Origin of the sequence: Bradyrhizobium sp. 197 (genome assembly GCF_023073375.1) — a bacterium.
Classification (GTDB): domain Bacteria; phylum Pseudomonadota; class Alphaproteobacteria; order Rhizobiales; family Xanthobacteraceae; genus Bradyrhizobium.
Genome location: NZ_JADPJJ010000165.1, coordinates 1 through 55,751 on the forward strand (window position 1 = coordinate 1; position 55,751 = coordinate 55,751).

A 55,751-nucleotide genomic window follows, 5' to 3' on the forward strand; every position below is an offset into this window, starting at 1 on the left:
GATCGAGATCGCGCTGGCGCAGATCTGGGCCGAGCTTCTGGGCCTGGAACGTGTCGGCCGGCACGACAACTTCTTCGAGCTGGGCGGGCACTCACTGCTCGCACTGCAAGTGCTTGAGCAACTCCGGCGGCGGGGTCTTACCCTCGAACTTTCCGCGCATATCGCGAGTCCCCGCCTCGACCAGTGCGCCGAGAAAGTGCGCTCGCGATCAAAGGACGATCGAAAATCTGCGGGCCAACTCATTTCTCTTCGAGTCGCCAAGAGTCGGCCGCTTATCCTCTGTCACGCGCGTGGCGGAGGCCTGAGCATCTATGATGACCTCGTGCGGGCGTTGCCACCTACGCAAAACATCTATGGTATTCATGCCCTAAACTTCGGTCACGAACTCGCGAGGGTGCGTTCGATTGACGAGATAGCTGAAGTCTATGCTCGGGCCATTCTTCCAGTGCTACCGGACATGGCTTGTACGCTCGCCGGATGGTCTTTTGGTGGTGTGCTCGCCCACGCCATCGCTGGGGTACTTATTTCCGCACACGTGAGGGTCGATTTTGTGGCTATGATCGATAGTGCCTATCCGTCGGTCCTAGAAGCGCCTCTCAGTCTCTCCATGGACCAGGAATGGTCTGAATTCCTTATATTCCTTGCGGAGGAGGGTGGATTGTCGCCTCAACACGGTGCAACGACCGAAATTCGGCCAGCTGACTTCGCAGCGCTTGCTCTCGCCCTCTCGGGTGCATGGAAAATTGGTGCACCCGCGCTTGAGGAAATCTTCCAAGTGTTCGTTCGCCATATTCGCGCGGGCAGACTCTACGTACCCAAGAAGGTTTCGGCGCTCGGCGTCTCTTACAATCAGAACTCCGCCAACACAGCAACTTCATGGCGCGCTGTCTTCGATAGCGTCATTGAAGCGCCGCCTCTTCCTGGCGACCATCGCTCGCTTCTGAAGCATCCAAACGTAGTTGTCCTCGCGGACGACCTCTCAAATCGCCTGTTCGCCGACGCTGTTCTCCATTCGTCCGCCATTGAATAAAAGCCGTGGCGGACTCAGTCACGAGCCGGATCGGGTCCTGGGCCCTGTGCCGGAGGAGATCCGGCTTTCGAGGTCGCGGGCAAGATCACTCTTCGCACGAATTTCGCCTGTAACCGACCTGAGCTGCTGATTCCGCTCGATGTTGCACGCGCCGCCGCCGACCGGGCATGCTCCCGGCGCCGTTTTCCACGTCTAACTCGATCTGCGCCCGTACTTTGACGGGGGGAGCGGCCGGGTAGGGCCGGCCGGGACAGGTCTGAGCGTCCGATGGAGGAAACCTGCGCAAGCTAGCGGCGGACGGCCAAAGATGACGCGCGACGGGATTTAAGTGGACTTAGGCGGCCGTCCGAATGATCTCGAATCGCACCGCCTTTTCCGGGGGGATCATCAAAACGGCCCCCTGACTGCGTGTTCCAGCCGATCGTGATCACCGATTCCAGGCCATCGTGATCACCCATTCCAGAGCATCGTGATCGTCGTTTCCAGCCGATCGTGATCGCTATTTCCAGCGATCATGATCGGGGGCAACGGGGAGGCGCGCACCGCTGACAGTCTGCAACCCGGCTACCTTGGTCTTTTGCCCAACCGCAGAGGATCGAGATGCCGACAGAGAGACTGTCCATGCGCCACATTCGTGAAGCTCTACGCCTGCACTACAGCGTCGGCATGTCGCAACGCGCCGTTTCCGCAGCCTCGGCTTGGCCCAAGGCACGGTCAGCAAGTACCTCAACCGCGCCCGCCGCGCCGGCCTGACCTGGCCGTTGCGGCCAGAGCTGGATGACGATGTCCGGCTCGAGAACCGCCTGTATCCGCCACCCTCTGATCGGCCCAGCGAGGAACGTCCGCAGCCGGATTGGGCGCTCGTGCATCGCGAGCTGCGGCGCCCGAACGTCACGCTGATGCTGTTGTGGGAGGAGTATTGCGACGCAAGCTCCGACAGCTTCAGCTACTCATGGTTCTGCGAACGCTACAAGGAGTGGGCCGGCCGCCTCAAGCCGACCCTGCGCCAGGTCCATGTCGCCGGCGAGAAGCTGTTCGTCGACTATTCCGGCCACACGATGGAGGTGGTTGACGGGCTCACGGGTGAGGCCCGCATCACCCAAAAGACCGTCGAGATATTTCTCCGCGGCAAGCGGGTGAGCGCCTCGACATAGTTCGCAATCACGCCCTTGGCCTCTTTGTAATCGGGCGAGGGGGCCCAGATAGCCGGCAACATGACAAACGCGCCTTCGACGCCTTTGAGCGCCCGCTCGATGGCTGCCGAATAATTCCAATCACCGTCAACCAGTTCCACGCCCTGGTTCGCCCAGCTTGACCCCTTCTCGCGATTGCGGACTAGCGCGCGTACCTCCTTGCCGTGCGCCAAGAGATGTTCTGCCGTTGCGCCGCCCACTTTTCCCGTGATTCCCATTACTAAGAACATGCGTTTTCTCCTGATCTTGAGGGACAGAGCACTGCCCCTGTTGGTTCAACGGATGAGCGGCAGAATGGCCCGGATTCGGGGATCGCGCGCGTAGAGGCCGCCCCATGTCATCGCGCCCAGAAGCAGGGAAATGATTTCCGGCGGCGATCCCAACTCACCAATGCGGACATGGGCGCAGGTGGCACCTCCCAAAAAGCCCGTCACTAGGATCGCGCCGAGGACGGCGGTGGCCGGGATGGCGTAAAGGATGGCGCAGGCGAGTATGATCAGACCCACGACACAGGTCAGGTCCATCGCGAACCCGGTTTCGTGCAACATGCTCGCGATCTGTGACGGCGCGAAAAGCTGAATAGTGCCGTCTGCCACCAGAGCGATAAAACGCGCTCACTATCCGGCCGGCCCATAGGCTGCGATGCAAGATCATAGCTTCAGGCACGTGATGCAGGTTCATAGTTTGGGACACTTGTCGTTCTCCGATGGGGGGATCCCATATTCGGAGCTCACTTACTGTGTCTCTTAGGTATGATAAACACCCAGGAAATGAACTCACTGTTCTCCCTGCGGTGAACAATACCGAGGCATGAAAATGCAGAATCTCGAACCGATCCTCATTTTCATAACGGTAGCGGAAATGGGGAGCTTCACCCGCGCAGCCGATAGCCTGGGCATTCAGAAGGGAAGGGCTTCAACGGCGGTCCGGAAGCTGGAAGAAGATGTTGGTGTGAGGCTCCTGCACCGGACGACGCGCAGCGTTCAGTTGACGGAAGACGGACGCGCATTTCATGCGCGTGCCCGCGATCTGCTTGCTGAAGTCGATGACCTGCACTCCATGTTCGCAGGCGATCGCGTGGCACTTCGCGGGCGTTTGCGGGTCGATCTTCCGACCGAGGTGGCGCGCACAACGATCGTGCCGGCCTTGCCGGATTTCATGGCGGCTCACCCCGAGTTGGAGCTGGAGGTGTCGAGTACGGATCGGCAAGTCGATCTTGTTCAAGAAGGGTTCGACTGTGTATTGCGGCTTGGACCAATAGGGGACGAGACGCTGATTGCCCGTCCACTGGGCCTGTTGCGCATGGTCAACGCTGCCAGTCCCCCCTATCTGGCGCGCTACGGCGTCCCTCGATCGCTGGATGATCTCCGGCATCAGGAACATCGGACTATTCATTTTTCGACGATGCTGGGCGCAAGACCCTATGGATGGGAATATCCGGACGGCGACAGCTACGCGACGCTTCAGTTGCCAGGTGCGCTACACGTCAACAGCGCGCAGACCTACGAAGCCGCTGCCCTCGCCGGCCTTGGCCTGATTCAGGCGCCACTCTTGGGGATTGGCCGATACTTAGAGAGTGGAGCGCTTGTGGAGATCATACCCGATTTTCGTCGCCGGGCGCTCGCCGTGTCCCTCGTCGTAGCACATCGGAGCGATCTGTCGCGTCGAGTCCGCGCATTCATGAAATGGATCGAAGATGTGCTGACGCCGTATCTGGAATAGCGAGACGGACATCTTCGTCCGCGCCTCGAAATCAACATTCTGAAATTATGTCTGCCGGTCGGCGGCCCGGCGGTCCAACAGAAAGCGCAGCGCATCCCGAAGGCGCTGCGGCTTGCGATGGAAGGGCATGGATAAATAATCTGCTGCTCATTCACGCCTTCGCGTCCAGCGACCCATTGAAACCAACCCGCTGGGCTTCTGTTGCGACATCGTCAAACCAGTGTTTTCCGGCATCGTCTATCACGCCAATTATTTGCGCTTCATGGAGCGCGGGCGGACCAATCATCTGCGGCTGATGGGTGCCGAGCAGCAGGCGCTGTTCGAGCAAGCCGAGACGGAAGAGGCGAGCTTCGCCTTCGTGGTGCGATCGATGCATCTGAATTTCCTCAAGCCCGCCCGGATGGACGACGTGCTCGACGTCGTGACCTGGCCGGTCGCGGTGAAGGGCGCCTCGATCATGCTGGCGCAGGAGGTGCGGCGCGGGGAGGACGTGCTGGTGAAAGCCGAGGTGCGCGTCGCCTTCATCAGCGGCGGCCGCGCCCAGCCGATCCCGAAGTCGATCCGCGCCATGATGAAGGCTGATCTGATTTCGTGATCGTGCGATAGCGGACGGCCTCTCGACTCCGCGGCATGCAGGCGTAGATTGCGCTCCCGTCAACCGATGAGGCCATCATGTCGCGCCCGCCGCTTCCGCCCTTCACCCGTGAGACCGCCGCGCAGAAGGCCCGCATGGCCGAGGACGCCTGGAATTCGCGCGACCCGGTGCGCGTCTCGCTCGCCTATACCGAGGACAGTCGCTGGCGCAATCGTTCGGAATTGTTTCAGGGCCGCGAGGCCATCGTCGCATTCCTCACCCGCAAATGGGAGAAGGAGCAGGAGTACCGCCTGATCAAGGACCTCTGGGGCTTCGACGGCAACCGTATCGCGGTGCGCTTCCAGTACGAATGGCACGACGCGAGCGGCCAATGGTATCGCTCCTACGGCAACGAACAGTGGGAGTTCGACGAGCACGGGTTGATGAGGCGGCGCGAGGCCTCGATCAACGACATCGCCATTGCGGAGAACGACCGGCGGTTTCACTGGCCGGCGCCGGGGCCGAGGCCGGCGGATGTGCCGGGGTTAGGGACCGATCCGTTCTGAGATTTCAACCCCCATGGTGAGGAGCCGCGAAGCGGCGTCTCGAACCATGCAGGCCCTGTTGCTGCACCTCGGCCTCTATCCTTCGAGACGCGCGCAAATGGCGCGCTCCTCAGGATGAGGGGTTGGACTTGCGCACCAGAAACCGCTCGGCGAACTCAATGCGGCTTCGCTGATCTCCAAGATCACCTCAGCGCGCGCCGATGTCGCGAACTCGCCCGAACTGATCGAGGCCAACACGGCGGTCGCCGCTGATGTCATCAAGCGGCCTGATCTCGGCCGCATCGAACCGGGGGCGACCGCCGATCTCACCGTCGTCGATCTGACCCATCCGGATCTTCAGCCGCTGTTCGATCCGCGCCGCGCACTGATCGCGCTCGCCAACCGCGCCAATATCGATCAGGTCATGGTCGATGGCCGCATGCTGATCGATGCCGGTCGCTATCTCAGCGCCGACGAGGCGGCGATCATGGCCGCCGGCACCGCTGCGATCGGCAAGATCTGGGACCTGCCCGAGGCCCAGGCCGCGTTCAACGGTTGAGCATCGCTTCGTCCTCGAATTCGGCGAGCGACTTGCGCATGGTCTCGACGAGATCCAGTGCCACCGGCGAGGGGCTGCGCTGTGCGGGGAAAACGGCTGAGAACTCGAAGTCGATGCGCGGCAGGAAGCGGCGCGCGATGACACCGCGGGTTGAAAATTCCTGCGCGGTGAACGGATCGCAGATCGCGACCCCGAGGCCTGATGACACCATGCCGCACATGATTTCCGACAGTGTGGTCTCGACCCTGAGCACGCGGCGGACGTCGCTGCGGTGGAAGACCTGATCGACGAGGTGCCGGCTCGACGATCCCGCCGATAGCGAGATGAACGTCTCGCCCTCGAAATCGCCCGGCTCCAGCACCTCCTTTTCTGCAAGCCGGTGTCCGGTCGGCAGCACTGCGACACGCGCCAGTGACGGTAGCCGCTGGCTCGGCAGGCCGGAATGGGCGATCGGCACCTCGGCAAAGCCGATGTCGCATTGATTGTTCAGCACCCAGTCGACCACGATCGGCGAGATCACACCGAAGAAAGCGAGGTTAAGGTTCGGCCGCTCTTTCAGAAAATGTCCGGCAAGCCGCGGCAGATAGCCATTCGACAGCGCTGGAAGTGCAGCGATCCGCAGCGAGCCGGTGCGGCGGCCGCGGATTTCCTCGGCTGCCGCCGTGATGCGTTCGAGGCCGACGAAGGAGCGCTCGACCTCGGTATAAAGCGCCATGGCCGCGGCGGTCGGCACGAGTCCGGTGCCGCGCCGCTCGAACAGCTCCATCTTCAGCAGCCCCTGAAGGTCGCGCAGCAACCGGCTGACCGCCGGCTGTGTCACGGTCATCAGTGCCGCCGCCTCTGTCACGCTGCCCGTCAGCATCGTCGCCCGGAAGGCCTCCACCTGCCGCGAATTGATCCGCGCCATCCCGAATTCCATTCATAACATTTCGGCATGCAAAGGGTGCCATTATTCATTGGACGATGGAAGGCTAGGTTTGCGATCTTTTTCATCAGAGCTGGAGAGAGCCCGCTTTTTCGGCAGATTGGAGGGGTTCAAACCTCCGGATCGCGTCAAACCTGTCGAACAGGGGCCGGAGCCTTGGTCGGAGAAAGGATTTGCGCGGAAGGAAATACGGAAGGCTCGGCAGCGAGACTCGTCGGCACGTCACCTCACCCCGGTATGGAGATCGGACCACATGAAGACTTTTCGCCTTCTGACAGCGGTCGGCATCGCGGCTCTCATGGCCGCCCCCTCGGTCGCCTCGGCCCAGCAAAAGACGCTCTATGTCGCCGGCTATGGCGGCTCGTTCGAGAAGACCATCCGTGACGAGGTGATCCCGACCTTCGAGAAGGAGAACGGCGTCAAGGTCGAATACGTCGCTGGCAACTCCACCGACACGCTGGCAAAGCTTCAGGCGCAGAAGGGCAACCAGCAGATCGACGTCGCCATCGTCGACGACGGCCCGATGTACCAGGCGATCCAGCTCGGCTTCTGCGGCAAGCTTGATGGCCTGCCGGCCGATCTCTACGACACCGCCCGCTTCAAGGACGACCGCGCTGTCGCGATCGGCATCGTTGCCACCGGCCTGATGTACAACACCAAGGTGTTTGCGGAGAAGGGCTGGGCGCCGCCGACTTCCTGGAACGATTTGAAGGACACGAAATACGCAAAACAGCTCGTGATCCCGCCGATCAACAACACCTATGGCCTCGAAGCGCTGGTGATGCTGTCGAAGATGAACGGCGGCGGCGAGACCAACGTCGATTCCGGCTTCAAGATCTTCAAGGAGCAGATCAATCCGAACGTGCTCGCCTATGAGCCGTCGCCGGGCAAGATGACCGAGCTGTTTCAGTCCGGTCAGGCCGTGATCGCGGTATGGGGCACCGGACGCGTGCAGAGCTTTGCCAATACCGGCTTCCCCGTCGACTTCATCTACCCGAAGGAGGGCGCGGCGACGCTGCTGACGACGGCATGTCCAATCACCAAGCCGAACGTCTCGCCGCTCGCCTCGAGCTTCATCAAGAAGCTGCTCGACCCAAAAATCCAGCTCGTGTTGCTGAAGGACTACGGCTACGGCCCGGTGCTGAAATCGCTGGTGGTCCCGCCGGAGCTCGGCAAGATGGCGCCGATCGGCGAGCGCGCGGCAAAGCTCTACAATCCGGACTGGACGGTCATCAACGACAAGCGCGAGGAGTGGACCAAGCGCTGGAATCGCGAAGTCGAGCGCTGATCGGTCATACCGGAGACAGTGCCATGGCCTATCTCGAACTCGAAGGGATCGCCAAGCAATTCGGAGCGCAGACTGTCGTCGACGACTTCAGTCTCGCGGTGGGGAAGGGGGAGTTCATCTCCTTCCTCGGTCCCTCCGGCTGCGGCAAGACAACGACCCTGCAAATGATCGCGGGCTTCCTCGATCCCACCCGCGGCGCGATCCGGCTGGAGGGCAAGGACCTGACCGCGATCCATCCGGCCAAACGCGGGCTCGGCATCGTGTTCCAGAGCTACGCGCTGTTTCCGCACATGACCGCGGCGGAGAATGTCGCCTTCGGCCTCGAGATGCGTAAGGTGGCGCGCTCAGAGCGGGCCGAGCGCGTCCGCGCCGCACTCGCGATGGTCGGTCTCGCCGGCTACGAGGACCGCCATCCACGCCGTATGTCCGGCGGCCAGCAGCAGCGCGTGGCGCTGGCGCGCGCGCTGGTGATCAAGCCGAGCGTGCTGCTGCTCGACGAGCCGCTGTCCAATCTCGACGCCAAGCTGCGCGAGGAGATGCAGATCGAGCTGCGCCAGATCCAGCGCACCATCGGCACTACCACGATCCTGGTCACCCACGACCAGAACGAGGCGATGTCGCTGTCCGACCGCATCGTGGTGATGAGCCAGGGCCGCATCGAGCAGATCGGCACGCCGCAGGAGACCTATGAGAAGCCGGCCTCGGCCTTCGTCTCGCAGTTTTTAGGCAAGACCAACGACTTTGCCGCGACGATCGATCGGACGAGTGCGCGTGCGCGATTGATTGCCGGCTCGTGGAGCGCGCCCGCGCCTGCCGGGCTCAGCGGTCCCGTGACCGTCAGCATCCGCCCTGAGCGGATTGGCTTTGGCGATACGGGACTCGGCGCGAAGATCGTTACCCGCATCTTCCAGGGCAATCACTGGCTGTTCCAGTGCGACACCGAATGCGGCCCGGCGACCGTGATCCGCCAGAATGACGGCGAGAGGCAGCCGGTCGAGGGTGAGGCCGTTCGTCTCGTCTGGCGTCCGGAGGATATGGGTGTGCGCGGAGGAGCCTCCGCATGAGCGTGGCTGCTGAGGAGCGGAACGCACGCGCGCCCTGGGCGCTGACCGCGCCAGCCCTGATGCTGTTCGTCGGCGTGTTGCTGATCCCGCTGGCAATGACCGTGATGCTGTCGTTCCACGACTGGGGTCAGTACAAGGGCATTGAGCCCGTCTTCATCCTCAAGAACTGGCACGAGATCGTAACCGACCCCTATTACGCCGAGATGTTCTGGCGGACGTTTCGCATCGCGATCCTGACCACGCTGCTCACCGCCGTGCTCGGCGCGCCCGAAGCCTACATCCTCAACCGCATGAGCGGACGCTGGAAGAGTGTCTTCCTCCTCGTGATCCTCGGGCCGCTGTTGATTTCCGTGGTGGCGCGAACGCTCGGCTGGGCGCTGCTGTTCGGCGGTAACAACGGCCTCGTCAACAAGCTGCTGATGTCGGCCGGGTTGATCCGCGCACCCATTCCCTTCATGTTCACCGAAACCGGCATGGTGGTTGCGCTCGCGCATGTGATGATGCCATTCATGGTGCTCTCGGTGTGGGCCGCGCTGCAGCGGCTCGATCCGCAAATCGAGAATGCCGCGCTGTCGCTCGGCGCCGGCCCTGTAACGATCATCCGCCGCATCATCATGCCGCAGATCATGCCGGGCGTGCTGTCGGGCGCAATCATTGTGTTCTCGCTCTCAGCCAGCGCGTTTGCGACTCCCGCGATCATCGGGGGGCGCCGGCTCAAGGTCGCGGCGACGCTCGCCTATGACGAGTTCCTCAACACGCTGAACTGGCCGCTGGGCGCAGCGGTCGCCACGCTACTGCTCGCCGCACTGGTCTTGATCGTCGTTGGCAGCAACGCGCTGATCGAGCGCCGTTACGCGGAGGTGTTCCGATGAGCCGGAACGGCCCGCTCGCGCTGATCTTCCACACCATCTTCGTCATCGTCATGGTGGCGCCGATCCTCGTGGTCTGCCTCGTCGCGTTCACGCCCGAAGGCTTCTTGTCGTTGCCGACCAATGGTTTTTCGCTGCGCTGGTTCAGGGCGATCGCCAACTATCCCGAATTCATTCACGCCTTCTGGATCAGTCTTGGCCTCGGCGCGCTGTCTTCTTTTGTGGCGATGTTGTTCGCGGTGCCGGCGGCGCTGGCGATCGCGCGCTATCGCTTCCGCGGTCGCGATGCGCTGGCCGCGCTGTTCCTGTCGCCGCTGATGATCCCGCATGTCGTGCTCGGCATCGCCTTCCTGCGCTTCTTCACCTCGGCGGGCCTCGGCGGCAGCTTCGCGGCGCTGATCATCGCGCATGTCATCATCGTGTTTCCGTTCGCGCTGCGGCTGACGCTTGCGGCCGCAACCGGCATGGATCTCTCGGTCGAGATGGCCGCGGTCTCGCTCGGCGCCGGCGGTTGGACGCTGTTCCGCCGCGTCACCTTGCCGCTGATCCTGCCAGGCGTCATCAGCGGCTGGGCGCTTGCCTTCATCCAGTCCTTCGACGATCTCACCATGACCGTCTTCCTTGCGGCACCCGGCACCGAGACGCTGCCGGTGCGCATGTTTCTGTACATCCAGGACAACATCGATCCGCTGGTGACGTCGGTCTCGGCCTGCGTGATCGCGATCACCATGACCGCCCTCATTCTGCTCGACCGCTTCTACGGGCTCGACCGCGTGCTCGCCGGCAAGGGCGATACGGGACGATAGGAGAACTCATGTCAGGGGATTACGACGTCGCCGTTGTCGGCGGCGGATTGCTCGGCTCCGCCATTGCCTGGGGCCTCGGCCGGCTCGGCAAGAGCGTCGCCGTGCTTGACGAGGGCGACATCGCCAAGCGCGCCTCGCGCGCCAACTTTGCCCTGGTCTGGGTTCAGAGCAAGGGCTTGGGCATGCCGGCGTATACGGTGTGGACTGTGCAGGCGTCACAAGCATGGGGAAGGCTTGCTTCGGAGTTGAAGCAGCAGACCGGTCTCGATGTTTCGCTTCAGCAAAATGGCGGCTTCCATCTGACGCTCGGCGAAGACGAGTTCGGCCAGCGCGCCGAACTGGTCAAGCGCATGCACAACCAGACTGGTGCGGCCGACTACAAGATGGAGATGCTCTCCGCATCCGACGTGAAGAAGTCGCTGCCGCTGATCGGCCCCGAGGTGTCCGGCGGCAGCTATTGCCCGCTCGACGGCCACGTCAATTCGCTGCGCACGTTCCGAGCGTTCCACACCGGCTTCAAGGCGTTCGGCATTGACTATTTTCCGGAGCGCCCGGTTTCGGCTATCAGCAAAAGCGGTGGTGAATTCAAGTTGGCCACGCCGAAGGGCGAACTTCGCGCCGCCAAGATCGTGCTGGCCGCCGGCAACGCCAACCAGACGCTCGCGCCGATGGTCGGTCTTTACGCCCCGATGGGCCCGACCCGCGGCCAGATCGTGGTGACCGAGCGGACCATGCCGTTCCTGCCGCATCCGCTGACTACGATCCGCCAGACCGACGAGGGTACGGTGATGATCGGCGACAGCAAGGAAGACGAGCTCGACGATCGCGCGCTGAAGCACTCGATCAGCGCCGTGATGACCGATCGCGCCCAACGGATGTTTCCGCATCTGTCGCGGCTCAACGTGGTCAGGAGTTGGGCCGGCATCCGCGTCATGCCGGAGGACGGCTTTCCGATTTACGACCAGTCGGAGACCCATCCCGGCGCTTTCGTCGCCTGCTGCCATTCCGGCGTGACGCTCGCCTCCAACCACGCTTTCGAGATCGCGCGGATGGTCGCGCAAGGTTCGCTCGAGCCGGAGCTGGTCGGCGCGTTCTCGGCCAGCCGTTTTGGCGCCGCCGGCGCTGCGAACAACAGCGGCTATTAGAGATATTGAAGGAGCCAAGATGTTCAAACGATCCGAACAGGACAAACGGCCGCCGGTGCAAATCTTCGTCGACGGCATTGCCGTTGCGGCGCGGCAGGGCGACACCGTTTCCGCGGCGCTGCTGGCCTCGAGCTGCGACGTGCGCCGGTCGACCGCGGTCAGCGGTGCACTGCGTCTTCCCTACTGCATGATGGGCGTGTGCTTCGATTGCCTCGTCACCATCGACGGCGTCGGCAACCGCCAGGGCTGCCTCGTGCCGGTCACTGAGGGCATGCAGATCGAGATTCAGAAGGGCAAACGGGAGATCGGAAAATGACTGTGGCTCCCAAGCGCGAAGACTATGATGTCGTGGTGATCGGCGCCGGGCCTGCGGGCCTCGCGGCCGCTGCGACCTCCGCCGAAGCCGGTCTGTCGACCCTGCTGCTCGACGAGAACATCGGTCCCGGCGGCCAGGTGTTTCGCGCCATCGCCTCGACGCCGGTGACCGAGCGCAATCAGCTGGGCGCGGACTATTGGGTGGGTGCCGATCTCGTGCAAGCGTTGCGCGCGAGCAACGCCGAAGTCATCCATCGCGCCACGGTCTGGAGCCTCGACCGCAACCTGGAGATCGCCGTCTCGGTCGGGGGCGCCTCCGCCTTTGTCAAGGCGAAGCGCGTGATCCTTGCGACCGGTGCGCTGGAGCGGCCGTTTCCGATTCCCGGCTGGACGCTGCCGGGTGTGATGACCGCGGGCGCGGCGCAGACGATGTTGAAGTCGTCAGCGTTGGTGCCGGACGGACGCACGGTGATCGCGGGGCAGGGGCCTCTGCTCTGGCTGCTCGCCGCGCAGATTTTGCGGCTCGGCGGCCGCATCGATCGCATTCTCGACACCACCGAGCGTGGTAACTACTTCGCCGCTCTGCCTCACGCTTTCGCCTTCCTGGCCTCGCCCTATTTCCGCAAGGGCCTGTCGATGATGCGCGAAGTGAAGGCGAAGGTTCAGGTCGTCTCCGGCGTCACCGAGCTTGTGGCATCCGGCGACGGCCAGCTCGCGGGCGTGAGCTATGTGGCCGGTGGCAAGCGCGAGACCATTCCGGCGGATTTGCTGCTGCTGCATCAGGGCGTCGTGCCCAATGTCAATCTGGCGATGGCGGCCGGCGTCGATCATCGCTGGGACGATCTGCAATTGTGCTGGTCGCCGGTGCTCGACGCGAGCGGAAATTCGTCGGTCGCCGGCATTGCGATCGCCGGCGACGGTGCCGGCATCGGCGGTGCGAGTGCAGCTGTGGTACGTGGCCGCATCGCGGCGCGGGCAGCGGTGGAAGCATTGGCGCCTGCGGCTGCCCCAAAGCTTCCCGCGATGGCGGCGCTCCGTTCCGATCTCGCCAAGGCCGAGCGTGGTCGCAGCTTCCTCGACACGCTGTTCCGCCCAGCGCCACAGTTTCGCATTCCCGCAGGCGACACCATCGTCTGTCGCTGCGAGGAGGTGACCGCGAAGGACATTCTCGATGCCGTCGCGATCGGCGCGACCGGGCCCAATCAACTCAAGGCCTATCGCCGCACGGGCATGGGTCCGTGCCAGGGCCGGCTCTGCGGCCTCACCGTCACCGAGCTGATGGCGCAGGCGCGGGCCAAAACCCCGCAGGAGATCGGCCACTACCGGCTGCGCGCGCCGGTCAAGCCGATCACGCTCGCCGAGCTTGCCGCGGTTCCGAAGAGCGAAGACGACATCAAGGCGGTGGTGCGCGGATGACCAAAAACGTGGATGCGATCGTCGTCGGCGGCGGCATCCACGGATGCTCGACCGCGCTGCATCTGTGCCTCGCCGGCCTGAAGCCGGTGCTGATCGAGAAGGACTATGCGGGCCGCCACGCCTCCGGCGTCAATGCCGGCGGTGTGCGCCAGCTCGCGCGGCACATCCCGGAAATCCCCCTCTCGATCCGCTCGATGGGAATCTGGGAGAAGATTTCGGACCTCGTCGACGACGATTGCAGTTTTGAAAACTACGGCCAGGTGCTGGTCGCCGAGAACGAGGAAGAGCTCGCGGTGTGCCGCGCGCGCGTCGCCGAGCTGAACGCGCTCGGTTTCACCCACGAGGAGCTGATCGACGCGACTGAATTGCGTCGCCTCGTGCCGGCGGTCGCCGAAACCTGTCCCGGCGGCGTGGTCTCGCGCCGCGACGGCGCCGCCAATCCGGCGCAGACCACGACGGCGTTCCGGCGCAAGGCGGAGCAGCTCGGCGCGATAGTGCGCGAGGGCGTCGCCGCCAGCAACATCCGGCAGAGCGAGGGCCTCTGGCATGTCGATGTCGGCGCCGAGAGCTTTGCTGCGCCGGTGCTGGTCAATGCCGCCGGCGCCTGGGCCGGGACCATCGCAGCCACGCTCGGTGAGCCCGTTCCGGTCGAGACTGTGGCGCCGATGCTGATGATCACCTCACGCGTGCCTCACTTTATCGATCCCGTCGTGATCCTGCGCGGCCGAAAGCTCTCCTTCAAGCAATTCAAGAATGGCACCGTGCTGATCGGCGGCGGCCATCTGGCCACGCCCTATCAGGATCGCAACGAGACGGTGCTGGACTGGAAGAGCCTCGCGACCAGCGCCCGCACCGTGTTCGAGCTGTTCCCGGTGATGCGCGACGCGACGATCATGCGGGCCTGGGCCGGCATCGAGGCGAAGATGAAGGATGACATCCCAGTGTTCGGACCGAGCAGCCGTCACAAGGGCCTCTATCACCAGTTCGGCTTCTCGCTGCACGGCTTTCAGCTCGGCCCCGGCGCCGGCGCCGTGATGGCGGAGCTGATTGTCAATGGCGGCAGCCAGACCCGCATTGGCGATCTCGGCATCGACCGTTTCTATTCCCCCACGCTCTAGCAACAAGAGGACATCATGAGCATTACCCGCAGCATCCGCACGCCGATCATGCACCGCGCCGTCGAGGCCAACGGCTTCGTCTTCCTTGGCGGCACCATCGCCGACGACACCTCGGTCTCGATGGGCGAGCAGACCCGCAACATTCTCGGCAAGATCGCCGGCTATCTGAAGGAAGCGGGCACCGACAAGTCGCGCGTCGTGAGCACCTCGATCTTCGTCACGGACCTTTCCAAAAAGAAAGAGATGGACGCGGTCTGGACCGAGTTCTTCGGCGACAATCTGCCGACCCGCGCCACCGTCGGCGTCGCCGATCTCGGCGGCAGCGCGCTGATCGAGGTGGTGGTGACCGCGCTCAAGGGCTGATCGCGCAGGCCGGCGGGGAACGTCAGCGTTCCCCGCGCTGTCGCCTCTGCGAGCCTCGCCTTGATCTCGCCCTTCAACGGGACTACTTAGACAGTCTCCAATCAGGATATTCGCAGCCATGGATTTTACCCCGACCGCAAAGCCGACCTGCCTTGCTCACGGGGAATTCCATGCCTGCTTCAATCATCCTGTCGAATCTGTCGCTGTCCACGCCTGACGGCCGTTCTCTTTTTTCCAATATCGATCTGACGTTCGGCGCCGAACGGACCGGCCTTGTCGGCCGCAACGGCGTCGGGAAGACGACGCTGCTTGCGTCGATCTCGCGCGAGCACGTCCTCCAATCGGGGCGTGTTGCCGTCAACGGAACCGCCGGACTGCTGCGCCAGGACGTCCAGCTCCTTGCGGGCGCGAAGGTGATCGACCTGTTCGGTGCGCGACGAGCGCTGGAGTTGCTTCGCCGGGCTGAATGCGGGGAAGCCTCGGCCGAGGAGGTCTCCGAGGTCGATTGGACTCTTGAGACACGGCTTGCATCTGCCCTTGCGCTTGTCGGGTTCGGCGTCGCTCCGGAGATCGAGCTCGGGCGCTTGTCGGGCGGACAAATCACGCGGGTTCGTCTCGCCGCGCTGATTTTCGCGGAGCCGGACTTCCTGCTGCTCGACGAGCCCACCAACAATCTCGATCGGGAGGGGCGCGCGGCCGTGATCGATTTTCTTGCGTCCTGGCGCGGTGGGGCGATTGTCGCCAGCCATGATCGGAGCCTGCTCGAAACGATGGATGCGATTGTCGAGCTGACGTCGCTCGGGGCCACGCGATACGGCGGTAATTGGAGCAGTTACCGCGAGCAGAAGGCCGTCGCGCTTGCGGCTGTCAGGCACGATCTCGCACATGCCGAGAGGCGCCTGTCCGGGATCGACGGGAAGGCGCAGGAAGCTGCGGAGAAGAAAGCGCGCAAGGACAGCGGGGGTAAGAAGAAGCGCGCCAAAGGCGACATGCCGCGCATCCTCGCCGGCGCGCGCAAGGATCGTAGCGAGGATAGCGGCGGCAAGAACGTGCAGATCGCTGAGCGGCGTCGCGCGGAAGCGCTTGAGGCCGTCGATACCGCACGCCGGCGCATCGAGATTCTTCAGCCAATGTCGGTGAAACTACCTTCGACCCAACTGCCGGCGGGAAGGGAGGTGGTTTGGCTCGATCGGGCAAGTGCTGGCTATCAGCCGGACCGGATAATCCTGCACGATCTATCGTTCACGATCGTCGGTCCGGAGCGCGTGGCCATTGTCGGGCCCAACGGTTCCGGCAAGACGACGCTGCTGAAACTCATCGCCGGCGAGCTGCATCCGCTCTCCGGCATCGTGCGGGTCAGGCCGGACTTTGCGCTGTTCGACCAGAAGGTCAGCCTGCTCGATCCCGCGATCTCCATCCTGGACAATTTTGGGCGTCTCAATCCGAAGGCGGGTCCGAATGAGTGCCATGCCGCGCTGGCGCGTTTCATGTTTCGCGCCGATGCGGCCTTGCAAATCGTCGGACACCTGAGCGGCGGGCAAATGTTTCGCGCGGGCCTCGCCTGTGTGCTGGGCGGGGCGACGCCGCCGTCCCTGCTGATCCTCGACGAGCCGACCAATCATCTGGACATCGATTCCATCGAAGCCGTCGAGGCAGGTTTGAGGGCCTATGACGGCGCGCTTCTCATCGTCAGTCATGACGAGGCGTTCTTGCAGGCGCTAGGGATCACGCGCAGGGTCGAGCTGGCCGGACAATCGGCTCGCCAAGGCCTGTCGTCCTAACAACAAAAACCCGACGCTCTGCCCCCAGCGCGTCGGGTGGAAAAAATGAGTATCAATCCGTGATCCCAACACCGGTATTGTGAGGCGTGCCGCATCAATTGACCACTCCGGGAAACTACCGCGTCTGAACCGGGCGCGGTCTTACGCACCTCCACCGGGCTCCAGCGCTTCGCCCATCTCCAGCGGATGGGCCATGGTCTCGTGCAGCGCGTCACGGTCGAGTTCGCCTTCGGAGAGGCTGATGACGACGCAGGCAACGCCGTTGCCGATCAGATTGGTCAGCGCGCGGCACTCGCTCATGAACTTGTCGATGCCGACCAGGATCGCGATCGACTGGATCGGAATGTCAGGCACGATCGAGAGCGTCGCCGCGAGCGTGATGAAGCCCGCCCCGGTCACGCCCGAGGCCCCCTTCGAGGTGATCATGGCGATGCCGAGAATGCCGAGTTCCTGCCAGATGGTCAGATGGGTGTTGGTCGCCTGCGCCAAAAACAGCGTCGCCAGCGTCATGTAAATGTTGGTGCCGTCGAGGTTGAAGCTGTAGCCGGTCGGAATCACGAGGCCGACCACCGAGCGCGACGCGCCGAGATGCTCCATCTTCTGGATCATCTGCGGCAGCACCGTCTCCGACGACGAGGTACCGAGCACGATCAGCAGTTCGTCCTTGATGTAGGCGATGAAGCGCAGGATCGAGAAGCCGGCAAGCCGTGCGATTGCGCCGAGCACGATCAACACGAACAGGATGCTGGTGAGATAGAACGTGCCGATCAGGGCGGCGAGATTGAGTAGCGAGCCGAGGCCGTAGGCGCCGACGGTGAACGCCATCGCGCCGAATGCACCGATAGGGGCGACACGCACGATGATGCGGATGATGCCGAAGAACATCTTCGCGGCCTTGTCGATCGCTTCCGCAATGGGCTCGCCGGCTTTGCCGAGAAAGGCAATGGCGAAGCCCGACAGGATCGAGATCAGCAGCACCTGCAAGAGATCGCCGCGTGCGATGGCGCCAAGATAGCTGTCGGGGATGATCGCCATCAAATGGGCGACGATGCCTTCCTCCTTGGCCTTGGTGACGTAGGTCGCCACCGACTTCGGATCGATCGTGGCGGGATCGATGTTAAAGCCGCTGCCGGGCTGCAGCACCTCGCCGACCAGTAGGCCTATCGCGAGCGCGACAGTCGAGACCGTCTCGAAATAGATCAGTGACTTCAGTCCGACCCGGCCGACGCGCTTGAGGTCGCCCATCGAGGAGATGCCGTGCACCACGGTGCAGAAGATCACGGGCGCGATCATCATCTTGATCAGTGATATGAAGCCGTCGCCGAGCGGCTTCAGGGCCTTGCCGAGATCGGGGTAGAAATAGCCGATCAGCACCCCGAGCACGATCGCGATCAGAACCTGGACGTAGAGGACCTTGTACCAGGGCTGGTGCCGGCGGTGGATGGCTGGCTGGATCGCGACTTGTGTCATAGAGTAGGCCCCGGAACATATTGATCTTGTTTGATTTGCATCATGTGATGGCCGCCGCAGAAGCGACAATCACATTTTTGTCTGTTCGCACGAAGATTGATAGCTGCACCGCAACTCGGGGGGAACATGTCGACTGCAACGGGCTCCGAAGAGCGAGCGCAAGGCTATTTTCCGCGTTGGACGCTGAAGTCCTCCGGCGTGATCATGCCCGAGGAGCGATTGCCGCTCGGCCAGACCGTCGTCTCCGGTCTCCAGCATTGCGTCGCAATGTCGGGCTCGACGATCATCGCGCCGCTGCTGATGGGGTTCGACCCCAATGTTGCGGTCCTGTTCTCCGGCGTCGGCACGCTGATCTTCTTCGTCATTGTCGCGGGGCGCGTGCCGAGCTATCTCGGATCGAGCTTCGCCTTCATCGCGGTCGTCATCGCTGCCACCGGCTATGCCGGGCACGGGCCGAATCCGAACCTGTCGATTGCGCTTGGCGGCATCGTCGGGGCCGGCGTCCTCTACGGCGTGATTGCGCTGATTGTGATGTGGTCGGGGGTTGGCTGGGTCGAGAGGTTGCTGCCGCCGGCCGTCACCGGTGCTGTGGTCGCTGCGATCGGCCTCAACCTCGCGCCCGTGGCGGTCAAGGCGGTGAGCGCGGGCGCGTTCGACACCTGGATCGGGCTCGCGACCGTTCTGATTATCGGCGTGGTTGCCGTTGCCGCTCCGGGCCTGTGGCGCCGCCTGCCGGTCATCCTCGGCGCGATCGGTGGATATCTTTTGTACTTGCTGTTCGCGAACGGCCTCGGCTTCGGCAAGCCGATTGACTTCACCCAGCTTGCGGCTGCGCCGTGGATCGGCCTGCCGAGCTTCACCACGCCGACCTTTCAGGTCGATGCGATCGTCCTGATCGCGCCGGTTGCGATCATCCTCGTCGCCGAGAACCTCGGTCACATCAAGGCCGTCGGCGCCATGACAGGCCGGAGCCTCGATAGCTATCTCGGCCGCGCCTTGCTCGCCGACAGCCTCGCGACCATCGTGGCGGCCTGTGGCGGCGGCACCGGCGTCACCACCTACGCCGAAAACATCGGCGTCATGGCGGCGACGAAGGTCTATTCGACCTTGCTGTTTGCCTTCGCGGCCATTGTGTCGATCGTGCTCGGCTTCTCGCCGAAATTCGGCGCGCTGATCCTCTCGATCCCGGGTCCCGTCATCGGTGGGCTCTCGATCGTGCTGTTCGGATTGATCGCCGCGATGGCGGGCCGGATCTGGGTCGAGAACAAGGTCGACTTCTCAAGTCCGGCAAACCTGATCACCGTCGCGGTCGCGCTCACCGCAGGCGCGGGCGATCTGACGCTCAAATTCGGCGCGTTCACGATCGGCGGGATCGGCACCGCAACCTTCGGCGCCATCATCCTCTACCAGATCCTAAGCTCGCCACTGGCCCAGCGCGCTAAATGAATCGCAGCGATGCGCTGAGGGATGGAACAAAAAGCCGGTTCCGTCGATGATCAGGCGTCCCGGAGAGAACCCATGCCACAAACCGATCGTTCGACCTCGTTTCACTCGCGCCTTGTCGGCCAATACGCGCTGATAACAGGCGCCTCGCAAGGCATCGGCCGCGCGGTCGCGATCCGGCTCGCCCAGGAAGGCGCGACCGTCGCCATCAACTATTTCGGTCACCCTGAAGGGGCCGAGGAGACGCTCGCGCTCGCGCGGACGGCATCGGGTGACCGCGGCCATGGCAAGCTCGACCACGTCATCGTCAAGGCCGATGTCGGCAATGAGCCGGACATCGCCGCGATGTTCGAGACGATTTTGGCGCGCTGGAAACGGCTCGATTGCCTCGTCAACAATGCCGGCTTCCAGCGGGAATCCCCGAGCGAGGCGCTCGACGTCGAAACCTATCGCCGCATCATCGACGTCAATCTCAACGGCGCCGTGCTTTGCGCGCAGAAGGCGCTCGCCCATTTCGTCGCGCGTGGCGCAGGCGGCAGCATCATCAACTGCTCCAGCGTGCACCAGATCATCCCGAAACCCGGCTATCTCGCTTATTCGATCAGCAAGGGCGGCATGGCCAATCTGACGCGTACGCTGGCGCTCGAATTTGCCGGCCGTGGCATTCGCGTCAACGCGGTAGGTCCCGGTGCGATCGACACGCCGATCAACGCGGCCTGGACCGGCGACCCGGAAAAGCGCGGCGTCGTCTCCAGCCACATTCCGCTCGGTCGCGTGGGCACGCCGGAAGAGATCGCCGCCGTGTTTGCGTTCCTCGCGTCGGATGATGCCAGTTACATCACCGGCCAGACCATCTATGCTTGTGGAGGCCTGACCCTGTTTCCCGAGTTTCGCGAGAATTGGGCGAGCTAGGCGTGCGCCTACAAGTTTCGGGTGCGGATCAACCGGAGGCGGGCTGGTCGATCAGGTCGAGCACGTGGAGCTGATCGCGATTCGACCTGTCCGATCGGCGGTGATCTGGCAAAAGCCGGCGGAGCGCCCTACATCTGCGCCATGGCAAACCCTCCGCTCCAGGATTTCGTCGGCCGGCACGAAAAACTGTTCGTGCTGACCGGCGCCGGGTGCAGCACGAACTCCGGCATTCCCGACTACCGCGACAGCCACGGCAACTGGAAGCGGACCCAGCCGGTGAACTTCCAGGCCTTCATGTCGGAAGAGCATACGCGCCGGCGCTATTGGGCGCGCAGCCTGATCGGTTGGCGCAGATTCGGCCAGGCGAGGCCGAACGCTGCGCATCACGCACTCGCCCGGCTCGAGGCCAGCGGGCGTTGCGGGATGCTGCTGACCCAGAACGTCGACCGGTTGCATCAATCCGCCGGCCACCGCCAGGTGATCGACCTGCACGGAAGGCTCGATCTGGTCCGCTGCATGGGCTGCGGCCAAACGGCGCCGCGGAGCGAATTTCAGGAGACGCTCGGCCGCGCCAATGCGGAATGGCTGACGCTCGATGCCGCCGATGCACCCGATGGCGACGCCGACCTGGAGCATGCGGATTTTTCGTCGTTCAAGGTCCCGGCCTGCGAGGCCTGCGGCGGCATTCTCAAGCCCGACGTCGTGTTCTTCGGCGAGAACGTCCCGCGCGACGTCGTCGCATCCGCGCAGGATCATCTGGCGCAGGCCGACGCCATGCTGATCGTCGGCTCCTCGCTGATGGTCTATTCCGGCTTCCGCTTCGTGCAGGCTGCCGCGCACCGGCAAATCCCGATCGCTGCGGTCAATCTCGGACGCACCCGCGCCGATGATCTCCTGACGCTGAAGGTCGAGGAGCGCTGCGAAGCGGCGCTTGCATTCCTGCTCTGATCGCGCGGGCTGCGAACACGCCTTGCCTATTGCATAGGTGCCAAGCAGAATAGCCGAACGCCGCATGTCCGCGTCATCGATGGCATGGAAATTGCTGCGCTTTTGTCCTCAGTCTTGACGATCAGCACGGAGAATTTGGAATGCTTGAGGGAGCCGAGGTGCGGCTTGCCGTTGATATCGGTGGCACGTTCACCGACATCGTGCTGGACGTGGGTCAGGATCGCAAGACGCGCAAGCTGCTGACGACGCCGCAGCGGCCCGAACAGGCGGTGCTCGATGGCATGCGGCTCATTCTCGCTGATGCGCGCGCGCATATCAGCGACATCGACGTCTTCATTCACGGCACGACGCTCGCGACCAACGCCATCATCGAGCGTCGCGGCGCCAAGACGGCGCTGATCGCGACCGACGGTTTTCGCGACGTGCTCGATATCGGCACCGAGAGCCGCTACGACCAGTATGACCTCTCCATTGACAAGCCGAAGCCGCTCGCGCCGCGATCCCTGCGCTTCACCGTGCCGGAGCGTATCGATGCCCATGGCGCCGTTCGCCTCCCGCTGGATGAAGCTGCGGTGCGCGCACTCGCGCCAAGATTGCGCGCGCTGAACGTCGAGAGCGTCGCGATCGCGTTCCTGCACTCCTACGCGAACCCCGAGCACGAGCGCCGCACGGCCGCGATCATCAGCGAGGAGATGCCCGGCATTTCCGTGACCGTATCGTCCGCGGTGTGCCCGGAGATCCGCGAGTATGAGCGCACATCGACGGCGGTGGCCAACGCCTATGTGCAACCGCTGATCGACGGCTATCTCGCCCGCATGTCCGACGCCTTGCAGGTCGAGCAGTACCGCGGCGCGATCTATCTTGTCACCTCCGGCGGCGGTGTCACCTCGATCGAGACGGCGCGGCGCTTTCCGGTGCGTCTCGTCGAATCCGGTCCTGCCGGCGGCGCCATTTTCGCGGCGCAGATCGCGGCGCGTCTCGGCGAGAGCAAGGTGCTGTCCTTCGACATGGGCGGCACCACGGCAAAGATCTGCCTGATCGAAAAATACCAACCCGAGACCTCGCGCGTGTTCGAGGTCGATCGCGCCGCGCGCTTCCTGAAAGGTTCGGGGCTGCCGGTGCGGATTCCCGTGATCGAGATGGTCGAGATCGGCGCCGGCGGCGGCTCGATCGCTCATGTCGATGCCATGAAGCGCGTCACGGTCGGCCCCGAGAGTGCCTCGTCGGAGCCGGGGCCGGCCTGCTACGGCCGCGGCGGCCTGCGCCCGGCCGTGACGGATGCCGACGTTGCACTCGGCATGATCGATGCCGACGACTTCGCGGGTGGAACGATCAAGCTCGATCCGGAGCTGTCGAAACAGGCGCTGCTGCGCGCCGTGGGCGAGCCGCTCGGCTTGTCGGCGGAAACCGCGGCCTATGCCGTGCACGAGGTCGTGTGCGAGAACATGGCGAGTGCGGCGCGCGTGCATGCGGTCGAGCGCGGCGAGATTGTCGGTCAGCATACGCTGATCGCCTTCGGTGGCGCGGCACCGCTGCATGCGGCGCGCGTCGCCGAGAAGATCGGCGTCTCCCGCGTGATCGTCCCTTCCAATGCCGGTGTCGGTTCGGCCGTTGGCTTCCTTGCGGCTCCGATCGCCTATGAGCTGGTGCGTAGCCGTCATGTCCGGCTCGATGATTTCGACACCGATGGTGTTTCCGACCTGCTCCAGGAGATGGTGATCGAAGCGCGTGCGCTCGTCGAGACGGGTGCAGCAGGCGCGCCGGTGCGCGAGCGCCGCGCCGCCTTCATGCGCTATGTCGGCCAGGGCCATGAGATCTCGATCGAGCTGCCGAACCGGCGGTTGGCGACGACCGATCTGGCCGGCCTGCGCCAGAAGTTCGAGGCGGATTATGCGTCGATGTTCGAGCGGCCGATCCCGGGCGCTGCGATCGAGGTCTTGAGCTGGTCGGTGCTTGCAACCACCGAGGCGCGCAATCCGCCGCGCGTCGCCGATGTGGCGCGCATGCCCGCCGGCAAGGCGTCGGGCAGCCGCAAATTCTTCGACGGCCGGGCCGGGGGGCTGATCGAGATTCCGCTCTATCGCCGCGAGGACATGGCGCCCGGCGCGACCATTGCAGGTCCCGCTGTGATCGCGGAGGACGAAACGTCCACCTTCGTCTCCACCAGTTTCGATGCCCATATCGACGGTGCCGGCAGCATCGTCATGGAACGGAAGGCAGCCTGATCATGAGCAAGGCAAGCGGCGCGAGCCTGATCGACCTTCAGATCATGTGGCACCGGCTGATCGCCGTGGTCGAGGAGCAGGCGCAGGTGCTGCTCCGCACCGCCTTCAGCCCGATCGTGCGCGAATGCGGCGACCTCTCGGCCGGCGTGTTCGATCTCAAGGGGCGGATGCTGGCGCAGGCGGTGACCGGCACGCCCGGCCACGTCAATTCGATGGCGGAATCGGTCAAGCACTTCATCGCCCAATTCCCGATCGAGACGATGAAGGAGGGTGATGCCTACATCACCAACGATCCCTGGATGGGCACCGGCCATCTCAACGATTTTGTCGTCACCACGCCCTGCTTCAAGGACGGCAAGCCGGTGGCGCTATTTTCCTGCACCAGCCATCTCATGGACATCGGCGGCATCGGCTTCGGCCCTGATGCCACCGACGTGTTCATGGAGGGGCTCTACATCCCCATGCTGAAGCTGATCGACCAGGGCGTCGTCAACGAGACGCTGATGGCGATGATCCGCACCAACACGCGGTTGCCGATCGACACCGAAGGCGACACCTATTCGCTCGCCGGCTGCAACGACGTCGGCTGCGAGCGCTTGGTCGAGATGATGACCGAGTTCGACATCGACACGCTCGATACGCTCGGCGACTACATTTGCGACCGCTCGCGCGAGGCCGTGCTGGCCGAGATCGCGAAGCTGCCGAAGGGCACCTGGCGCAACACCATGGTGGTCGACGGCTATGACGCGCCGGTCACGCTGGCGGCGACGCTGACGATCTCGGACGAAGGCATCCACGTCGATTTCGACGGCACCTCCGCCGCGTCCAGGTTCGGCATCAACGTGCCTCTGTCCTACACCATCGCCTACACCGTGTTCGGTCTCGGCTGCGTCGTCGCCTCGCAGATCCCGAACAATGCCGGCTCGCTCTCGCCGCTGACGGTGTCGGCTCCCCCAGGCGCGATCCTCAATGCGCCGAAGCCGGCGCCGGTCGCCTCGCGCCACATCATCGGCCAGATGCTGCCCGACGTCGTGTTCGGCTGCCTGCGCCAGATCATTCCCGAACGCGTGCCTGCGGAAGGCACCTCGTGCCTGTGGAATCTCAACGTGCGCGGCCAGACCCGCTCGGGCGCCGGCGGCAATTACGGGTTCTCGATGGCCGTGACCTCCAATGGCGGCACCGGCGCGCGCTTCGCGAAGGACGGGCTGTCGGCGACCGCCTATCCCAGCGGCGTGCGCGGCACGCCGGTCGAGATCGCCGAGACACAGACGCCGCTGATCTTCTGGCGCAAGGAGCTGCGCCCGGATTCCGGCGGCGCAGGGCGCACCCGCGGCGGGCTCGGCCAGATCATCGAGGTCGGCAGCGGCGTCGATGCACCGTTCGACATCCTGGCGGCGTTCGACCGCATCGATCATCCGCCGCGCGGACGCGATGGCGGCAAGAACGGCGAGGCCGGCTATGTCGGCCTGAAGTCCGGCAAGAAGCTGCGTGGAAAAGGCTTTCAGCAGGTGCCGCCGGACGACCGGCTGGTGGTGCTGACGCCGGGCGGCGCCGGCATCGGCGATCCCCGGGAGCGCACGCCGACAGCCGTCAACGACGACATCGAAAGCGGCCTCGTGTCTGCCGACAACGCGGTTGCAGTTTATGGGCATACGCGATGACGCCTCGGGCGTCGTGCGCGTAGCGAACGGAGGGGCTCAATGATCACGCGACGGAATTTTACTGCGGGCGCGGCGACGCTGGTCGCAGCCGGCCACATCTCGACCCGCGCGCGGGCGGCGACGGTGAGCTGGGACATGTCGACGGTATGGCCCGACGGCAATTTCCACACCCAGAACGCGTTTGCTTTCGCGGAGGAAGTGAAGAAGCAGACCGGCGGTTCGGTCGCGATCACCGTGAAGGCCGGTGGCCAGCTCGGCTTCAAGGGCCCCGAGCATCTGCGCGCCGTGCGTGACGGTCTGGTGCCGCTCGCCGACGTCCTCAACATCCAGCAAGTCGGCGATGAGCCGTTCATGGGCGTCGAGAGCATTCCCTTCCTCTGCGGCTCCATGGACGAATTGAAGGTGCTGCACAAATATGTGCGGCCCGAATACGAGAAGGTCGCCGCGCGCAACAACCAGAAGATCCTCTACATCGTGCCGTGGCCGACGCAGTATCTGCACCTCAAGGTCAAGGTCGCCGATGTCGACGGGTTGAAGAACATCAAGATCCGCGTGCCCGACAAGAACGCCGTCGATATGCTGGCTGTTGTCGGTATGGCGCCGGTGATGATCCCCTGGGGCGAGACGATCCCCGCGCTGGCCTCCGGCGCGGTCTCGGGCGTCTCCACTTCGGCCGTATCGGGCGTCGACGGAAAATTCTGGGAATTCTTGAAGTACATCTATCCGACCAACCACGTCTGGTCGTCGCAGATGCTCACCGTCAATCTCGATTCCTGGAAGGCGCTATCGAGCGATCAGCAACAACAGGTCACCGCAATTGCCGAGAAGATGGAGCCGGGCTTCTGGGCGAACTCGCTCAAGGCGGACGTTGACAGCCTCAACCGGCTCAAGGAAGGCGGCATGGAGGTGGTGCCGGTCTCGGGGGCCATGATCACGGACATTCGCGCCAAGACCGCGCCGCAGCTCGACGCTTTCCTCAAGCGCGTGCCGGCGGCCGACAAGCCGGTGCGGGCCTATCTCGCTGAAATGAAGCGCTGAGGCCAGGTCATGGTCAGCGTTTCGCCCGCGGCCCCGCATAGTCTCAACGCAGCGGCGCCGGCGCCGCTGCGTATCCTGCTCGACGGTATTGACCGTCTCGGTCGGCTCGACGGCTGGATCGGTGGCGGCTGCCTCTTGATGCTGACGCTGCTGATGCTGTGCGAGGTCGCAACGCGCTTCCTCTCGAATTTCCTGCCGTTCTTTCCGCCCACGATCTCGATCGCGTGGGAGTATTCCTCCTATCTGATGGCGGCGTCCTTCACCTTCGGCGCCGCCATGACCCTGCGCGTCGGCGGCCATATCCGTGTCGTGCTGCTCCTGAAGAACGTCCCGGCCCTCTTTCAGCGCGCGATCGAAATCTTGTCGGCCGCCGCCGGCTTCGGCTTCATGGCTTTCCTGACATCGTCGATGGCGAAGTTCGCCTTCGGCGCCTATGTGCGCGGCCAGGTTTCGACCTCGAGCGACACCCCGCTGTGGTTTCCGCAGGCCGTCGTCACCTTCGGCATGCTGCTGCTAACGCTCCAGTTCCTGGCGCGCGCGATCCAGGCCGTGCTCGGCCTGCCGCTGGAGGATCACCGCATGAAGGCCTCGCCCGTCGAATGATCGCCTTGCTCGCACTCGGATTCAAGTTCGCATGACCATCGAAGTTGTCAGCCTGTTCGTGATCCTGTTCGCGCTTCTGGCATGCGGCGTCTGGATCGGCCTGACGCTTGCGCTCACCGCGACGCTGCTGCTTGCGATGTTCCGCTCGATCCCGCTCGACAAGCTGCTGCCGCAATACGCCTGGAACATTTTGACGACGCAGGAGCTGCTGGCGCTGCCGCTGTTCATTCTGATGGGTGAGCTGCTGTTTCGCACCCGCTTGTCACGTTCGCTGTTCCAGGGGCTCGCGCCCTGGGCGGGGCTTCTGCCGGGCCGCCTGCTGCATGTGAACGTGATCGGCTGCACCATCTTCGCGGCGATCTCCGGCTCGTCGGCGGCGACGACGCAGGTGATCGGTCGCATGTCGCTCAACGAGCTGCTGCGCCGTGGCTATTCCCGCGACATCGCGATCGGCTCGCTCGCCGGCGCCGGCACGCTCGGCTTTTTGATCCCGCCGTCCAACATCATGATCATCTACGGCGTGCTTGGCGACGTTTCGATCCTGAAACTGTTCACTGCGGGCGTGCTGCCCGGCCTGTTGCTGGCCGCTACCTTCATGGGGTGGGTCATGCTGCACACGACCCTCAACCCCGGCATGGTACCGGAAACGGAAGCCAAACTCTCGCAGGTGCCGTGGGGCGAGCGTTTTGCGGCGCTGAAGGATCTCGCGCCGGCGCTGTTCCTGATCGCCTGCGTGCTCGGCTCGATGTACGGCGGACTCGCGACGCCGTCGGAGGCCGCCGCGGTCGGCGTGCTTGGCGCCGCGCTGGTCGCCTGGGCGCAGGGCTCGATGTCGCAGCAGGTGATCCGCGACGTGCTGATCGGCTCGGTCGTGACCTGCTCGATGATCGCGCTGATCGTGCTCGGCGCCTCGATCCTCGGCAATGCGGCCGCCTTCCTCGGCATCCCGCAGGCGGTCGCCGCCTTCGTGAAGGGCCTTGGCCTGTCGCCCTTCATGCTGATCGTCGTGCTGATTATCTTCTACCTGATCCTCGGCTGCTTTCTCGACGGCTTCTCAATGATCGTGATGACGCTGCCGATCGTGCTGCCGATCGTGAAGGGCGCGGGCTTCGACGAGATCTGGTTCGGTGTCTTCCTCGTGCTCGCCGTCGAGATGGCGCAGATCACCCCGCCGGTGGGCTTCAACCTCTTCGTCATCCAGGGCCTGACTGAGGACGGCCTCGGCTACATAGCGCGCGTCACGATGCCCTATCTCCTCATCATGGTGGGCTTCGTGCTGCTGCTGACGCTCTGGCCCGGCATCGTCACGATCCTGCCGAGGGTGCTGTACGGATAAGTCCATCCTCGGGCCCTGGCGCCGGCGCGCAGCGGTCTGCGTCATCCCGGTCGTGCTTGTCCGCGACGACACCCTCCGGCGACAGCTTCGCGCTGTCCGGATAACCGCTTCAGTCTGAGAGTTGGGGGACGAAACGGTCAGCGCAGCTGACGCTTCAAGCGCGCGCTGCGCGTCAAATTCGCGCCGCGCGCGCATTCCATCTTTGCGCTCCCTATCATCCGGCGTACTCTATGAGAGCGAGCAGGAGTGCAACAGCAACCAGTCCAGTGAACGTAGCTCTTTTGGCGATGTCCGCCGAGAGAGCAAGAGCTGTTGGCAACTCATATGCGATGGAGAGAACCGACACATAGCGAGCTGCAAACATCCCTCGCGGCGCCGTCTGTAAGACGCAAGTTCAACAAACACAAAAGCGGGAGGAACGGATGAAGAAGCGTTGGTGTAAGTCTGCTCTACCTCTTGTTGCCGGCGCGACGCTGATCGTGTCGTCGGCGTTGGCCCAAAGCGTGGATACTGGGCGGATCGAGAGCGCCGGTCAGAACGATTGGCTGACCTATCACGGTTCGTACAAATCCTATCACTACAGCCCTCTGGCGCAGATCAATGCAAGCAACGTCGGCAATTTGAGCGTTGCCTGGCTCCATATTCCCGGACGCTCGACCCGTGGCCTGCAATCAATGCCGCTCGTGGCTGATGGCATACTCTACTACACAGGTTCTTACAGCCGGGTTTTCGCGCTTAACGGCGCGACGGGCGAGGTGATCTGGTCGCATTTTCCGGAACTGGACGAGACGCTGATCGCCCGCCAGACCCATTCTCCCTACAATCGCGGCGTCGCGCTCGGCGAGGGAAAGGTCTTCGTCGGTACCATGGATGGCAGGGCGCTTGGCCTGGATATGAAATCGGGGAAGGTCGTCTGGGAAACCCGGCTGATCGACTCGCAGAAGCTCACAGTCGGTTTCACCGGTGCTCCGCTGTACGCGAAGGGTACGGTGATCATCGGAGCGCAAGGCGGTGAATGGCCGGGCCGCGGCCCGATCTTCGCCCTGGATGCCACCACCGGGAAGAAGAAGTGGGAGTTCCTGACAGTCGCCGGTACCGACGAGGCCATGAAGACGTGGGGCAACGAGTCCTGGCGAACGGGCGGGGGCGGCGGCTGGATGCCGGGCACTTACGACTCCGAGACCAACACCATCCTGTGGGGCACCGCAAACCCGGCGCCGCTCTACGATTGGTCGGGCGCCGATTACAAGACGCAAGGTGCGCGGCCCGGCGACAATCTCCATACGAGTTCAGTGATCGGTCTCGACATCGATACCGGTAAGCTGAAATTTTATCATCAGGAATTGCCGCACGACGCTTGGGACTTCGACAGCGCTGTCGGCGAGTTTGTGATGCTCGAACGCGACGGCCAGAAGTTCGTAGTGCATCCGAACAAAGGCGGTTTCGTCTTCGTCTACGACCGCAATCTCGCCGTGAAGAATGTCTGGCGGCTCGTTGAGAACATCAATTTCGTCAAGGATATCGATCCGAAGACGGGTGCTCTGATCGGCCGTCGCGACTTCTCCGCGGGGAAAGTCACCGAACCGCCGCTGTGCCCGTTCATTGGTGGTGGCATCAGCTGGAACGCCGGCTCATACAACCCCAAGACGGGGCTCTACTACAAGATCGGCCAGGAATGGTGCATGACGCTCGACGTCCAGAAGACGACGCCGGTCACGGCGCCACAGGTCCAGCTCAACATCGGCGCCGATTTCAAGATGGCACCTCCTCCGGGCGGCGAGATTTATGGACATCTCGACGCGCGCGATCCCATCACCGGGGCCAAGAAGTGGGAGGTTCGTTATCCCGAGCCGCCGCTTGGGAGCGTGCTGTCGACCGCGGGCAATCTCGTGTTCGTGCCCGACTCCCGCGGCATCATTCATGCCTACGATGCTGACACCGGGACCGAGCTGTGGAATCACAACAACGGCACCGGCCATCAGGGCGGCATCGTCAGCTATTCCGTCAACGGCAAGCAATACATTGCCGTGGCCGCAGGCTTTGGCGGCATGCTGGCAGACGAGTACGCGCCAAACTTCGGCGGCGTCTACAAGAGCATGCCGCGTGACGACGGGGCGCTCGTCGTCTTCAGCCTGAAATAGGTCATCGCAATTGCCGGGGAGCAGGCGCAAGCTTGCTTCCCGTGCATTGAAGTTGCGGGCGCGCTTCAGGACATGGAGCTGGTTACCTTGAAATTGCATTTGAAGAAGATCACCGCGCTGCTATCGGCGGTGCTGGGCGCCTCGTCGCTCTGTGCCGCACCGGTTCACGCGCAGTCTGCCACCCCTGCACCGGACAACGGGACGTTCGACGTCGAGCAGTTGTTCGCGGGGACTTGTGGCTTTTGTCACTCCGACGGCGGCCGGGCCGCCGGCAAGGGACCGCAGTTGATGAATTCGCCACGCGATGACGATTTTCTGCACAGTCGCATCAAGAGCGGCAAGTCTGGCGCGATGCCGGCATTCGGCGGGGCTTTCACCGATGCGCAGATCGACCAGATCGTCAAATATATCCGCGCCCTGAAGCCGCGCGAGGGTTGAATCGCCGAGGCCCGATCCATCGATACGAGAACGCGGAATGAAGTCAATTCTCCCGCTTATGGTCGGCGCCATCATCGGACTGTTGGGTCCGGCGCAGGCGCGAACCCTGGACGCGATCCGCTCGTCCGGCGCGCTCGGGTTATGCGCCCATCCCAACTCGCTTCCCTTCGCGAGCAAGGCCGTCGATCCTCCCGGCTTTCAGGTTGAATTGGGCCAGGCGCTGGCACGCGAACTCGGCGTCTCGCTCCGGCTCGACTGGATCATCACCCAGTACCAGCTGCGGAGCGCCGGCTGCGACATTCTTCTGGATGTGATCGCCGACCACGCGGCGCAAGGCGAAACCCGCCTGAGGATATCAAAACCGTATTATCGCACGGGAGTCGCACTCGCCGTGCCGTCATCCAGCACGCTCGCTTCGTTCCAGGGCCTCAACGAGCATACCAAGGTGGGGGTGCAGGTCGGATCCGTCGCAGCCATGATCATCGGTCAACGGCACGTGCCTACGTCGACCTTCGGCTTCGAGAGCGACAGCCTCGACGCCCTGTTGAACCATGAGATCGATGCCGCTGCGGTTACACCAACAGCGGCGAGCTATTTCAATCTGACGCATCCAGGCAAGGCACTCCGCATTCTGGATCGCGACGAGAGCGTGGCCGATCTCAACTGGAACGTTGCCGTCGGTATGGTCCGTCCGGATGATGCGTTGCGCGAAGCCATCGATGGAGCGCTTGAACGGTTGCGAAACGACGGAACGATCGATCGGATATACGGCCGCTACGGGGTCGTACTGCAAGCGCCGAGATAGCTACCGGTGCCAGGTCGGGAGCAGACGCGATATATTCGCAAGCATCGCGGCGGGTGCCGCCCCGGCCAAGGTAGCCGGGGCGATCTCTCACTGGTTCATTCCGAGTGCTACTACGCCGCCGCCTTCTTCCGCGCCTGCTCGGCCTTGTACAGCTCGAACTCCTCCGCGATCGCGCGTGCGACCGACGGCCGCTGGCGCAGGCGCTCGTAATAGGCCTTAACGTTCGGCCATTTGGCGAGCTCGATCGGCGGCGTCGCCATGGTCCAGTTGATGACCGTGACCAGATAGGCGTCGGCGACGCTGAAATGGTCGAGCAGGAAGTCGCGCCCCTTCAGGTAATTGTCGAGATAGTCCAGCCGCGATAGGTTCTTCTCCAGCGCATAGGCTTTCATCTCCTGCGGCGCCTTGCGGTCGAGCACCGGGATGAACAGGCCCTTGTGCAGTTCGGTGCCGATGAAGCAGAGCCATTGATGCAGCCGCGTGCGATCGATGCCCGCTGCGGCGCCGAGGCCCGATTGCGGGAAGCGGTCGGCGATATATTGCAGGATCGCCGCGTTCTCGGTCAGCACCACACCCTCGTCGGTACGCAGCGTCGGCACCAGGCCGATCGGGTTCACGGTACGGAAGTCAGTGCCGTCGCTCAGCACTTTCTTGGTCGGCGGATCGACTTCGAGATAATTCGCCTCGGCGCCGGCTTCATACAGCGCGACGCGGCTCGCCATCGAACAGGCGAGCGGCGAGAAATAAAGATCCATCTTGAGCCTCCTTGGGCAATTCCCTGTGGTGTTTGCTCAACCTGGCCAGATTGATTTTTGTACCATCTTGCATATTATGTTCGCGGTCAAGGATTAATTTGCGAAATGGTACAAAAAGCGAAACCGCCAGCTGCCGCCAGTGAACCCAAACGCCGGGGTCGTCCGCGCGCCTATGAACCCGACGCCGCGCTTGGCAAAGCGCTCGACCTGTTCCGCACGCAGGGTTTCGCCGCCACCTCGCTCGACGATCTCAGCGAAGCCACCGGCATGAATCGCCCGAGCCTCTACGGTGCCTTCGGCGACAAGCGCGAGCTCTACATCAAGAGCTACCAGCGTTACCGCGAGGAGGCGCGCGCATCGATGGTGGAGATCTTTCGCCAGGAGATGCCCGTGCGCCTGCGGCTGGAGCGCATCTTCGCCTCCGCGCTGAACATCTATCTTTCCGGCGAAACCGGCCCGCGTGGCTGCTTCACCGTGGTCACGGCGGCCTCCGAAGCGGTCGGCGACCCTGATATCCGCGCCATGGTGCTCGACGGGCTTAACGAGCTCGACAAGGCATTTGCGAGTTGCTTTCGCCGCGCCAAGGAGAAGGGCGAACTGCCCGAGAGCGCCAATCCCGTCGTGCTGGCACAGATCGCATCCGCAACCGTACACTCAATCGCGATCCGCTCCCGCGCGCGGGTATCGCGGAAAGAGCTGGAGGCGATCGTGAACGGGGCGATCGACGTGATGATCGGAGCTAAAAGTTAAGCCGCCGCCGGGACGACAGTGAGATATTGCGTCTACGCCGCGCGAATATGCGCGAGAAAACGATCCACTTCGTCCCGCAGCCGCTGCGATTGTTTTGACAGCTCGATCGCCGAGCCCAGCACTTCCTCCGCCGCAGTTCCCGTCGCGGCGATGCCGGCGGTGACGCCTGCGATGTTTTGCGACACCTCGCCGGTGCGGGCCGCTGCCTGCTGGACGTTCTGCGCGATCTCCTGCGTCGCCGTGCCCTGCTGGCCGACGGCCGCGGCAATCGCCGCGGAGATCTCGTCGACCTCCTGGATCGTCGCGCAGATCGACTGGATGCCGTCCACTGCGCCGGTGGTCTCTCCTTGTACCGCCGTCACCTGCGCGCCGATCTCCTCGGTCGCCTTGGCGGTCTGGGTTGCCAGCGCCTTCACCTCGGAGGCGACCACCGCAAAGCCGCGGCCGGCTTCGCCCGCGCGCGCCGCCTCGATCGTGGCGTTCAGCGCCAGCAGATTGGTCTGTCCTGCAATGCCGTTAATGAAGGAGACGACGTCACCGATTTTTTGCGCGGCGTCTGCCAGGCTCTGCACGCGCTCGTTCGACCGCCTTCCGTCGCTCGCGGCCTTGCCGACGACTTCGGTTGCGTGCGCAAGGCGTCGGCTGATCTCGGTCATCGACGACGACAGCTCTTCCGCGGCGGCAGCAACTGTCTGCACATTTTCCGAGGCGAGCGCCGAGGCCGACGACACCGTGCCGGTCTGCTGCCGCGATTGCTCGACGACGGCCGACATCGAGCGCGCCGTGTGCTCCATCTCGACCGCGGACGAGGAGACCGTGGTGACGACGTCGCGAATGCTGGCTTCGAAATTGTCGGCGAGCGCGGCGAAGGTGCGCCGTTTCTCCGCTTCGGATTGCGCCTTGGCCTCGAGCTGGTCCGTCTGGAGCTGGTTGAAGCTCATCGCGTTGTCGCGGAACACTGCGACCGCCTTCACCATCGCGCCGACCTCGTCATTCGCTTTGCTGACGGGGATGGCGACGTCCAGGTGTCCGGCTGCCAGCTCGCGCATCACGCTCGTGATGGAGATGATCGGACGCGAGATGCTGCGGGCGATGAGATAGCCGACGATCGCGGCGAGCACGAGCCCGAGCGCGGCGATGCCGAATGCCAGCAGCCAGGCACGGTCGGCGGAGGCCACATAGTCGGCATTGTCCATCACCAGCTCGACCGCGCCGAGCGGCTTGCCGGAAAAATCCCTGATCGGTCCGAGCAGCGCCGCTACCGGCATAGTGTCGAGCTTCGCCTGCCGTACCGTGAAGTCGCCGCCCGCAGCGCGGCCGTAATCCGCCGCGTCGAAGAAGCTCTTGCCCTTCAGCGTGCCGCCGAACAACTTGAAGCCGCCGCCGTCGGCGAGATGGAAGGCGATGTCGACATGGCGGTTGCTCTTGAAGTCGTCCAGAAAGGACTGGCCGAAGGTCAGGCCAAACTCCACTGAACCGAGATGCTTGCTGCCTTGCGCGATCGGCACGACGCCGCGGATGCCGAGCCCGGCCACGCCGCCCTCGAGGCCGACCACGACCTTGTGCTCCTGGTTGGCGATGATCACGGTTTTGCGGAAGCCCGAGAGGTCGTCGCCGAATTTAGCAGGCTGGTGCACCCGCAGGAACGAGGTCGCGGGCGCCACGTGGAACTGGAACTGCTCGACGCCGTACTCCGACTTGGTCGCGGCAAACACCGGCCCGAACAGGCCGGTTAAAGCGTTGCGATCCTGTCTGGCCATGGCGTCCTGCGTCGCTGGCATCGCGGCCACGACGGCGCTCATGGCGGCGGCGCGCTGGGATTCCTCGGCAATTCGCGACTGGAGCGCGTCGTAGTGACTGCGAAGCTCGCGCTGGTCGGCCCGGTCGATGATGCCGGAAATGATCCATATCGCCCCGAGCACGGCGAACAGGGCGGTAGCCGCCGCGGTCACCGCCAGCGCAACCGTGATCCGCATCCTGAGGCCGAGGCTCGCCCGCATGTCCGACTCGTTCGTTGAGCGTTGATTAACAACGCCTATCAACTTCCCGCTAAGAGAGGGTGAACGAGATATCGGCGGACGATCAGGGATATTACGGCGCGGGTGGCACGTGAGGTCTCAATACCCCCGCGCCCGGTCCACCACGTTCTCCAGCACACCACCCGCCTCGAACCGCGCGATCTGCTCGGCAACATAGGCCGAGATCGCGTCTGCGTCGGTGTCGGCGGCGTTGTGCGGCGTCAGCAGCACCTTGGGATGGGTCCAGAACCTGCTGTCCTTTGGCTGCGGCTCTTGCACAAAGACGTCGAGCGAGGCGGCGCCCAGTGTGCCGTCGTCGAGGCAGGCCAGGATATCGGCCTCGTTCTGCAGGCCGCCGCGGCCGGCATTGATCAGTACGGGCGCGCCGAGCGGGCTTTTGCGGTTGAGCTTGGTGAAGACGTCGCGGTTCAGGATGCCGTTTGTTTCAGGCGTTAGCGGCAACAGGCTGACGAGGATATCGGTCGTACGCAGGAACGGTTCGATCTGCTCGGCGCCATGGAAGCATTCAACGCCCTCGATCCTGCGCGGACTGCGGCTCCAGCCGGCGACGCGGAAGCCAAGCCGCCGCAGCACATCGGCTGCGTCAGCGCCGAGCGTGCCCAGTCCCATGACACCGACTGTGACGGCGCTGGCCGGCCATTGATATGTCGGCTCCCAGCGCTTTTCGCGCTGCGACTCGCGCAGATAAAGCTCCTGGCGGTGGTGCATCAGCACGTGCTGCACGACGTATTCGGTCATGCGGCCGGTCAGATCAGGCACGGCCACGCGCACCAACGGCACGTTCGGCAGGCTCTTGTCCCCCATCAGTGCATCGACGCCGGCGCCGAGATTGAAGATCGCCCGCAGATTGGGGAATGAGCCGAGATCGCCCGGCACCGGCTTCCACACCGCGGCATAGTGCACCTCGGCCGGATCGAGCCCGGCATCGGGCAGCAGCACCACGCGGCGCCCGCCGCAGACCGCGTCGAACCGGGCCTTCCAGCGCTCCGGCAGCCAGTTCTGCTGCGTGCTGTTGATCAGGACGGCCAGTATGCCCACGGTCATTCGAATTGCCTCACAAGGTTCCGCTTTTGGTGCCTCTCCTTGGCACGATCTGCCGGATTTTTCTTGCAGTTTTTTTCCGCAGCCATGTCGGAGCGGGGCATAGTGGATCGTCTTCAAAACAAGCGTTCAGAGAAGGTGCTGCCCATGCTTTATGCGATCCTTTGCTATCACGACGAGGACTTCGTCGGCTCCTGGAGCAAGGACCAGGACGAGGCCGTGATGAAGAAGCTCGCCGTGGTGCAGGAAGATCTCGCGAAGCAGGGCAGGCTCGGCCCCGTGGCGCGGCTGCTGCCGACCACTGCGGCAGCGACATTGCGCAAGGAAGATCCGCCGTTGGTGCTCGACGGCCCCTATGCGGAGACCAAGGAGCAGTTGCTCGGCTTCTACATCGTCGATTGCAAGAACCTCGACGAGGCTCTCGACGTTGCGCGCGACCTCGGATCGGCCAATCCCGGCGGCGCCTATGAGGTGCGTCCGGTCGGCGTGTTCAGGCCCGGAGGGAATCTGACGTGAGCGAGGCCGATACCGCCTGGATCGAGACCGCGCTGACCTCGGCGCGCCCCCAGGCGGTCGGCGCGCTGCTGCGCTATTTCCGCGATCTCGACACCGCCGAGGAGGCCTTCCAGAACGCCTGCCTGCGCGCGCTCAAGACCTGGCCGCAGAACGGACCGCCGCGCGATCCCTCGGCCTGGCTGATCATGGTTGGCCGCAACGTTGCCATCGACGAGGTGCGCCGCACCCGGAAGCAGCAGCCGCTGCCGGAGGACGACCAGGCGATCTCCGATCTCGACGACGCCGAGGGCGCGCTCGCCGAGCGGCTCGACGGCTCGCACTATCGCGACGACATTTTGCGGCTGATGTTCATCTGCTGCCATCCAGGGCTGCCGGCGACGCAGCAGATCGCGCTGGCGCTCCGTATCGTCTCCGGTCTCACGGTGAAGCAGATCGCACGCGCCTTCCTGGTGTCGGACGCGGCGATGGAGCAGCGCATCACGCGCGCCAAGGCGAAGGTCGCCGAGGCTGGGACGCCGTTCGAAACGCCGGGCGCGGTCGAGCGCTCCGAGCGGCTCGCCGGTGTCGCCGCGATGATCTATTTGATCTTCAACGAGGGCTATTCGGCGAGCGGCGACACCGCCGAAATCAGAAAGCCGCTGTGCGAGGAGGCGATCCGGCTGGCGCGGCTGCTGCTGCGGCTGTTCCAGAGCGAGCCGGAGATCATGGGGCTCACGGCACTTATCCTGTTGCAGCATGCGCGCAGTGCTTCGCGCTTTGCCGCGGACGGCTCGCTGATCCTGCTGGACGACCAGGACCGTTCGCTGTGGAACCGCACCTTGATCGCGGAAGGCCTCGCGCTGATCGACAAGGCGATGCGCCATCGTCGCAGCGGGCCCTACCAGATCCAGGCCGCGATCGCCGCGCTGCATGCCCGCGCATCGGCGCCGGAGGAGACTGACTGGGCCCAGATCGACCTGCTCTATGGTGCGCTGGAGGTGGTGCAACCGTCCCCGGTGGTGACACTCAATCGCGCGGTCGCGGTTTCCAAGGTGCGCGGACCGCAAGCCGCGCTCGACCTGATCGAGCCGCTGGCGCCAAAGCTCGCCAATTATTTCCATTTCTTCGGCGTGCGCGGCGCCTTCCTGATGCAGCTCGGCCGCAATGACGAAGCCCGCATCGCCTTCGACCGCGCCATCGCCCTCGCCAACACGTCCGCAGAAGCCGCCCACATCCGCATGCATCTCGATCGCCTGATCCGGGACAGCCAGCCGAAGGGCGCCAATGGCGGCGCCAGGCAGGGTGCGAAGGTCAAGTAGGGAGCACCCCCATCTCTCGCCGTCATGCCGGGCTTGTCCCGGGCATCCACGTCCTTCTGATCGGCGCCGAGAACGTGGATGGCCGGGACATAGGCAAGCGGAAGCGACGCCGTCCTTTGGACTGCTATGCCCGGCCATGACGGTCGTCCAAATTATTGATTCCGAATTGTCGGCCCCGGCCATCCCCCTTCGTCCTTAGCGAGCATCCAAGGAGTTCTTTATGCTGAAAGCCATTGCCGTCATCGCCGTCCTGCTCGCGGCCGGAATCGTTGGCGTCCTCGTCTTCGCCCTGACGAAGCCCGACACGTTCCGCGTCGAGCGCAGCCTCGCCGTGAAAGCGCCGGCCAATGCGATCTATCCGCAGGTCGCCGATTTCCATCGCTGGACGGCCTGGTCACCCTACGAGAACCGCGATCCTGCCATGAAGCGGACGTTTGGCGGTACCGCGCAAGGCAAGGGCGCGACCTATGCCTGGGACGGCGACAATAATGTCGGCGCCGGCCATATGGAGATCCTCGAGGCGAATGCGTCGTCAAAACTTCGCATCAAGCTGGATTTCGAGCGCCCCTTCGAAGGCCACAACACCGCCGAGTTCACGTTTGTGCCGCAAGGCGATGCCACAATGGTCACATGGGCGATGTCTGGTCCGGCCCCCTTCATGTCCAAGCTGATGCAGGTGTTCATGAACATGGACAGCATGATCGGCAAGGATTTCGAGGCCGGCCTCGCCAGCCTGAAGAAGCTCACGGAGAAATAACGCCGTCCTCGTCGAAGGAACGGTCAAGCAACGGCTCAAGCAAACGAAGAGGAGAGAAACATGCTCAATGCGTATCTGTTCTATCAGGACACCTGCGAAGCGGCGTTCAACTATTACGCCAAGGTCCTCGGCGGCAAGGTCGACGCCATGATGCGTGCATCGGATGCGCCGGCGGACATGGCCGCCGCGCCCGGCCGGGAGAAGACGATCATGCATGCGCGGATGTCGCTGCCCGACGGCAGCGTGTTGATGGCCTCCGATGCACCGGGCGAGCAATTTCACAAGCCGCAGGGCTTTTCGATCTCGTTCACGGTCGCGGACCCTGCGGAGGGTGAGCGCAAGTTCAACGCGCTCGCCGATGGCGGCAGCGTTACCATGCCCTACGGCAAGACGTTCTGGGCCAAGGGCTTTGGCATGTGCGTCGACAAGTTCGGCATTCCCTGGATGGTGAACTGCCCGGCCGATGGAATGTGACAGGCGCGACAGCCTGATGCGCCAAGCGGCGATCCCCTCTTCCTGCCGATGCGGGAGAGGGGACACGCACAAGGACGCCACGTCATATGCAGATCGGCCGCGTGCCCTCTCAGCGGATCGATCCGGTCACGTCGTTGCCCGGTGGTGAGGACGACGGAACGCAGCGAGGGCAGATCACGAGCTTGGTGCCGAGCTGCCTGTCATTCTCCGCTTCGATTTCGTCACGGACGGCCCACCACGCCGCGGAGTACGGGTGCAAGGTACCGAGCACTCTTTCCCGCTCCTGATTCGGATCGCTCTGTGCGGGAGCTTGGTTCGCCACACGACGCCTTGTAGCAGAGGGGCGGTTCGGATCCTGACCGAGGCCGTCCCATGCGATCGGGCGGCGTTCCTGCGCAGGCGCGACAGCGCATCCCATGAGCGTTACGCAAAAAGTGAGCAAGACAAAGCCGTGTCGCATCATGCCGGACCCTCGGTGTCATACGCGACACGCTAGCCCCGCATGCGGAAACTCGCGTCACGCCGCTAAAATGGAACCTAAGGGAAACGTGTGGCCCGCATGGCCGAATATGGACTTTTGCTCTCGCACCACATTGCGAGGGCAGTGAGGCCACTTCGTGAAATGACGCGGACTGCATCGCACAACAACTGGCGCAATATTAGGCTGTAACTCCGTGACAGAATCGCTAATTATTGCTTCATAAAAAGCTGCAAATTGGGGCGGGCGGACTTGGAAGGGGAGCGACCGATGGCGACGGCGCTACAGATCAACTTTGCACTCTGGGGTATGCTCATCTGCGCGACCATGGAACTGACGCAGATGATCCAGAGGTTTTACTAGACCTCACGAAGCGCCTGACCGGCGGAATTTTGCCGACGCGGTTGTCCGCCAGCTCACGAGCAAGGCGATGAGCGTGAAGCTGACGCCCGCGATCAGCAGGACAGCGGCGGATTTAACCTGGTCACACCCTTCGCGGCCGCATCATCCTCACCGGCAGCGCGGATAGATCGCGGCGAGGTCGCGGCCCTTCAACAAAAGCAATCTGGACGAGAGACCGCCGCGGCGGCTGATCCAGTCGCGCACCGGGCCGGGATAGGCGGCAAGCACCACGTCGGATGCTTCCGGCTCGGCATAGAAGCGCCCGCGCCGGTCGGCCGAGCGCGCCGCATGGAAGCCGAGCACGGCGCGTCGGGTGACGCAAATGCGCTCGCCCGGAACGATGCTCAGCACCAGCGTGCATGCAGACAGGCAGGGACCGTCGATCACCACGCGCTCGCCGCTCTCTCGCACCTTCTCGAACAAATCGAGGAACGGCCCGACCTGTCCGCCTGGCGACTGAATGATGCGGATTTCAGCCACGGCGGGCGCGGACGCGAGCAGCGCGGATGCGAGCATCAAGGCCTTGAGGGAGATGACGTGTCGCATGGCACTCTCCGAACTCTTCCCGTGCCTACCCGTTCCTCCGCTCGCCGCGCAGCGTCGGCAGGCCGATACCCGCCGCATCGAAGCCGCCATCGACGGCCAAAATTTGGCCGGTGATGTAGCTCGATCGTTCCGAGCACAGAAAGTAGACCGCTTCGGCGAGTTCCTCTTCCAGGCCGTAGCGGTTGAGCGGGATGGCGTCGTGATAGTCGGCGCGGATCTCCCTGGTGTGCACCTGCTTCGCCATCGCGGTGTCGACCGGCCCCGGCGCGACCGCGTTGACGCGGATGCCGAGCGAGGCGAGTTCGACCGCGAGCTGCTTGGTGAGATGCGCGAGGCCCGCCTTGCTGGTGCCGTAGGCCGAGCGCAGCGTCGAGGCGCGCACCGCCGAGATCGAGGTGATGTTGACGATGGCCCCGCCATTACCATCGCGCATCAGTGGCACCGCCGCCTTGGTGCAGAGAAACGGACCGGTGAGGTTGATCTCGAGCACCCGCCGCCAATCGGTCTCCGACGTCTCCATCAGCGGTGCGAACACGGCAATGCCGGCATTGTTGACGAGCGCGTCGAGCCGGCCGAACCGCCGTTCGATCGTCGTCATCGCTGCGGCAACCGAGATTGCGTCAGAGACATCGCAGGTCAGCGCCAGCGTTGCCTCGTCCTGGCCGATCTCGGCGACCGCGCGGCCGAGCAACTGGCCCTCGATGTCGAGCAGCGCCACGCGCCAGCCCTCAGCCAGGAACTTCTTCGCGGTCGCAAGCCCGATGCCGCGCGCGGCTCCGGTGACGAGGGCGAGTTTTTGCGGAGTTTGCGGCATTTGCTAATCTGTCCTGTGTCCGAAAGTTCGGTCGCGCGCGAGCGCCCGCTCCTTTTACTTCGCTTTCGTCCCGGCAAGAAAGGGCCTCTGTTCATGCCCATCGATCCCAGTGCGATCCCGCTCGAGGAATGGCGGCCAGGTGTGACGACTCGGATGCTGACATCCGCGCGCAACGGCGCCACTGCGCTCTCCATCTTCGAGCAATGGGTCGCGCCCGGCGCCGGGGCGCCGACGCACAGTCATCCGGTCGAGGAGGTGCTGGCCGTGCGCGCGGGCGAGGCCGATATGTGGATCGAGGCCGAGCGCGTCACGGTGACGGCCGGCCAATCGCTGCTGGTTCCCGCCGGCCGCAAGCACGGTTTTCGTAATTCGGGCACGACCGCGCTACACGTCCATGCCGTGCTGGCCTCGCCGGTCTTCGAGGCGCTGCCGGAGGGAGCGAGCGAGGCGACGCGGCGATGGACGGCGGACTAGGACGATTTTGCCGCAGGGAATCGGCGTGCGATGTCGGCAGGCCTGCGCGCGGTTCGTCTTCCATCGGAGCTTCAAATGATTTGAGGAGGAGCGACCGTGCCCGAGCATCACGAGCACCTGATTCGAAGTCTGTTCGCCGCCTATCTCGCCAACGACCGGCAACATGTCAGCGCCGTGCTAGCCGACGAGTTCCGCTTCACCAGCCCGTTCGACGACGACCTCGACAAGGCTGCCTATTTCGAGCGCTGCTGGAAGGACACCGGCTGGATCGCGCGGCACGACATCGAGCGGATTTTCGTCCGGGGCGACGAGGCCTTCGTCACCTATCTCTGCCTGGCGACAGATGGCAGGAGCTTTCGGAACACGGAGTTCTTCACCTTCGCCGGTGGCAAGGTCCGCCGCATCGAAGTCTATTTCGGCGCCGCCCGGCAGGATGGTCGTTTCCTGCCGCAGCCGCGCTAGCGGCCAGCGCAATTACCTCCGGAATAATTTTCGTCACCCGGTCGGTTCGATAAAACCTCATTCGTCTTGGAAGTGAGCGCAAAGCAAGGAACCTCCATGCGATTCATGATGCTGATGATCCCGCTCGGCTACGAGACTGCTCCGCCCGATGTCCAACTCGATCCCGAACGCGTTACCGCGATGATGCGCTACAACGAGGCGCTAAAGGACGCCGGCGTACTGATCACGCTCGACGGCCTGCATCCGCCGTCGATGGGCGCGCGCGTCTCCTTTGCGACCGGTGAGCCTGTTGTGACCGACGGGCCTTTCACCGAGGCCAAGGAAGTTCTGGGCGGCTACTGGATGATCGAAGTCGCCTCGCGTGCCGAGGCGATCGCCTGGGCCAAGAAGTGTCCGGCCTCGGCCAACGAAATCATCGAAATCCGGCAGGTGCAGGAGATGAGCGACTTTCCGCCCGACGTGCAGGAGGCCGCCGCCGGTTTCGGCGATCTGAAGAAGCGATAGGGGCCTCGCCCGCGGGCAATGCACTGAACTTTCTAACCCACCAACCTGAGGAGATACCCATGAGCACCGAACACAAATTCCTCGCCGTCTATCTCGGCAGCAAGACCGGCCCAAAAATGACGGCCTGGCAAGCGCTGCCCGAGGCCGAACGGAAGGCGAAGGAGCAGGAGGGCATGGCCGCCTGGCACGGCTGGGTCGAGAAGCACAAGGCCGTCATCGTCGAGATGGGTGGACCGCTCGGTAAGACCCGGAAGATCAATGCCAACGGAATCACCGAGGTGAGCAATGCGCTGACCGGCTTCACGGTGGTGCGCGCCGCCTCGCAAGAGGACGCGGCAAAACTGTTCGAGAACCACCCGCACTTTGCGATCTTCCCGGGCGAGGCCATCGAGGTCATGCCGGTGCTGCCGATCCCCGGCCGCTAGGTCACGGACGACCGTGAGAGTACGGGGTTAATCACGACTGGCTTCCTGCTAGTGACCTTCACGCCCGGCTCATGTAAAGCTCGTTCACATGAGCTGGCGCAAGGAGACGCGCCGCGCCGAGCGCGGCTATCACCACGGCAATCTGAAGGAAGCCCTGTTGCAGGCCGCCCTCGGGTTGATCGCCGAGAAGGGCGCGGCCGGCTTCACCTTCGCCGATGCAGCACGCATGGCCGGCGTCAGCGCGGCGGCGCCCTACCGGCATTTCCGCGACCGCGAGGAACTACTGTCCTCGATCGCGCAGCGCGGCTTCGAGCAGTTCGAGGCGCGCCTGACCGCGGCCTGGGACGACGGACGGCCCGATACGGTCACGGCGTTCGAGCGCGTCGGCAGGGCCTATCTCGCCTTCGCCCGCGAGGAGCCCGCGTTCTACAACGCGATGTTCGAATCCGGCGTGCCGGTGGATGTCAATCCGGCGCTGCAGGCCGCCAGCGAGCGCGCTTTCAACGTCATTCGTGCCGCGGCCGAGCGGCTTGCCGCGCTCGCGCCGCCTGGCACGCCCCGTCCGCCGGCGATGATGATGGCGCTGCACATCTGGTCGATGGCGCACGGCGTGGCCTCGCTGTTCTCCCGCGGCGACGCTGCGCGGCGCAAACTGCCGATGTCGCCGGATGAGCTGCTCGAAGCCGAGGTGTTGATCTATCTGCGCGGTCTCGGCTTCCCGACCGACCGCCGATCCCCGGCGAAAAGCGCCGAGCCGCCGCCGGTGCCGCCGGAGGCATCCTCCGGTTCCGGAGTGCCGCCCGGCGGTCCCTGGGGCGAGCCGAAATAAAGTTGCGCAAATAATTTGGCCGCCCTGTCTGGCGGTCGGCTTGACAAAATCGCGGGATGATTTAGCTATGTAAATGTTATTTACATTCACAACGGCGCTGATGCCGTGACGGAGATGGAAATGGCCTACACAGCTGATGTCAATCGATGGCGCGGCCCGTCGGACCAACAGCAACAATACGAGCGTCCCCGCATGCTCGAGACGCCCTGGCATCCCGGCTGGATCGCCGTGACGATCCTCGGCTTCATCATCTGGTGGCCGATCGGACTTGCCCTTCTCTTTTTCACACTCGGGAGCAGAAGAATGTCGTGCTGGAGCAATCAGGACCGCTGGCAGAACAAGATGGAGCGGATGCAGTACAAGATGGACCGCATGCGCGGCCGCATGGAGCGCCGCGGTTTCGGCTTCGGCTTCGGCCCGCCCTCGAGCGGCAACCGCGCCTTCGACGAGTACCGCACCGAGACACTGCAGCGGCTCGAGGAGGAGCAGGTCGAGTTCAAGAACTTCCTCGACCGTCTGCGTCACGCCAAGGACAAGGAAGAGTTCGACCAGTTCATGTCCCAGCACAAGACGCGCCCGACCCCGCCGCCGACCGACCAGCAGCAAGGCTGATCTCGGGCAAGGTTGATCTCGGGCAGGGTTGATCTTGGACTGACGCCTCTCAAAGCCTTCAGGCGCATGCCCCCAAAGTCCTGATGGCCCCGAGCCGCCCGCTTGCGCAACCCGCAGGCGGGCGGTTTGGTTTTTAGGAATGCGCGGCTGGCAGCCGCGACGTGGAGAGCCTTGGTCTGAAGAGCCTTGGTCCGGAGGGTTCAGCGCGCCGTGGCGAGTTGCGCGCGCAGCGACTCCAGGAAGTGTTCGTAGGCGGAGTCCACGATCTCGTTGAGTGATCGCGTTCGCGCGAACATCGCCCTCGCCTCGGCGAGAAACTCGTCGCGGGTCGGAATCTTCGGCAAATGCAGATGCGTCAGCGCATCGACGCCTTCATGGGCGCGATTCAGGATGTCGTGCAGCGTTGGCAACTGCAACTGGGCAAAATCGGGCCGGCGTAGCGCCGACGAGATCGCGTGCGCCAGAGTCTGCGCATCGAACCGTCCGGCAAGCTCGCGGGCCGCCCGATGGATGACCCGCGCGCCGAGCGGCTGCTCGTTGCGCAGCACCTGTTCGGGCGGCGTCTTCATGTTCCAGACGACGCCGAACCAGGACAGCACCTTCAGGATGTAATAGGTCACGTCGATTTCCCACCAGCGAAAACCTTGTCGCACGCTGCTCTGGTAGGCGTGGTGATTGTTGTGCCAGCCCTCACCGAGGGTGAACAGCGCCAGCAGCCAGTTGTTGCGGGAATCGTCGCCGGTCACGTACCGCTTGCGTCCATGCACATGGGCGAGGGAATTGATGCAGAACGTCGCGTGATAGACCAGCACGGTGCTCCACAGGAAGCCGACGACGAGGCCGGACCATCCGGCAACCAGGAAGCAGAGCCCCGCCAGCGTAACGGCCGGCAGGAGTTCCAGCCGATGCAGCCACATCAGCTCCGGATAGGCGGCGAAATCGCCGACCTTCACGAGGTCGGTCCCGTCGTGCTCCCGGTAAAAAATCCAGCCGAGATGACTGTAGAGAAAGCCCCGGTGACGCGGCGAATGCACGTCGTCTTCGGTGTCGGAATGGAGATGATGGTGTCGATGCTTGGCCGCCCACCACAAAACGCTTTTCTGCGCGGTGCTTTGGGCGAGCCAGGCCAGGACGAACTGAAACACCCGGCCGGTCGCAAAAGCCCGATGGGAGAAATAGCGGTGATAGCCTGCTCCGATGGCAAACATGCGCACGACATACAGTGACGCGCAGATCGCGAGGGCCTGCCAAGTGACGCCTGACCAGATGGCCGCAAAGCAGCCGAGATGGACCAGCAGGAACGGCAGGGCGGACGGATACATGATGTCGTCGTGATGGTCGTCGGCGGGGGCGTTGGGCGACATGTATTAGCGTGACCTTGGATAACGGGATTTCGGCAGCACTGAAAGCCGCCGCGTACCACAAACCCGGGGATGGCGGACCACCGCGGGGTCTTGAACGAGATGCTCGGGCAACCCTGCCCAAGGCGGCAGTACGCGGCAAGGCCAACCTGAGGCCAAAACTTCGGCCGCGAACTCAACCGACTATATGAGTGCGGTTGTCTGGCATGCAAGCTCGTAGCCGCACGGGGGAGCGTGGTGCGCGGGCTGCGGATGGCCTATATCCGGCAGCAAGCAAGACGCGTCAAAACACCGCAGGCGGTAACGATGGCGGAAGCGGCGATCATGACGAGCGAGAACCTTTGGCAGGAGATCCGCGGCGAGGCGCAGCGCGCAGCAGCCGCGGACCCCGTGTTCGGCAGGGCTCTTGTCGGCCTCATCCTCGCACATGACGATTTTACCGCCGCCTTGGCCGACCTGATCGGGCGCCGGCTTGGCGGTCGCGCTATCGAACGTGAGCGCTTCGCGACATTTTCCCGCGACGCCTTTCGCAGGCACCCGGATCTGATCGAGGCGGCTGGCCGCGACTTGCAGGCCATCGTGCGCAGCGATCCCGCCATCGCCGGCTTGCTGCCGCCGCTGCTGCATTTCAAGGGCTACGTCGCGCTGCAAGCCTGGCGCGTCTCGAACTGGCTCTGGCATCATGACCATCGAGACGCGGCGCTGCTGTTTCAGAACGAGGCCTCGAACGTCCTGCAGGTCAGCATTCATCCGACAGCGAGCGTCGGATCGTCGGTGTATCTCGACCACGCCACCGGCATCGTGATCGGTGCAGATGTGGTCATCGGCGGCGGGAGCACCATCCTTCAGAACGTCAGCATCGGCCGCAACAGTGAACTGCCGACGCGCTCGCCGCGCATTGGTCGCGGCGTGTTCATCGGCTCCGGCGCGACAATTCTCGGCGACGTCAGGATCGGCGATTTTGCAAAGATCGGTGCCGGCACGGTCGTGACATCGGACGTGCCCGGCGGCTGCACCGCAATCGGCAATCCCGCGCGGTTGACCAATTGTCCCGAGCCAGCGTCGGCGGCCTGACTCGCCCTCACGTCATCAGGCGACGTGCCCGTCGTTCAGGCCGCACGGCGGTGGCTCTCGCCGCCATGATGCGGGGTGACCGGCTCCGAACTGGTCTGGCCCGGCGCGTCCAGCACCGCGACATGATGCCGGTAGACCATTTCCCAGCCCTTCCATCCCGTGAACAGGAGGATGCCGACCACGATCAGAGAGAGCGCCACGCCCCACGGCTTGATCGCGGCCTCCGCGCCTTGCGCGTAGCGGAGGCAGAAATTGATCACGGCCAGCACGACCGCCGCGAGATTGCCGACCATGTGATACCAGGCATCGTTGAGGCGGCGGATACGAGGCTCGCTGAGGAAGTCGATAAAGCCCGCCACGGCGGCAACGAGCGCCATGACGATGCCGGCGCCGAGTAGCCAGATCGCGGCCCTGGCCCAGAAGCCGTCACCGGTTCCGATGAAGGCGAGATCGGCGATAGGCGCGCCGACCAGGAAGGCGACGGGGAACGGGATGATCATAGGGTGGAGCGGATGATCGCCGATGGCGGCGGTCGTCTTTGGGTTGATGGTCATGGCAAAACCTCGCGAGAAGTGATGCTCGGGACAATTTTGCGGGCGAGGGCTGGTTCCTCCGACGCAGAGCAGGCTCCGCTCTTCACGGGCATCTCGACGCCGTATGGGCGTTGCGGTGCGTAGCAACACGGAACTTTCCCGGCGCCGCCCAACCCTCTGCGCAACCTCCCTTTCCCGCAGCCAAATTCGCCAGCGGTAACCCGGCATTAACCATCGTCGGGCTCTGGTAATTGGGGACAATCGCGCCCGAAGCCCGACGTCAGGACCTTGGGCTAAGGCCCATAGTTTTGACATCTTGGCAGGGAATGCAGGCGGCCGGCTTTGGACGAGCCCTGCACCCCAGAAAGATATGGCTTTGAGCGGGCTTGCCGGCCGCGCCGATCTAGCGCGGCTATTGGGGAACCGGCGGCCATTTGCTGGCCGGGACATTAGGTAATGATCGCCTTGAGAGGATACTGCTTATGAATCCGGCCGACGTGGCTCAGTCAGCCCTTCCGGTTGCCGCTTCCGCGGATGTGTCGCTGATTGCGCTGTTCTGGCAGGCTCACTGGATCGTGAAAGGGGTCATGCTGGGACTTCTGTCCTGCTCGGTCTGGGTCTGGGCAATCGCCATCGACAAGATATTCCTGTTTGCCCGGACGCGCCGCTCGATGGACCGTTTCGAGCAGGCCTTCTGGTCCGGCGAGTCGATCGAGGACCTCTATCGCACGCTCTCGGCCAAGCCGACCCATTCCATGGCGGCCTGCTTCGTCGCGGCGATGCGCGAGTGGAAGCGTTCGTTCGAGAGCCAGGCGCGCTCGGTCGCGGGGCTTCAGATGCGCATCGACAAGGTCATGAACGTCTCGATCTCGCGCGAGATCGAGCGGCTGGAGCGCCGGTTGCTGGTGCTCGCGACCGTCGGCTCGGCCGGCCCCTTCGTCGGCCTGTTCGGCACGGTCTGGGGCATCATGTCGAGCTTCCAGTCGATCGCGGCGTCGAAAAATACCTCCCTGGCGGTGGTGGCTCCCGGTATCGCGGAAGCGCTGTTTGCGACCGCCGTCGGCCTTATCGCCGCCATTCCTGCCACTATTTTCTACAATAAGTTTACTTCCGAGGTGAACCGGCAGGCCCAGCGGCTCGAGGGCTTCGCCGACGAGTTTTCGGCGATCCTGTCGCGCCAGATCGACGAGCGGAGCTGACGGACGGCATGTATAGTGTGAAGGGCAATTTGGGCACCAGACCATGGGCATGAACGCAGCCAGTTCGTCCGGAGGCGGCGGCCGTCGCAGCCGGCGCAAGCCGGTCATGGCCGAGATCAACGTCACGCCGATGGTCGACGTGATGCTGGTGCTGCTCATCATTTTCATGGTTTCGGCGCCGCTGCTGACCGTTGGCGTGCCGCTCGACCTGCCGCAGACCCAGGCCAAGAGCCTCGAGACCAGCGACCAGAAGCCGATCCAGATGTCGGTCGACATCAACGGCAAGGTGTTCATCAACGATGCCGAGATCGCGATCAGCGAACTGGTGCCGAAGCTGAAGGCGATCACGGACGCGCGCGGCGGGCTCGAGGAGCGCATCTATCTGCGCGCCGACAAGAAGGCTGATTACGGCACGGTGGCCAGGGTCATGGGCCTGTTGTCCGGTGCAGGCTTCAAGAAGTTGGCCCTCGTCACGGAAGCGGATCAGGGGTAAGCCGTGAAGGTGAAGGTCGACAAGACACTCGTTGCGTCGATTGCCCTCCATGTCCTCGTGCTTGGATGGGGGCTGGTCACCTTTAGCAGCAGGGCCTTCGTCGTGCCGGAAGAGTCGCTGCCGATCGACATCATCTCCACCGACCAGCTCGCGCAGATGACCAACGGGCAGAAGACCGGCGACAAGAAAGAGCCGAAGCCCAAGGTCGAGAAGATCGCCGAGGCCAAGCCAGATGAAGACGCCGTCGGCAAGGTCACCGAGAAGAAAGAGCTGATCAAGACCAACTCGACGCCCGAGCCGCCGCCGAAACCCGTCGAGAAGCCGGTCGAGAAGAAGCCCGAGCCGCCCAAGCCCGTGGCCGAGGCCAAGCCCAAAGAGGAACCGAAGCCGCAGGAAAAGAAACCTGATCCGGCCAAGGAAGATCCGATCGCCGAGCTCCAGAAAAAGCTCGAGACCAAGAAGCCGCCGCCCAAGCCTCCCGAGCCCAAGGTCGCGGCGGTACAGCCACAACAGCAGCCGAAGCCCAAGGAGCGCAGCTTCGATCCCGCGCAGATCCAGCGCGATCTCGACAAGCGCGCTGCGACCCGGCACGAGCTCGCCGGCGCGGCGCTGAATGCGTCGGCCTCGCTGGGTTCGACGACTGGAACTGCCGCCAACAACGTCGCGACCTGGCGAGGTGCGTTCCAGGGCGCGGTCAAGCGCTGCTTCACGCCGACCTATAACGGGCAGGACGCCGACCAGTACGAAGCCGACATCGACATCTCCATGAAAATCGATGGATCGCTGGCGTCTGAGCCGATCATCGTTGGGGTGAGGGGACCGTCCCGGTCGATTGCTCAGGCCATAGCCGAAAGCGCCAAGCGCGCCATCATACAGTGTGCAGTCTATTCGTTCATGCCGAAGCCGCAGTACGAGAGCTGGAAGCTCATTCCGATGACTTTCGGCCTGAAAGATATGTTGTGACATCCGAACAAAAGAATTTTCCGATGAATGACGCTCGATCGATCACCCGCCGCCGCTTCATGACAGTTACCGGCTCGGCGGTGGCGATGCTCGGAGGCGGACACGCTTTCGCCCAGGGCCAACCGCGCCTGCGCATCGATCCGACCGAATTCCAGCCGGTCCCGATCGCGATCACCAATTTCCTGCCAGGCTCGCCGGCCGACGCCGACGTCGGCAACGGCGTCACGCAGGTCATCACCAACAATCTGAAGCGCTCGGGCCTGTTCGCCCCGATCGACCAGGCCGCCTTCATCGAGCGCATCAACAATATCGACGTCGCGCCGCAATTCCAGAACTGGAAGACCATCAACGCACAGGCGGTGGTCACCGGCCGCATGACGCGGCAGCCGGACGGAAGGCTCAAAGCCGAATTCCGTCTCTGGGACGTGGTCTCCGGCCAGCAGCTCGCGGGCCAGCAATATTTCACCTCGCCGGAATATTGGCGCCGCATCGCCCACATCATCTCCGACCAGATCTACGAGCGGATGACCGGCGAGAAGGGCTATTTCGACAGCCGCGTGGTGTTCGTCGACGAGTCCGGGCCGAAGGAGCGCCGCGTCAAGCGGCTCGCGATGATGGACCAGGACGGCGCCAATGTGCGCTATCTGACCCGCGGCTCCGACCTCGTGCTGACGCCGCGCTTCTCGCCGAACTCGCAAGAGATCACCTATATGGAGTTCGGGCAGGGCGACCCAAAGGTCTATCTCTTCAACATCGAGACCGGCCAGCGCGAGACCGTCGGCAACTTCCCCGGCATGACTTTTGCGCCCAGGTTCTCGCCGGACGGCCAGCGCGTCATCATGAGCTTGCAGCAGGGCGGCAATTCCAACCTGTTCGTGATGGATCTGCGCTCGCGCTCGACCACGCGCCTTACCGACACGCCGGCGATCGACACGTCTCCTTCTTACTCGCCGGATGGCTCCCGCATCTGCTTCGAGTCCGATCGCGGCGGCAGGTCGCAGATCTATGTCATGGCGGCGGGCGGCGGAGCGGCGCAACGCATCTCCTTCTCCAAGGACGACACCAACGCCACCTATTCGACGCCGGTGTGGTCGCCGCGCGGTGACTACATCGCCTTCACCAGGCAAGGCGGCGGCCAGTTCTCGATCGGCGTCATGAAGCCGGACGGCTCCGGCGAGCGGCTGCTCACCTCCGGCTATCACAACGAAGGCCCGACCTTCTCGCCGAACGGCCGCGTGTTGATGTTCTTCCGCGATCCCGGCGGCAGCGGCGGGCCGTCGCTGTTCTCCGTCGACATCTCGGGCCGCAACGAGCTGAAGGTGCCGACGCCGGGTTTCGCCTCCGACCCGGCATGGTCGCCGCTATTGTCCTCGACATCGGGCGGCTAAAGATCGTGCGGCTAACATCGCGTGTTGAGGCGCGCGATGTTTCCGAAAAAACGCGCCAATTTTTTTCGCGTTCGGTGGGGAAGGCAAGGTTTCCTTCACCTTGTGCTCGGCAAGGCTTGCCTAGTTGCTTGATATTTCAGCGGAAACAGGTTCGCTATTGCCGAAAAACAACTCAACTTTAAGGATGTTCGCTCAGAAAGGCTTCACCTGGGTTGGGTAAAACTGCGCGTCAAACAGGACCCGCGTACAACCCGATGCAGTTCCCAAGCCAGAGCGGAGAGTCGGAACAGCGGCCGCCGAAAACGTCGGCGGCGCAAATCGATTCGCTGTTCGAAGCGCCCGGTCCGCTGCTGGCCGGTCTCATTTTCGTGTCGATCGGCGCTGCCCTCACCGCGCTGAGGACGGGCGAGCCGCTGATCTGGGCGTGCGTGGCGCTTCTTATCCTGGCCGGCACCGCGCGGGCGATCGACCTGCGCCTCTATCAGGCACGTAAGGCGGTCATGACCGTCAAGGCGGCCGAACGCTGGCAGAAGCGTTATCAGATCGGAGCAAAGATCCAGGCGGCTGCGATCGGCATCTGGTGCGCCACCGCGCTGTTGGCCACGGACGACGCCGTGGCTCACATGATAGCCTTGTCGGTCACCACCGGAATCGCGGCGGGCGGCGCCGGCAGGGCGTATGGCCGGCCCGCGATCTTCCACCTCCAGGCCGTGCTGATTTTCGGCCCGGCCGTGCTCGCGTTGGCGCTGCGTGGGACGCCCTACTACATCGCGATGGCGGTGGTCAGCGGGGCGTTCCTGATGGCTATCATGCAACTCTCGGTGAACCTGCACCGCATCTTCATGGGGGCGGTCGTGGCCCGGGAGCGGGAGGCCGCGCTCGCGGGCCAGTTCGATACGGCACTCAACAACATGCCGCACGGGCTTTGCATGTTCCGCGTCGACGGACAGCTGGCGGTCATGAACCACCGCTTCGGCGCGATGATGAACCTGCCTGCGGATATCGCGCAGAGCGGCACCACCGCGCGCGACATTGTCGCGGCGTGCGTCCGCGCCGGATCCATCTCGACCGCAAGCGGCGAATGGATCGTCGCGGACATCGAAAGTTCGCAGGCAAAAGAGATCATTACCGCCGATCCCGACGCGCAGCGAAACCGCTCGCTGTCCTGGACCGTCCAGCCGATGGCGGACGGTGGCGCGGTGGTGCTGCTCGAGGACATCACCGAGCGACGCAGCGCCGAGGCGAAGATCGCGCATCTGGCGCGCTACGACGATCTCACGGCGCTACCCAACCGCGTACATTTCCGGGACGAGATCGAACACCTGCTGGCGACCTCGCATCATGCGGAGCGCCTCTCGGCGCTGCTGTTCGTCGATCTCGACCAGTTCAAGCAGGTCAACGACACGCTCGGCCATCCCTGTGGCGACCAGCTCCTGTGCGCGGTCGCCAACCGCATGCGCGAGATGCTGCGTCCCGAGGATTTCGTCGCCCGCTTCGGCGGTGACGAATTCGTGGTGTTCCAGCAGAACATCTCTTCACCCGAGGACGCCGCTGCGCTTGCGCGCCGCATCGTCGAGCGGCTGAGCGAGCGTTACCGCATCGACAGTCATCTGGTCGAGATCGGCGCCAGCGTCGGCATCGCGCTGACCTCGCCGGATGGTGTCAGCGCCGATACGCTGCTCAAGAACGCCGACATGGCGCTGTACCGCGCCAAGGCCGACGGTCGCGGCACCTTCTGCTTCTTCCGCGACGAAATGGCGGCGACCGTCGACGCGCGCCGCATCCTCGAGCTCGATCTGCGTAAGGCGCTCGCCAACGAGGAGTTCGAGCTGTTCTTCCAGCCGCTGGTCAATCTGAAGTCCGGCAAGATCAGCACCTGCGAGGCGCTGCTGCGCTGGAATCATCCGGTGCGCGGCACGGTCTCGCCGATCGACATCATCCCGGTCGCCGAGGACATGGGGCTGATCGTCGATCTCGGCCGCTGGATCCTGCGCCGCGCCTGCATGGAATGCATGAAGTGGCCGGACGGCGTCAGCGTCGCCGTCAACTTCTCGCCGCAGCAATTCCACCAGCGCGACGTCTTGAGCGAAATCCGCTACGCGCTGGAGGTCTCAGGGCTCCCGGCCCACCGGCTCGAGATCGAGATCACGGAATCCTCGCTACTGCGCAATACCCAGCTCACGCACGACATCCTGTCGCAATTGCATGCGCTCGGTGTGCGCATCTCGCTCGACGATTTCGGCACCGGCTATTCGAGCCTCAGCTATCTGCACAATTTCCCGATGCAGAAGGTGAAGATCGATCGCTCCTTCCTCGAAGGCATCGACACCGACCGGCCGCTGACGCTGCTGCGTGGCGTGGCCCGGCTGTCCGCCGATCTCGGCATGGCGGTCGTGGTCGAGGGCATCGAGACCAATGATCAGCTCGAGCTGATCAGCGCCGACGGCACCGTGACCGAAGGGCAGGGCTACCTGTTCAGCCGGCCGGTTCCGGCAATCCGGATTCGCCAGTTGCTCAATGCTTCGCACGGCCGTCGCGGGACGGAGGATCAGATCGTCATGGTGTCGTCGCGATCCATCGCTTGATCCTTCTTCGCCTTCTCTTTCAGCAAGCTAAGCTCGGTTTTTGCCCGTATTTTTCGGGGCCCAATGGTTAACCCTAACGATTCTAAGGCTTTGCAATTCCGTTAACGAACCATTAATCTCGCCCCACTCGCAGAAGTTGCTTGGAGTTTAGGGGTATTAGATGAAGTCCGGAGCCGAACCGAACACGGTGCTCCTTCCGCGCGGAGCCGCGCTGTTTGACCGAATCGATTACCGCCTCATCGAAACTCCAGAGGATAGAGACAACCTCTACTTGATGCGGTACCGGGCTTATCTGCAAGCCGGACTAATCGTGCCGTCAGAGTCGATGCGCGTGACCGATCGCTTCGATGATGCGCCCAACACCTGGAATTTCGGGATCTATGTCGATGGAGATCTGTGCAGCTCCGTCCGCATTCACGTCCTGTCGTCGGACTGGCGAATGTCCTATACGACCGAAGTGTTTGGCGATGTCCTGCATCCGCGCCTCGACCGTGGCGAGGTCCTTGTCGATCCATGTCGGTTTGTTGCTGATCCCGAAAAGCATCAGCGTTTTCCGGAGCTGCCCTATCTGACGGTGCGGCTTGCTTTTCTGGCTTGCGACCATTTCAATGCCGACACCGGGCTTGCCATGATCCGGACTGACCATCAGGCATTTTATCGCCGCGTATTTCTGCACGAGACCATTTCACCGGAACCGCGTGGATTTCCGGGCTGGCCCACCAAGAAGGCGGTGTTGATGGCATCCGACTTCCGGAACCAACGCGACAAGGTTCTGACCCGCTTTCCGATCATGCGCTCCAGCGCTTTTGAGCGGCGCATGTTGTTCGAACGCAGCAGCCCGCGCCAGGCTGCCCCGCGGCCGGTGTTGTTGGCCACTCCGCGGAATCTGGATGCGGTGGCCTCGACGGTCGGGACGCCCCGTTAGCGTCGTTTGTCCTCTCGATCCCTCGCTTGTCCGCCTGGCAGGTCAAAAATTCCGGCAAAAGGCCGCCGTTTGCTTCTCGGCACGGCTTGCCTTCACCCTCGCGCCACATTTACAACCCATTAACCATGACGTTTGCTTTTCGCTGGTTGGGGGCATTTGACCGGCTGTGGCAAGGTTCCATCAAGGTTGACGGAACGTTCGCTTAACCAACCCCCTGTAGACCGGACAGCAGTGGACGAAACGTGAGCGTGGAGGCTCCGGAATGAAACATCCTATGCGTATCCTCCAGGGATTGAAGCTGGTCGCGGTGCTTGCTGTCGC

The 55,751-nt window shown here is 63.7% G+C and carries 57 protein-coding genes and 1 pseudogene (1 of these 58 running past the window's edge); 46 read left to right on the forward strand and 12 right to left on the reverse strand.

Features of this window, described 5'->3' with window-relative positions; translation table 11 throughout:
- A partial coding sequence (locus tag IVB27_RS36185) for a thioesterase domain-containing protein (RefSeq protein WP_247447445.1) occupies nt 1–1,030 on the forward strand: 1,030 nt, incomplete at its 5' end.
- A gap of 698 nt (nt 1,031–1,728) precedes the next feature.
- Nucleotides 1,729–2,184, forward strand: a complete 456-nt coding sequence (locus tag IVB27_RS36190) for a hypothetical protein (RefSeq protein ID WP_247447446.1) — start codon at nt 1,729–1,731, stop codon at nt 2,182–2,184.
- Here IVB27_RS36190 and IVB27_RS36195 read toward each other — a convergent pair.
- Nucleotides 2,073–2,453 carry an SDR family oxidoreductase gene (locus tag IVB27_RS36195; RefSeq protein WP_345946961.1) on the reverse strand — a complete coding sequence of 127 codons (381 nt, stop codon included), beginning with the start codon at nt 2,451–2,453 and terminating at the stop codon, nt 2,073–2,075. The genes IVB27_RS36190 and IVB27_RS36195 overlap by 112 nt on opposite strands.
- 45 nt (nt 2,454–2,498) lie before the next feature.
- Complete coding sequence (locus IVB27_RS36200) at nt 2,499–2,771, reverse strand: DoxX family protein (protein WP_247447447.1); 273 nt, start codon at nt 2,769–2,771, stop codon at nt 2,499–2,501.
- Between the two features lie 268 nt (nt 2,772–3,039).
- On the opposite strand from IVB27_RS36200, the gene IVB27_RS36205 reads away from it, so the two are divergent.
- The 4 genes and pseudogenes from IVB27_RS36205 to IVB27_RS36220 all read left to right on the forward strand — a co-directional run.
- Nucleotides 3,040–3,945: a LysR family transcriptional regulator gene (locus IVB27_RS36205; protein ID WP_247447448.1), complete on the forward strand. Its 906-nt coding sequence runs from the start codon at nt 3,040–3,042 to the stop codon at nt 3,943–3,945.
- 262 nt (nt 3,946–4,207) lie between these two features.
- Nucleotides 4,208–4,540 carry an acyl-CoA thioesterase gene (locus IVB27_RS36210; protein WP_345946971.1) on the forward strand — a complete coding sequence of 111 codons (333 nt, stop codon included), beginning with the start codon at nt 4,208–4,210 and terminating at the stop codon, nt 4,538–4,540.
- 77 nt (nt 4,541–4,617) lie between these two features.
- Entirely contained in the window at nt 4,618–5,085 is a 468-nt protein-coding gene (locus IVB27_RS36215; protein ID WP_247447449.1) for a nuclear transport factor 2 family protein, read from the forward strand.
- Nucleotides 5,086–5,230: 145 nt separating this feature from the next.
- Nucleotides 5,231–5,623 (forward strand): annotated as a pseudogene (locus tag IVB27_RS36220) (amidohydrolase family protein); the annotation flags it as partial.
- Here the strand turns inward: IVB27_RS36220 and IVB27_RS36225 are convergent.
- Nucleotides 5,613–6,530, reverse strand: coding sequence for a LysR substrate-binding domain-containing protein (locus IVB27_RS36225; RefSeq protein WP_247447450.1), 918 nt, complete (start codon nt 6,528–6,530; stop codon nt 5,613–5,615). The pseudogene IVB27_RS36220 and the gene IVB27_RS36225 overlap by 11 nt on opposite strands.
- A 271-nt stretch (nt 6,531–6,801) precedes the next feature.
- Here IVB27_RS36225 and IVB27_RS36230 point away from each other — a divergent pair, with 271 nt between their 5' ends.
- The 10 genes from IVB27_RS36230 (at nt 6,802) to IVB27_RS36275 (ending at nt 16,713) form a co-directional block, all read left to right on the forward strand.
- Nucleotides 6,802–7,836: an ABC transporter substrate-binding protein gene (locus IVB27_RS36230; protein WP_247447451.1), complete on the forward strand. Its 1,035-nt coding sequence runs from the start codon at nt 6,802–6,804 to the stop codon at nt 7,834–7,836.
- A gap of 23 nt (nt 7,837–7,859) precedes the next feature.
- The gene (locus IVB27_RS36235) at nt 7,860–8,900 is read left to right on the forward strand and encodes an ABC transporter ATP-binding protein (RefSeq protein ID WP_247447452.1); all 1,041 of its coding nucleotides are present in this window, start codon (nt 7,860–7,862) and stop codon (nt 8,898–8,900) included.
- Nucleotides 8,897–9,772, forward strand: a complete 876-nt coding sequence (locus tag IVB27_RS36240) for an ABC transporter permease (protein ID WP_247447453.1) — start codon at nt 8,897–8,899, stop codon at nt 9,770–9,772. The genes IVB27_RS36235 and IVB27_RS36240 overlap by 4 nt, the downstream gene beginning before the upstream one ends.
- Entirely contained in the window at nt 9,769–10,575 is an 807-nt protein-coding gene (locus tag IVB27_RS36245) for an ABC transporter permease (protein WP_247447454.1), read from the forward strand. Before IVB27_RS36240 ends, IVB27_RS36245 begins: the two co-directional genes overlap by 4 nt.
- An 8-nt stretch (nt 10,576–10,583) precedes the next feature.
- Nucleotides 10,584–11,720, forward strand: coding sequence for an NAD(P)/FAD-dependent oxidoreductase (locus IVB27_RS36250; protein WP_247447455.1), 1,137 nt, complete (start codon nt 10,584–10,586; stop codon nt 11,718–11,720).
- A 19-nt stretch (nt 11,721–11,739) separates the two neighbouring features.
- Entirely contained in the window at nt 11,740–12,036 is a 297-nt protein-coding gene (locus IVB27_RS36255; RefSeq protein WP_247447456.1) for a (2Fe-2S)-binding protein, read from the forward strand.
- The gene (locus IVB27_RS36260; protein ID WP_247447457.1) at nt 12,033–13,451 is read left to right on the forward strand and encodes an FAD/NAD(P)-dependent oxidoreductase; all 1,419 of its coding nucleotides are present in this window, start codon (nt 12,033–12,035) and stop codon (nt 13,449–13,451) included. The genes IVB27_RS36255 and IVB27_RS36260 overlap by 4 nt, the downstream gene beginning before the upstream one ends.
- Nucleotides 13,448–14,569, forward strand: coding sequence for an NAD(P)/FAD-dependent oxidoreductase (locus tag IVB27_RS36265; protein ID WP_247447458.1), 1,122 nt, complete (start codon nt 13,448–13,450; stop codon nt 14,567–14,569). Before IVB27_RS36260 ends, IVB27_RS36265 begins: the two co-directional genes overlap by 4 nt.
- A gap of 15 nt (nt 14,570–14,584) precedes the next feature.
- Complete coding sequence (locus IVB27_RS36270; RefSeq protein ID WP_247447459.1) at nt 14,585–14,932, forward strand: RidA family protein; 348 nt, start codon at nt 14,585–14,587, stop codon at nt 14,930–14,932.
- Between the two features lie 170 nt (nt 14,933–15,102).
- A complete protein-coding gene (locus tag IVB27_RS36275; RefSeq protein ID WP_247447460.1) occupies nt 15,103–16,713 on the forward strand; it encodes an ABC-F family ATP-binding cassette domain-containing protein in 1,611 nt (536 codons plus the stop codon).
- A gap of 141 nt (nt 16,714–16,854) precedes the next feature.
- Here the strand turns inward: IVB27_RS36275 and IVB27_RS36280 are convergent, their stop codons facing one another.
- Nucleotides 16,855–18,183 (reverse strand): dicarboxylate/amino acid:cation symporter, encoded by a 1,329-nt coding sequence (locus IVB27_RS36280; RefSeq protein WP_247342926.1) that lies wholly within the window; start codon nt 18,181–18,183, stop codon nt 16,855–16,857.
- A 126-nt stretch (nt 18,184–18,309) separates the two neighbouring features.
- On the opposite strand from IVB27_RS36280, the gene IVB27_RS36285 reads away from it, so the two are divergent.
- From IVB27_RS36285 to IVB27_RS36335, 11 genes are all read left to right on the forward strand, one after another.
- Nucleotides 18,310–19,629, forward strand: a complete 1,320-nt coding sequence (locus tag IVB27_RS36285) for a solute carrier family 23 protein (protein ID WP_247447461.1) — start codon at nt 18,310–18,312, stop codon at nt 19,627–19,629.
- 72 nt (nt 19,630–19,701) lie between these two features.
- Nucleotides 19,702–20,538, forward strand: coding sequence for an SDR family oxidoreductase (locus IVB27_RS36290; RefSeq protein ID WP_247447462.1), 837 nt, complete (start codon nt 19,702–19,704; stop codon nt 20,536–20,538).
- 141 nt (nt 20,539–20,679) lie between these two features.
- Nucleotides 20,680–21,486, forward strand: coding sequence for an NAD-dependent protein deacetylase (locus IVB27_RS36295; protein WP_247447463.1), 807 nt, complete (start codon nt 20,680–20,682; stop codon nt 21,484–21,486).
- A gap of 140 nt (nt 21,487–21,626) precedes the next feature.
- A complete protein-coding gene (locus tag IVB27_RS36300) occupies nt 21,627–23,711 on the forward strand; it encodes a hydantoinase/oxoprolinase family protein (protein WP_247447464.1) in 2,085 nt (694 codons plus the stop codon).
- Between the two features lie 2 nt (nt 23,712–23,713).
- A complete protein-coding gene (locus IVB27_RS36305; RefSeq protein WP_247447465.1) occupies nt 23,714–25,372 on the forward strand; it encodes a hydantoinase B/oxoprolinase family protein in 1,659 nt (552 codons plus the stop codon).
- 39 nt (nt 25,373–25,411) lie between these two features.
- Nucleotides 25,412–26,410 (forward strand): TRAP transporter substrate-binding protein, encoded by a 999-nt coding sequence (locus tag IVB27_RS36310; protein WP_247447466.1) that lies wholly within the window; start codon nt 25,412–25,414, stop codon nt 26,408–26,410.
- A gap of 9 nt (nt 26,411–26,419) precedes the next feature.
- On the forward strand, nt 26,420–27,013 hold the full coding sequence (locus IVB27_RS36315) for a TRAP transporter small permease subunit (RefSeq protein ID WP_247447467.1): 594 nt from the start codon (nt 26,420–26,422) through the stop codon (nt 27,011–27,013).
- Nucleotides 27,014–27,044: 31 nt separating this feature from the next.
- Nucleotides 27,045–28,349, forward strand: a complete 1,305-nt coding sequence (locus tag IVB27_RS36320; RefSeq protein ID WP_247447468.1) for a TRAP transporter large permease — start codon at nt 27,045–27,047, stop codon at nt 28,347–28,349.
- A 422-nt stretch (nt 28,350–28,771) separates the two neighbouring features.
- Complete coding sequence (locus IVB27_RS36325; RefSeq protein WP_247447469.1) at nt 28,772–30,490, forward strand: pyrroloquinoline quinone-dependent dehydrogenase; 1,719 nt, start codon at nt 28,772–28,774, stop codon at nt 30,488–30,490.
- A gap of 87 nt (nt 30,491–30,577) precedes the next feature.
- Nucleotides 30,578–30,928 (forward strand): c-type cytochrome, encoded by a 351-nt coding sequence (locus IVB27_RS36330; RefSeq protein ID WP_247447470.1) that lies wholly within the window; start codon nt 30,578–30,580, stop codon nt 30,926–30,928.
- 37 nt (nt 30,929–30,965) lie between these two features.
- The gene (locus IVB27_RS36335; RefSeq protein WP_247447471.1) at nt 30,966–31,733 is read left to right on the forward strand and encodes a substrate-binding periplasmic protein; all 768 of its coding nucleotides are present in this window, start codon (nt 30,966–30,968) and stop codon (nt 31,731–31,733) included.
- A 110-nt stretch (nt 31,734–31,843) separates the two neighbouring features.
- Here the strand turns inward: IVB27_RS36335 and IVB27_RS36340 are convergent, their stop codons facing one another.
- On the reverse strand, nt 31,844–32,488 hold the full coding sequence (locus IVB27_RS36340) for a glutathione binding-like protein (protein WP_247342962.1): 645 nt from the start codon (nt 32,486–32,488) through the stop codon (nt 31,844–31,846).
- A 105-nt stretch (nt 32,489–32,593) separates the two neighbouring features.
- Between IVB27_RS36340 and IVB27_RS36345 the strand changes: the two genes are divergently transcribed.
- The gene (locus IVB27_RS36345) at nt 32,594–33,238 is read left to right on the forward strand and encodes a TetR/AcrR family transcriptional regulator (protein ID WP_247447472.1); all 645 of its coding nucleotides are present in this window, start codon (nt 32,594–32,596) and stop codon (nt 33,236–33,238) included.
- Nucleotides 33,239–33,270: 32 nt separating this feature from the next.
- Here the strand turns inward: IVB27_RS36345 and IVB27_RS36350 are convergent, their stop codons facing one another.
- Both IVB27_RS36350 and IVB27_RS36355 read right to left on the reverse strand, forming a co-directional pair.
- Nucleotides 33,271–35,238 carry a methyl-accepting chemotaxis protein gene (locus IVB27_RS36350; RefSeq protein ID WP_247447473.1) on the reverse strand — a complete coding sequence of 656 codons (1,968 nt, stop codon included), beginning with the start codon at nt 35,236–35,238 and terminating at the stop codon, nt 33,271–33,273.
- A gap of 117 nt (nt 35,239–35,355) precedes the next feature.
- The gene (locus IVB27_RS36355; protein ID WP_247447474.1) at nt 35,356–36,321 is read right to left on the reverse strand and encodes a 2-hydroxyacid dehydrogenase; all 966 of its coding nucleotides are present in this window, start codon (nt 36,319–36,321) and stop codon (nt 35,356–35,358) included.
- Between the two features lie 144 nt (nt 36,322–36,465).
- On the opposite strand from IVB27_RS36355, the gene IVB27_RS36360 reads away from it, so the two are divergent.
- From IVB27_RS36360 to IVB27_RS36375, 4 genes are all read left to right on the forward strand, one after another.
- Nucleotides 36,466–36,834: a YciI family protein gene (locus IVB27_RS36360; RefSeq protein ID WP_211394665.1), complete on the forward strand. Its 369-nt coding sequence runs from the start codon at nt 36,466–36,468 to the stop codon at nt 36,832–36,834.
- On the forward strand, nt 36,831–38,132 hold the full coding sequence (locus IVB27_RS36365) for an RNA polymerase sigma factor (protein ID WP_247447475.1): 1,302 nt from the start codon (nt 36,831–36,833) through the stop codon (nt 38,130–38,132). The genes IVB27_RS36360 and IVB27_RS36365 overlap by 4 nt, the downstream gene beginning before the upstream one ends.
- Nucleotides 38,133–38,352: 220 nt before the next feature.
- The gene (locus IVB27_RS36370; RefSeq protein WP_247447476.1) at nt 38,353–38,889 is read left to right on the forward strand and encodes an SRPBCC family protein; all 537 of its coding nucleotides are present in this window, start codon (nt 38,353–38,355) and stop codon (nt 38,887–38,889) included.
- A gap of 60 nt (nt 38,890–38,949) precedes the next feature.
- Nucleotides 38,950–39,363: a VOC family protein gene (locus tag IVB27_RS36375; protein ID WP_247447477.1), complete on the forward strand. Its 414-nt coding sequence runs from the start codon at nt 38,950–38,952 to the stop codon at nt 39,361–39,363.
- A 109-nt stretch (nt 39,364–39,472) separates the two neighbouring features.
- Here the strand turns inward: IVB27_RS36375 and IVB27_RS43440 are convergent, their stop codons facing one another.
- From IVB27_RS43440 to IVB27_RS36385, 3 genes are all read right to left on the reverse strand, one after another.
- Nucleotides 39,473–39,826 carry a hypothetical protein gene (locus IVB27_RS43440; RefSeq protein WP_345946962.1) on the reverse strand — a complete coding sequence of 118 codons (354 nt, stop codon included), beginning with the start codon at nt 39,824–39,826 and terminating at the stop codon, nt 39,473–39,475.
- Between the two features lie 525 nt (nt 39,827–40,351).
- A complete protein-coding gene (locus IVB27_RS36380; RefSeq protein WP_247342984.1) occupies nt 40,352–40,789 on the reverse strand; it encodes a hypothetical protein in 438 nt (145 codons plus the stop codon).
- Nucleotides 40,790–40,814: 25 nt separating this feature from the next.
- Entirely contained in the window at nt 40,815–41,603 is a 789-nt protein-coding gene (locus tag IVB27_RS36385; protein ID WP_247447478.1) for an SDR family NAD(P)-dependent oxidoreductase, read from the reverse strand.
- Nucleotides 41,604–41,696: 93 nt separating this feature from the next.
- Between IVB27_RS36385 and IVB27_RS36390 the strand changes: the two genes are divergently transcribed.
- From IVB27_RS36390 to IVB27_RS36415, 6 genes are all read left to right on the forward strand, one after another.
- Nucleotides 41,697–42,077 carry a cupin domain-containing protein gene (locus IVB27_RS36390; RefSeq protein ID WP_247447479.1) on the forward strand — a complete coding sequence of 127 codons (381 nt, stop codon included), beginning with the start codon at nt 41,697–41,699 and terminating at the stop codon, nt 42,075–42,077.
- A 96-nt stretch (nt 42,078–42,173) separates the two neighbouring features.
- Nucleotides 42,174–42,539 (forward strand): nuclear transport factor 2 family protein, encoded by a 366-nt coding sequence (locus IVB27_RS36395; RefSeq protein WP_247447480.1) that lies wholly within the window; start codon nt 42,174–42,176, stop codon nt 42,537–42,539.
- Between the two features lie 96 nt (nt 42,540–42,635).
- Nucleotides 42,636–43,043 (forward strand): YciI family protein, encoded by a 408-nt coding sequence (locus IVB27_RS36400; RefSeq protein ID WP_247447481.1) that lies wholly within the window; start codon nt 42,636–42,638, stop codon nt 43,041–43,043.
- 59 nt (nt 43,044–43,102) lie between these two features.
- A complete protein-coding gene (locus IVB27_RS36405) occupies nt 43,103–43,468 on the forward strand; it encodes a hypothetical protein (RefSeq protein ID WP_247447482.1) in 366 nt (121 codons plus the stop codon).
- Between the two features lie 88 nt (nt 43,469–43,556).
- Nucleotides 43,557–44,297 (forward strand): TetR/AcrR family transcriptional regulator, encoded by a 741-nt coding sequence (locus tag IVB27_RS36410; RefSeq protein WP_247447483.1) that lies wholly within the window; start codon nt 43,557–43,559, stop codon nt 44,295–44,297.
- 120 nt (nt 44,298–44,417) lie between these two features.
- Complete coding sequence (locus IVB27_RS36415; RefSeq protein WP_247343004.1) at nt 44,418–44,909, forward strand: DUF2852 domain-containing protein; 492 nt, start codon at nt 44,418–44,420, stop codon at nt 44,907–44,909.
- Between the two features lie 200 nt (nt 44,910–45,109).
- On the opposite strand, the gene IVB27_RS36420 is transcribed toward IVB27_RS36415, so the two are convergent.
- Nucleotides 45,110–46,273 (reverse strand): acyl-CoA desaturase, encoded by a 1,164-nt coding sequence (locus IVB27_RS36420; RefSeq protein WP_247447484.1) that lies wholly within the window; start codon nt 46,271–46,273, stop codon nt 45,110–45,112.
- A gap of 303 nt (nt 46,274–46,576) precedes the next feature.
- Between IVB27_RS36420 and IVB27_RS36425 the strand changes: the two genes are divergently transcribed.
- Entirely contained in the window at nt 46,577–47,344 is a 768-nt protein-coding gene (locus IVB27_RS36425; protein WP_247447583.1) for a serine acetyltransferase domain-containing protein, read from the forward strand.
- Between the two features lie 35 nt (nt 47,345–47,379).
- Here the strand turns inward: IVB27_RS36425 and IVB27_RS36430 are convergent, their stop codons facing one another.
- The gene (locus IVB27_RS36430; protein ID WP_247447485.1) at nt 47,380–47,898 is read right to left on the reverse strand and encodes a DUF2231 domain-containing protein; all 519 of its coding nucleotides are present in this window, start codon (nt 47,896–47,898) and stop codon (nt 47,380–47,382) included.
- Between the two features lie 461 nt (nt 47,899–48,359).
- Between IVB27_RS36430 and tolQ the strand changes: the two genes are divergently transcribed.
- From tolQ to pal, 7 genes are all read left to right on the forward strand, one after another.
- Nucleotides 48,360–49,076, forward strand: a complete 717-nt coding sequence (gene tolQ / locus IVB27_RS36435; protein WP_247447486.1) for a protein TolQ — start codon at nt 48,360–48,362, stop codon at nt 49,074–49,076.
- 43 nt (nt 49,077–49,119) lie between these two features.
- Nucleotides 49,120–49,569, forward strand: coding sequence for a protein TolR (gene tolR, locus IVB27_RS36440; protein WP_247447487.1), 450 nt, complete (start codon nt 49,120–49,122; stop codon nt 49,567–49,569).
- Between the two features lie 3 nt (nt 49,570–49,572).
- Complete coding sequence (gene tolA, locus IVB27_RS36445; protein ID WP_247447488.1) at nt 49,573–50,532, forward strand: cell envelope integrity protein TolA; 960 nt, start codon at nt 49,573–49,575, stop codon at nt 50,530–50,532.
- A 23-nt stretch (nt 50,533–50,555) separates the two neighbouring features.
- A complete protein-coding gene (tolB, locus tag IVB27_RS36450; protein ID WP_247447489.1) occupies nt 50,556–51,920 on the forward strand; it encodes a Tol-Pal system beta propeller repeat protein TolB in 1,365 nt (454 codons plus the stop codon).
- Nucleotides 51,921–52,174: 254 nt separating this feature from the next.
- Nucleotides 52,175–54,505, forward strand: a complete 2,331-nt coding sequence (locus IVB27_RS36455) for a putative bifunctional diguanylate cyclase/phosphodiesterase (RefSeq protein WP_247447490.1) — start codon at nt 52,175–52,177, stop codon at nt 54,503–54,505.
- Between the two features lie 160 nt (nt 54,506–54,665).
- Nucleotides 54,666–55,430: an N-acyl amino acid synthase FeeM domain-containing protein gene (locus IVB27_RS36460; protein ID WP_247447491.1), complete on the forward strand. Its 765-nt coding sequence runs from the start codon at nt 54,666–54,668 to the stop codon at nt 55,428–55,430.
- Between the two features lie 262 nt (nt 55,431–55,692).
- Nucleotides 55,693–55,751 carry the beginning of a peptidoglycan-associated lipoprotein Pal gene (gene pal, locus IVB27_RS36465; protein ID WP_247319754.1) on the forward strand. The gene runs 430 nt beyond the window's last position, so the window shows 59 of its 489 coding nt (coding positions 1–59); it begins with the start codon at nt 55,693–55,695; its stop codon lies beyond the right edge, outside the window.

Excerpts from the sequence above, each read along its gene's own strand:
- IVB27_RS36375 (WP_247447477.1), top strand. The coding sequence starts at position 38,950 with ATGCTCAATGCGTATCTGTTCTATCAGGACACCTGCGAAGCGGCGTTC.
- IVB27_RS36325 (WP_247447469.1), top strand. The coding sequence starts at position 28,772 with ATGAAGAAGCGTTGGTGTAAGTCTGCTCTACCTCTTGTTGCCGGCGCG.
- IVB27_RS36315 (WP_247447467.1), top strand. The coding sequence starts at position 26,420 with ATGGTCAGCGTTTCGCCCGCGGCCCCGCATAGTCTCAACGCAGCGGCG.
- IVB27_RS36265 (WP_247447458.1), top strand. The coding sequence starts at position 13,448 with ATGACCAAAAACGTGGATGCGATCGTCGTCGGCGGCGGCATCCACGGA.
- IVB27_RS36360 (WP_211394665.1), top strand. The coding sequence starts at position 36,466 with ATGCTTTATGCGATCCTTTGCTATCACGACGAGGACTTCGTCGGCTCC.
- IVB27_RS36405 (WP_247447482.1), top strand. The coding sequence starts at position 43,103 with ATGAGCACCGAACACAAATTCCTCGCCGTCTATCTCGGCAGCAAGACC.
- IVB27_RS36240 (WP_247447453.1), top strand. The coding sequence starts at position 8,897 with ATGAGCGTGGCTGCTGAGGAGCGGAACGCACGCGCGCCCTGGGCGCTG.
- IVB27_RS36335 (WP_247447471.1), top strand. The coding sequence starts at position 30,966 with ATGAAGTCAATTCTCCCGCTTATGGTCGGCGCCATCATCGGACTGTTG.
- IVB27_RS36370 (WP_247447476.1), top strand. The coding sequence starts at position 38,353 with ATGCTGAAAGCCATTGCCGTCATCGCCGTCCTGCTCGCGGCCGGAATC.
- IVB27_RS36280 (WP_247342926.1), bottom strand. The coding sequence starts at position 18,183 with ATGACACAAGTCGCGATCCAGCCAGCCATCCACCGCCGGCACCAGCCC.
- IVB27_RS36290 (WP_247447462.1), top strand. The coding sequence starts at position 19,702 with ATGCCACAAACCGATCGTTCGACCTCGTTTCACTCGCGCCTTGTCGGC.
- IVB27_RS36235 (WP_247447452.1), top strand. The coding sequence starts at position 7,860 with ATGGCCTATCTCGAACTCGAAGGGATCGCCAAGCAATTCGGAGCGCAG.
- IVB27_RS36455 (WP_247447490.1), top strand. The coding sequence starts at position 52,175 with ATGCAGTTCCCAAGCCAGAGCGGAGAGTCGGAACAGCGGCCGCCGAAA.
- IVB27_RS36250 (WP_247447455.1), top strand. The coding sequence starts at position 10,584 with ATGTCAGGGGATTACGACGTCGCCGTTGTCGGCGGCGGATTGCTCGGC.
- IVB27_RS36285 (WP_247447461.1), top strand. The coding sequence starts at position 18,310 with ATGTCGACTGCAACGGGCTCCGAAGAGCGAGCGCAAGGCTATTTTCCG.
- IVB27_RS36400 (WP_247447481.1), top strand. The coding sequence starts at position 42,636 with ATGCGATTCATGATGCTGATGATCCCGCTCGGCTACGAGACTGCTCCG.
- IVB27_RS36300 (WP_247447464.1), top strand. The coding sequence starts at position 21,627 with ATGCTTGAGGGAGCCGAGGTGCGGCTTGCCGTTGATATCGGTGGCACG.
- IVB27_RS36305 (WP_247447465.1), top strand. The coding sequence starts at position 23,714 with ATGAGCAAGGCAAGCGGCGCGAGCCTGATCGACCTTCAGATCATGTGG.
- IVB27_RS36380 (WP_247342984.1), bottom strand. The coding sequence starts at position 40,789 with ATGCGACACGTCATCTCCCTCAAGGCCTTGATGCTCGCATCCGCGCTG.
- IVB27_RS36410 (WP_247447483.1), top strand. The coding sequence starts at position 43,557 with ATGAGCTGGCGCAAGGAGACGCGCCGCGCCGAGCGCGGCTATCACCAC.
- IVB27_RS43440 (WP_345946962.1), bottom strand. The coding sequence starts at position 39,826 with ATGATGCGACACGGCTTTGTCTTGCTCACTTTTTGCGTAACGCTCATG.
- IVB27_RS36390 (WP_247447479.1), top strand. The coding sequence starts at position 41,697 with ATGCCCATCGATCCCAGTGCGATCCCGCTCGAGGAATGGCGGCCAGGT.
- IVB27_RS36460 (WP_247447491.1), top strand. The coding sequence starts at position 54,666 with ATGAAGTCCGGAGCCGAACCGAACACGGTGCTCCTTCCGCGCGGAGCC.
- IVB27_RS36195 (WP_345946961.1), bottom strand. The coding sequence starts at position 2,453 with ATGTTCTTAGTAATGGGAATCACGGGAAAAGTGGGCGGCGCAACGGCA.
- IVB27_RS36340 (WP_247342962.1), bottom strand. The coding sequence starts at position 32,488 with ATGGATCTTTATTTCTCGCCGCTCGCCTGTTCGATGGCGAGCCGCGTC.
- IVB27_RS36355 (WP_247447474.1), bottom strand. The coding sequence starts at position 36,321 with ATGACCGTGGGCATACTGGCCGTCCTGATCAACAGCACGCAGCAGAAC.
- IVB27_RS36215 (WP_247447449.1), top strand. The coding sequence starts at position 4,618 with ATGTCGCGCCCGCCGCTTCCGCCCTTCACCCGTGAGACCGCCGCGCAG.
- tolB (WP_247447489.1), top strand. The coding sequence starts at position 50,556 with ATGAATGACGCTCGATCGATCACCCGCCGCCGCTTCATGACAGTTACC.
- IVB27_RS36425 (WP_247447583.1), top strand. The coding sequence starts at position 46,577 with ATGGCGGAAGCGGCGATCATGACGAGCGAGAACCTTTGGCAGGAGATC.
- IVB27_RS36415 (WP_247343004.1), top strand. The coding sequence starts at position 44,418 with ATGGCCTACACAGCTGATGTCAATCGATGGCGCGGCCCGTCGGACCAA.
- IVB27_RS36260 (WP_247447457.1), top strand. The coding sequence starts at position 12,033 with ATGACTGTGGCTCCCAAGCGCGAAGACTATGATGTCGTGGTGATCGGC.
- IVB27_RS36270 (WP_247447459.1), top strand. The coding sequence starts at position 14,585 with ATGAGCATTACCCGCAGCATCCGCACGCCGATCATGCACCGCGCCGTC.
- IVB27_RS36200 (WP_247447447.1), bottom strand. The coding sequence starts at position 2,771 with ATGTTGCACGAAACCGGGTTCGCGATGGACCTGACCTGTGTCGTGGGT.
- IVB27_RS36350 (WP_247447473.1), bottom strand. The coding sequence starts at position 35,238 with ATGCGGGCGAGCCTCGGCCTCAGGATGCGGATCACGGTTGCGCTGGCG.
- IVB27_RS36230 (WP_247447451.1), top strand. The coding sequence starts at position 6,802 with ATGAAGACTTTTCGCCTTCTGACAGCGGTCGGCATCGCGGCTCTCATG.
- IVB27_RS36255 (WP_247447456.1), top strand. The coding sequence starts at position 11,740 with ATGTTCAAACGATCCGAACAGGACAAACGGCCGCCGGTGCAAATCTTC.
- IVB27_RS36275 (WP_247447460.1), top strand. The coding sequence starts at position 15,103 with ATGCCTGCTTCAATCATCCTGTCGAATCTGTCGCTGTCCACGCCTGAC.
- tolQ (WP_247447486.1), top strand. The coding sequence starts at position 48,360 with ATGAATCCGGCCGACGTGGCTCAGTCAGCCCTTCCGGTTGCCGCTTCC.
- IVB27_RS36210 (WP_345946971.1), top strand. The coding sequence starts at position 4,208 with ATGGAGCGCGGGCGGACCAATCATCTGCGGCTGATGGGTGCCGAGCAG.
- IVB27_RS36245 (WP_247447454.1), top strand. The coding sequence starts at position 9,769 with ATGAGCCGGAACGGCCCGCTCGCGCTGATCTTCCACACCATCTTCGTC.
- IVB27_RS36385 (WP_247447478.1), bottom strand. The coding sequence starts at position 41,603 with ATGCCGCAAACTCCGCAAAAACTCGCCCTCGTCACCGGAGCCGCGCGC.
- IVB27_RS36310 (WP_247447466.1), top strand. The coding sequence starts at position 25,412 with ATGATCACGCGACGGAATTTTACTGCGGGCGCGGCGACGCTGGTCGCA.
- IVB27_RS36420 (WP_247447484.1), bottom strand. The coding sequence starts at position 46,273 with ATGTCGCCCAACGCCCCCGCCGACGACCATCACGACGACATCATGTAT.
- IVB27_RS36345 (WP_247447472.1), top strand. The coding sequence starts at position 32,594 with ATGGTACAAAAAGCGAAACCGCCAGCTGCCGCCAGTGAACCCAAACGC.
- tolR (WP_247447487.1), top strand. The coding sequence starts at position 49,120 with ATGGGCATGAACGCAGCCAGTTCGTCCGGAGGCGGCGGCCGTCGCAGC.
- IVB27_RS36295 (WP_247447463.1), top strand. The coding sequence starts at position 20,680 with ATGGCAAACCCTCCGCTCCAGGATTTCGTCGGCCGGCACGAAAAACTG.
- IVB27_RS36320 (WP_247447468.1), top strand. The coding sequence starts at position 27,045 with ATGACCATCGAAGTTGTCAGCCTGTTCGTGATCCTGTTCGCGCTTCTG.
- IVB27_RS36430 (WP_247447485.1), bottom strand. The coding sequence starts at position 47,898 with ATGACCATCAACCCAAAGACGACCGCCGCCATCGGCGATCATCCGCTC.
- IVB27_RS36205 (WP_247447448.1), top strand. The coding sequence starts at position 3,040 with ATGCAGAATCTCGAACCGATCCTCATTTTCATAACGGTAGCGGAAATG.
- IVB27_RS36225 (WP_247447450.1), bottom strand. The coding sequence starts at position 6,530 with ATGGCGCGGATCAATTCGCGGCAGGTGGAGGCCTTCCGGGCGACGATG.